Consider the following 57671-nt stretch of genomic DNA (forward strand, 5'->3'; position numbering starts at 1 on the left):
ACCCGAAGGTAAAATCTCTTTCAGCTAAACAAGTGTTTGACTTGCTCATTTTGAATCTGACTTATTACTTAGATTTCACTTGATGTGAAACCCGCTCACTCGTTGTTCAGTTTTCAAAGATCAACTTCGTTTTCAGCGTCGCTGCGTTCTCAGCAGCAACTCTTATAATATATCATGTCACTCTGTGAAAAGCAAGCTTTTTTTAAAAAAGTTCTTTTGAAGCTTTTATTGAAACTGCTTGTACTCTTCACATCCGCGAACGATAAGTTAATCGTCCAACGGGTTATTAATATATCATAGAATAATGCCCAGTACAAGCCTTTTTTGCAATTTAAATATGATTCAACCAAAAACGAGAGCAGGGCATTATACTCTGCCCTACTCTCGATCACATCCTATCTTTGGCTCCAAGGATTACGCCGTGTAGAACTCGTGCGGCCCTTCTGCGATGAGGCGCCTGACTTAGAGCTAGTGCGCTTACTTCCGCTTTTCTTGCTTGTAGAACTTGCTGAGCTTCCTGAAATTTTGACTTCTTTTTTCCCTTTTGACCTGGTCTGCGCTTGAGGCTTCGAAGCTTCCGAGGTTCCTGTGTTTTCTTTTTGCTCCGAGATTGTTACCTCTTTGAAAGCTTCTGTCTGCTGTTCTCGTTCATTGTTAATCTCATTAAAGGTACCAAATCCATCTTCAAACCAGACAGGCTGTTGTCCCCCTGGTGCTACAAAATCCGAGTTAGAATTATAATTCATAGGGTAGGGGTCAAAAGAATTTACCGGATATTCATATCCATAAGGATATCTATAGTGACATCCACAAGAATGCATTGGCCACACAGGTCCTGGTCCACAATGTTGTGGAGATACTCCTGGATAATGGCTGTTCGGCGCCATATTAGGAGACATATTAGGCCCCATATTAGGGCTCATATTTGCTGGAGCATTATTATCACTATAAGGCATAGGTGTTACCCAATCTCCCTGGCCCTGCCCCCACGGCTGATTGTCTGCATAGCCCATAGGGCTCCATTCCATACCCATCATTTCATGACCGTGATGCATTTCATGACTATGATGCATATGATCATTTCCGATCCCAGGATATCCTCCAGTATAAGCTCCATTATCCATCATGCCCCCCATCATGGATGGTCCCTGGTCAGGAAGCTGCGGAAAATCATAGAAGGATGACACATTCCCGCTTGGCATTTCCTCATGCATGTTCATATTTTCTTTCATAGGATGAGTATGGTGCCCGAGATGGGTTGTATGTCCAATATTCCCTTCGCATCCACATGGAGACGATGAATGCATCATACCCCCACCCCCATAAGGATCCATGGAATAAAACGGTGAAGACCATGGATCCGGGCATTCTGGAACCGGCTTACATGGCTTCTCTTCTTTTTGGATCGATTGGAATTTAATTTCTTCTACGAATTCTACTTTAATTGGCGGAAGTGGCGGATTTGGGTTAGGCATTGGCATTGGCATCGGCTTCGGAGCCGGCGGATTCGGATTTGGCATTGGCATCAGTTTCGGAGTCGGTGGATTTGGATTTGGCATTGGCATCGGTTTCGGAGCCGGTGGATTCGGATTTGGCATTGGCATCGGTTTCGGAGTTGGTGCAATTGGGTTCGGTTTTGTCATTTCTTCCTTAGGTGGAGTCGGTTTTACTTCTGGCGCTGGCGCTGGTAATGGCGTAGGTATAGGAGCTGTATTCTTCTTGCCTCCCGTACCAGGTGCAACATTCTCACCACCATGACCAGGCGGATTCGCCATGCCTCCCCCCTTAACTGGGATCAAGACGACATCGCCTACCTTCAGTACATTTGGATCACTGATTTGCGGGTTCGCATCGATCAACGTCTGTAGAGGGATCCCCCAGGCTTTGGACAGCTTCCAGAGCGTATCCCCTTCCTTGGCAACATGCTTGTAGCCTTCGCCTTCTACCTGCACTGCACCAGCCGGAATTTTAACCTTCTCTCCGATGCTCAATTGATCCGGATTAGCGATTTGCGGGTTGGCTTCAATTAACTTCTCCAGCGGTACATTGTACTTCTGAGATAGCTCATATAATGTATCGCCTTTTTTCACGATGTGTATTTTCACGCGCTAAAGACCTCCTAGGTTTCTTCTCCGGTACGTGATATTCGCCCGGGGCCCAATTAATACATCCTATGCAAAAAGCCTAGTTTTGACATCCACGAAAATAAAAAAAGCAAAACAAAAAAAGCCTCGCCATCCACTAGGGATGCGAAGCTCTTCTATGAATTGAATTACCAGACTTTCAATCCGTCTTGATCAACGATGCTGCGGAACTCTTCAAGCAATTTCAAGGTTACAGGGCCGGCTTGACCACTGCCGATAATCCGTCCATCGACTTCACGAACGGCGATAACCTCAGCCGCCGTACCGGTCAGGAATACTTCGTCGGCCACATAGATATCGTGCATCGTGAACGGCTCTTCCTTCAACTTGTAGCCCCTTTTCTCACAAATTTCAATAATCGCTTGACGAGTGATCCCATCGAGTGCTCCAAGATAGCAAGGAGGCGTCGTAATAACCCCATTCTTGATAATGAAAATATTATCCCCGGATCCTTCAGTAACATATCCTTGAGCATTCATCATGATCGCCTCACCGGCACCGGCAAGGTTCGATTGAATCTTAACTAGAATATTGTTCAAATAGTTCAGTGATTTGATCTTTGGATTAAGCGCATCCGGGATATTGCGGCGTGTCGATACAGATACAGCCTTAAGCCCGTTCTTGTAAGCTTCCTCCGAGTAGATGGCGAGTTGTTCCACAATAATAATGACAGAAGCCTTCTCACAACGATTAGGATCGAGACCCAGATTGCCCGGACCACGTGAGACAACGAGGCGAATGTAGCCATCGCGCATCTCATTGCGACGCAATGTCTCTACCAGCGCTTCTTCCATTTCCTCATAGCTCAACGGAATTTCCAGCATAATCGACTTCGCAGAATCATATAGACGATCCAAATGCTCTTTGCATTTGAAGATATTGCCGTTATAGATGCGGATACCTTCAAAGATTCCATCACCGTATAAGAAGCCGTGGTCATAGACCGAGACAGTTGCCTTCTCCTTCGTTACATATTGCCCATCTAGATAAATCCATTGTTCTGCCATTAATATTGCACCTCCGAATTTAGTACTTTGCTAGAATAACTAGGATAGCTTCCAAGCACTCTGACTTGGCATCCTAAGGCCTCGATCTCTTCTATAGCAGAGGGAAGCAACACCGCATCCAGTGCGGCCAACACATCCATATAAAAATAATAACTACCTAACCTCTTCTTCGTTGGACGCGATTCAATTCTTGATAAATTCAGCTTGCGCCAGGCAAATGCAGATAACACTTGATGCAGCGCACCTGGAAAATCCTCAGGCAAAGTGACGAGAATACTCGTCTTCATTTGTGCGCCTTCTTCTAAAATCGGCAGCGGCTTAGGACCAATCAACACGAAACGGGTGTAATTGTTGTCATGATCCGTCACTTTGCTCGCGAGCACATCGAGCCCATGCCGTCTGGCTCCAATCGTAGTCCCGATGGCTGCCCAGCCTTCTCCTGGATTATGCTTCACCAGTTCAACAGCCTCCGCCGTACTCCCCACATTCTCCAGTTCTGCATGCGGCATATGCGCTTTAAGAAATTTCATGCATTGCGCCATTGCCACCGGATGGGACAGAACCCGGGAAACCTTGGAATAATCCATTTCTCCATCAGCGTCAACTAATTCACCACGCCGTCCAATCAAATTCTGAATGGAAGGATAGACCCATTCGACCTGCATCGGAACGTCAACCTCGTGGACAAGCCAATCCATATGCAGACTCACTGAACCCTCAATAGTATTCTCCATCGGAATCACGCTGTAATCCGTAAGACCCTTCTCGGTTGCCAGAAAAACATCGGAGATCTGCTTGTAATGAAGCAACTCTACAGGCTCGTCGCCGAACAACCGAAGAACCGCCTCATGAGACACCGTCCCCTCAGGCAACAATGCTATTCGTATCATGCCTTGACTTCCCCTCTTACATAATCCAATAATGAACTTTCTTTATCCATAGTAAGCTCCTGAGCTCCATGTGTGCAAGGTTTTAGCCAAAGCATTCTTGCTGTTATATCATGGGACTTAAGCACCTTCAGAAGAAAAGCTTCCAACTGTTCGCCCTGTTCTGACTGTGCATCGACTAAGGCGAGCAAGGTAGGCCCAGCCCCGCTAAGCGCTGTACCTAAAGCTCCGTGCTGCGTAGCCTCCTCCAAAATTTGCATCATTCCGGGAACGAGTGAAGCCCGGTAAGGCTGATGCAACCGGTCTTGCATCGCCGCGGAGATAAGATCGAGCCTCCCCATGGCCAGAGCCGCGGCCAGCATCGAAGTATGACTGACATTATAAACCGCATCACCCAGACTTACCTGCTTAGGAAGAGCCTCGCGCGCCTTGGAAGTGGACAATTGAAATTCAGGGATGGCAACCAGAACTTCCAATTGCTGCGGCGGCTCAATCCGCAATATATCAGCGTGGGCTCCGTCCCATACAGCGGTAATAATTCCGCCGTATAACGAAGCTCCTACATTATCGGGATGGTTCTCCAGTGCCGTGGCCATATCGAGTAGGCGGGCAAGTGGCAATGGAGAGCCAATCAGTACATTGGCAGCATATAACGCTCCAACAATTGCCGATGCACTACTGCCTAGACCACGGGTTAGCGGAATATCAGAGTACATCGAGATTTCCAGTTCAGGAATATGAGCTCCGGCTTCTGCGAACACAGACTGCGCTACAGTATATATGAGATTACTTTTATCCTTCGGAAGGCCATCCAAATTGTCACCGTATAGATGAAAAACCGTCGTATCGGCCGGCTTCATCTCAATCCATGAGTAGAGGGATAATGCCATGCCTAGCGTATCGAATCCCGGCCCTAAATTGGCTGTACTTGCGGGAACCTGAACCCGGACGCCTGAGCTGCGAATCATACTCATAACCTACCACCTTCATATCCGTCAACAATCATCGTCATCTTGGAATCATTCATGATCTATAAGCTCCTTACTCTTAACCCTCTACGCGGTACACGCTCTTCACCTTGCGGATAACATCCAGCGATTCAAAGTGGCTCAGCACCTTATTCATCGCCGCTTTGCTTGCATTATGTGTAACAATAATAATCTCAACATCACTCATACTTGCATTTGGAGACTGTACGACCGATTCCAGGCTTACGTCATATTCGGCGAATACCTGAGTAATCTTAGACAGTACCCCAGCTTTATCGGCTACTTGAAGCAGCAAGTAATTTTTATAAGCGACTTGTTCATCGTCCTTCAGCTTCTTCGGTTTGTACGGACCAATCGCTCTCAGGCCATTTACACCGAGCTTCTGATTCTTGATTACGGCGACCAGGTCAGCAACGATCGAAGTCGCTGTCGGCATTTCTCCAGCACCAGGACCGTAGAACATCGTCTCTCCCACTGCTTCGCCATACACATATACTGCGTTAAATACGCCATTAACTGCAGCGATCGGATGGCTATGCTTCACCATCGTCGGCTCAACACTAATGCTGTACTCATCATCTTGCCGTTCCGCGATGCCGAGCAATTTTATCTCATAGCCCATTCTCTTGGCATACAGTATATCTTCCTTAGACACCGTAGTTATCCCGCGAACCGCTACGTCCCGCAGATCCACATTCGTCCGGAAACCGAGCGAGCCGAGAATAGCCATCTTACGAGCGGCATCCAGTCCCTCGACATCCGAAGTTGGATCTGCCTCGGCATAACCAAGCTCCTGCGCCTCAGCCAGTACATCATCATATGAAGCGCCTTCCTGACTCATTTTTGATAAAATATAGTTCGTTGTTCCATTTACGATTCCCATGATCTTCATAATCCGATCAGAGGAGAAGCCCTCAATCAGCGTGCGGATAATCGGAATCCCTCCAGCCACGCTCGCCTCATAGAATATATCGCATTGTTTCTCCCTAGCCACATCCATAATCTCCGCTCCATAGAGCGCCATCAAATCTTTGTTGGCGGTAACGATATGCTTGCCGCAGTTCAGTGCCTCCAGAATGTACTCCTTCGTCTGGTCCACGCCGCCCATAACTTCAACGATGACGTCGATCTCGGGATCACGTATCACTTCCCACGGATCCTCCGTTAACTTGCTGCGCTCGATATCTATGCTGCGGGTCTTCTCTATGTTCTTCACCGCAACCTTCTCAATGATGATCGGCGATCCTACTTGACTGCTCAAGTCCTCCTGATGCCCTTCCACGATACGGACGACGCCAGTTCCAACCGTACCGAGTCCAAGCAAACCTACCTTTACTGATTTCACTCGCTGTCCCCTCCTATATCCCATGATTGGGTAAATTGATTCATTCCTATCCTTGACCGACGATTTCCGTCTTTCTTACGCCGGGAGTTCCTTGTAGCATCTTAATTATCTCATCGAGTTCCTCTGTCAAGCGCGAGGTCTCTACGGAAATAACCACATTAGCCTTGCCCTGCAACGGGATACTCTGATTTATCGTAAGTACGTTACCCCCCGAGCCTGCGATCAGCCCCAGAACTTTGGATAAAATACCGGAACGATGCTCCAGGTCGAACGATATCGTGACAATGCTCTCACGTTCAATCTGATTCAATAGATGGATTCCGTCCTTATATTTATAAAAGGCGCTCCGGCTAAGCCCAACTCTCGCCACCGCCTCATTGACCGTCTTAACGTCCCCTGAGGCTAGCAGTTGCTTAACCTGAAGCGTCTTGATCACAGCATCCGGCAGAATATCCTCACGAACCAAATAGTAGCGTTCCTTCACAAACGTCCTCTCCTTAGAGACTTCTGTTTTTGTATAGTGGACATTATAACGGAAATCTACCATTCCGGCAATCCATTTTTCGCGTAATTTATGTAGGTACCCATCCAAAAATAACTTAGAGTGGGTTTTCAATTAATCCGGCTCTCAGCACCAAGAACGTTGGATAAAGCCAGGTATACAGAAAACGGCTACTGTCCCCCTCCAGGAGACGTACCCGTTTCTGCGTTCATTTTATGATTAATAATAGTAGCTGCTGCCTTCTACAAATTCAAATTCAAAATCGCCTATCCGCACAATTGTACCGTCTTCGGCTCCGCGTTTGCGCAATTCTTCATCCACACCCATATGGCGGAGCGTGCGAGCCAGCTTAAGGATAGCCTCATGCGTATTCAGCTGCATCCGCTTCATCATGCGCTCAATCGTCTCACTCTCAACGACGAACATTTCGTTCTCACGACGGATAGTGAAGCTGTTGTCTTCCTTCTTATCCAGCTTATAGATCTTACGTTCCGTCTGCTCAGCAACCTCTTCAACAGCTGGCTCCTCAGGGATCTGATCCAGCAGATCAGCGGCCTTATACAGTACTTCCTGAACTCCTTGCCGTGTCAGTGAGGACATCTCCAAGATTTCAAGCTCTGGGTGAATCTCCCTAATCTGCTTGCGGAATTCTTTCAGGTTGTCCGCCGCCTCAGGGATATCCATCTTGTTAGCAACAATAATCTGCGGACGCTTTGCCAGTTCAGCGTTGTACTGATCCAATTCAGCATTAATCTTCTGCCAATCATCGAAGGGATCGCGCCCTTCAGAGCCAGCCATATCAATCACATGAATAATTAGCCTTGTACGCTCAACGTGGCGTAGAAATTCATGTCCCAGCCCGACTCCTTCGTGCGCGCCTTCAATCAGACCCGGCAAGTCAGCCATAACGAAGCTTCGCCCATCGCCAACATCCACAACACCGAGATTCGGTGTAATCGTCGTGAAATGATAGGCTCCGATCTTTGGCTTTGCAGCGGATACAACCGAGAGCAGTGTAGATTTACCTACGCTCGGGAATCCGACCAAGCCAATATCAGCCATGACCTTCAGTTCCAGAACGACCCAACGCTCTTGGCCCTCTTCTCCATGCTCAGCGAGTTCCGGAGCTGGATTATTCGGCGTCGCGAAGCGGATATTTCCGCGTCCCCCGCGCCCGCCTCTGGCTACAACAACCTGTTGACCATGGCGTGTCAGGTCAGCAATGACTTCCTGCGTATCATCATCAATAACAACGGTACCTGGTGGGATTCTTACGATCATATTCTCAGCATTAGCGCCGTTCTGGCTCTTGTTGCGTCCCTTCTCACCGCGTGGCGCCTTGAAATGGCGCTGGTAACGGAAGTCCATCAGCGTACGCAGACCTTCATCTACGCGGAAAATAACGTCAGCCCCTTTGCCTCCGTCTCCGCCAGCCGGACCACCTTCTGGAACATACTTTTCACGTCTGAAAGCAACGATCCCGTCTCCGCCGTCGCCCCCTTTTACATATACTTTCGCTTTATCTACAAACATGCGTTCACCTCATTTGTATTTTGCACTGAAGCCTTCAGCGGTACTCTTAATCTACAGGAGAAGCGACTTGACTCCATCCGCTCTACTTGAACCCGTCTGTCACGCTGCCATTCATCGATATATTGTTGCAATTTCTCAGCGTTGTCCGCCTCTGCCTCTGGATAGAAGGCTGCGATAACCTCACCATTCTCCTGATATAGGCTCATGTGAAGCTCCAACACTTCATCCCATGAAGAGCGCCCTATGAACTGGAACTTCTTAATCGTCTCCACAATCGCTTCCGTCAACTCTTCAGCATCCTCAACCTGAAGCATATGATCCAGCTGCAGTTCATCCCTGATCTCAATTTTGAGATCGATTGATCTGTTCACCTCACGGAAGGATTGCAGGAAGAATACGAGCGCTGGAATGCCCAGCCTTGATATTTTACTCTCCAATGCCATTTGTTCTTTTATTCTTTCCACACAGCTACCCAGTTTATCATATTTTCCAAGCTTCAAATAGCCGTAAATAAGCTGAAGATCATTCATCCAGTCATGGCGATGATGACCCAGCGTAGCTGTGGCCGTTCTCTGTACCGATTCCAGTAAATGCTTGCGCTCATCTGCAGCCCGTCTTTGGATATATCTGATATAGCCTTGAAATAACACTAACAAACATAGACTGATAATGATAAATCCGGTTATAGAATGAATGAAATACATGGAAGTTAGACAAGTCAGTACGATCACTGCGAAAAGAGTTGGAATCGCGAATCGATGTTTCATAATCTTCCTCGTTTCTGCACAGATTAAGTAAAATCATTACAATTCGATATATACACAGTATATCACAATCCTTGTCCGAAAACGCTTATTCTCCAGCCGCCCCTGGTAGAAAATGCCGTCTATAAAATCAAAAAATCCTTGGCACCTAGATGCCAAGGACTTTGTAAACCTTCGCTATATTAGCAAAGTTCTTAAGCTTCGACTGCAGCTGCTACTGGAGCAACTTCCACTGGGTAGACGCTCACTTTTTTACGGTCGCGGCCCCAACGTTCGAACTTCACTACGCCATCAACTTTTGCAAACAGCGTATCGTCTTTGCCGATGCCCACGTTAGTACCTGGGTGAATTTTCGTTCCGCGTTGACGAACGAGAATGCTTCCGCCAGTTACAACTTGACCATCCGCACGCTTAACGCCAAGGCGCTTAGCGATACTATCGCGTCCGTTCTTTGTGGAACCTACGCCCTTCTTCGAAGCGAACAACTGAAGATCCAATTTCAACATTGTCCATCTACCTCCTTCTTCAAATAATAACGTTCTGTATCTGAATATACGTTCCGTATGAATCCTCAATACTCTTCAACATTACGACCATAGACGAGAGCAACAGTTGTACCTGCTCCGACACCTCTGTCTTCAGATCAGTTGGCAGCTTTGCATTCAGAAAGCCACTCTTCACCTTCGATTTCATCACAGTACCTGTGAGCTCCTCGATGGAATTAACTGTTCCAACAGTGATGGCCGAGACTCCGGCACATACTATATCTTTCCCTCTATCGGCATAATTAGCATGACCAGACACTTTAAAACCAACGATGTTGTCATCCTTTTGACGCAATATAGACACGATAATCAATTATCGCACCTTCTTACGCTTGGATTTTCTCGATAGTTACTTTAGTGTAAGGTTGACGATGACCTTGTTTCTTGTGGTAGTTCTTCTTAGGCTTGTATTTGTAAACGACTACTTTTTGGCCTTTGCCGTGCTTCTCAACTTTCGCTGTTACACTAGCGCCGGATACCAATGGAGCTCCCGCTACCAAACCTTCACCTTTGGATACTGCCAATACACGGTCGAACGTCACGCTAGCGCCGTCCTCAGCATTCAATTTCTCGATGTAAAGAACATCGCCTTCTTGAACGCGGTATTGTTTACCACCAGTTTCGATAATTGCGTACATTTGCTTGCACCTCCTCATGTCTCAGACTCGCCTAATTCAGGTGCCGCCCTTCAAGAAAGCGGACTTGCATACCTGATCGGAGCGGTTACAGCATGTGTACAAGACTCACTCATAACACATACCATAGTATGATAACATGAACAAAAACGAAAATCAATTATTTTTAAGGTAGTTCAAAAAGTCCGCTTTTGATAAGAAAACCGATCGAAGTCATTCAAGGATGAGCGACCGCGATTCAAATGTAGGTTTTCTTGCGATATAGAATTTCATCAACTCCGTTGATAACGAATAAATTCTATATCTAACACGAAGTAACTCATGAAGTGATTTCGACATCGAATCTTGAATTCACCCGGGCCTTCCGGTGCTCACGTACCTACTACGTACGCTCCGCTCCTCATGCTCTAGCTTCATTCAACCTTCTCGGTGCTGAAAACCAGACTTTTTGAACTTCTATTTTAAAGCGGATAGTTCACCCCGTCACTTCGCTGCTGCTGATTAGCACCTCGACATCCAGCTTATTTAACGCATCAATCCATTCCTGCGAGCAGCCGGGATCGGTAACGATCATGGAAATCTGCTCTAGTGGAGCGATTTGCGCAAAGGTGGTAACCCCGAACTTGGAATGATCAGCTACGAGAATAGCCTCCTCTGTACGCTGCATCATTTTCCGTGACAATTGCGCCTCTTCCAGATTATATTCAGTGATTCCATCGACCAGCGATATGCCCCCGGCAGAAATGAAGGCTTTGTTCACCTTGAACTGGTCAAGTAACTGATGAGCAATCGCATCTGTGGATGCCTGACAGAGTTTGCTAACCTCCCCTCCAGCGAAAATAATTCTTCCCTGGAATTCCTCCAGCGCACAGGTGAGTACAGGCACGGAGTTGGTAATAACGGTTACATCTGCACGATGCTTCAGTTCCCGCATAATCTCCAGCGTCGTTGTTCCATTATCAAGTAGAATGGTCTCTCCTTCTCTAACTAATGAAGCCGCAAGTTTACCGATGGACTGCTTCTCAGCGTGATTCATTTGCGATCGCTTCATAAAGGTCGGTTCAATCCATTCGGAACGAGTCTGGACAGCACCGCCGTATACCTTGCGTAATTTCCCTTCCCTTTCTAGTCGATCCAGATCACGGCGAATGGTCTCCGTAGAGACATTAAATATTCCCGCCAAATCATGTACCTGGACCTTACCTTCTTTGCTAAGCTGTGCGAGAATGGTCTGACGGCGCTCCTCAAAGGTTAAGGACATGTCGTTCCCTCCTGTATTCAACAAGCAACAAGCTCTATATGATATAAAACTCAATGAACACGCACCTTAATGTGTTTTGTTGTTGTTTTTGTTTTAAGTGTATCGTTTGCTTGGAAATTTTGTCAAACTTCAATCTTCGGCTTGCAGCTCGCTTCTTTAATACAGCTTCCCCATACTTACAGAGATTTTACAAACTTCTAATAGAAGCATTGACAAAAGTGTTGTCAAGGCATAGAATCAACACGAAAACAACATTAATAAACAAGAATCAACAACATAACAATGAGGAGGGGCATTATGAGCCGCCGTTTATCTTATCGTCAGGATGGAACGTTTACGATTGTACAATTTACAGATCTCCATTGGAAAACTGGAACGGATGCCGACCGAAGCACCCGCAAATTAATGGAGCTGGTATTGGACACGGAAAATCCTGATCTGGTCGTATTTACAGGGGATGTCATCTACACAGGGCACAATACTGATTGTGAGGATCCCGTTCAGGCTTTCAACGATGCTGTAGCTGCTGTGGAGGAACGCAGCATTCCATGGGCCGTTATCTTCGGAAACCACGATACCGAGAGTTTGATTACCCGCAAAGAACTTATGCAGTTAATACTATCTCATCAGCATACCGTGACCGAGGCTGGCCCTGAAGAAATTTATGGTGAAGGCAATTACACCATTGAATTGATCGACTCCAAAGGTAAACCTGCTTTTAATTTATATTTCCTGGACTCCGGAAGCACCTCGCCACTGGAGCATGTCCCATACTACAACTGGGTACGCCGAGATCAGCTGAATTGGCTTGCCGGTGAATCGGCTCGGCTTAACCCTACGGATCAGGCTGAGAAAGTGCCAGCGCTCGCGTTCTTCCATATTCCTGTTCAAGAGTATCAGCAGATGTGGGATACACAGGTCTGCTACGGTAATAAATTCGAACCCGTGTGCAGTGCCCCCGTCAATTCAGGTCTTTTCACCACATTACTTGAAATGGGAGATGTAGTCGGGACCTTCTGTGGCCATGATCATGTTAATGACTATCATGGCAGTCTATATGGCATTCGCCTCTGCTATGGCAGAGCGACAGGCATCAATACCTATGGCCGTGATGGATTCCAGCGCGGAGCCCGCGTCATCCGTCTTACTGAAGGAGAGAAGGACTTCGCGACATGGCTGCGTCTTGAAGACGGTACGGCAGTGACCGAGCAACCTATCCATCAACCTGAAAATGCAAAATAATAGAGGGGCTGCTGTATACACATGTTGATACCTATTTTACTAGTTTTGGCCTCCGGAATGTGTCATGCAGTCTGGAACCTATTTACGAAACGCAGCATTAATAAGGGCGTCTTCCTATGGACGATCATGATGATCCCGTCGGTGCTTCTCCTGCCCTACCTTATTGTGGAACTTTGGAGAACTCCATTATCCTGGGGCAGTTATGGACTATTATTGTTATCCGTTATTTTACAAGGTGTGTATTCCTGGCTATTGTCTAAAACCTATGAACTCGGTGACTTATCGCAGATTTATCCGATCATGCGGGGTACGAGCACACTGCTCATTCCTCTAATCGGAGTCGTATTTCTCAAGGAATCCCTATCCGTATTTGGATGGACCGGTATAATACTTATGATCTGTGGGTTCTTCGTACTTAGCGGGGCCAGCTTTGGAAAAAGGCAAACGAATAGACCGTCGCAAAGTCTGAAGCCTTTCGCCTTGGCACTGTGTGTAGGACTATGTACAACTAGCTATGTATTTGTAGATAAACTGAACCTTGGCAATATCTCTCCCTTGGCCCTGCTCGAAGTGACCAATATCGGCTTTGTTGCCGGATTGACCCCGCTCGTATTAACTTCGAAGGCGTTGAAGCGAGAGTGGAAAGCCAACCGTAATACAATTCTTCTTGGCTCGATTTTGAACCCCGGCTCATATCTGCTCTTCCTATTTGCCATGCAGCAGGCACCGATGGCTCATATCAGCCCGTTGCGAGAGATTGGAACAGTATTCGCTACTTTCCTCGGAGTTCTAATTCTGAAGGAGCAGCAAGGTTTAAAAAGAATCGCCACCTCCATCATCATCTTCTGCGGAATTTTGTTGATAGGGGTATTAGGATAAATATTGTGGAAGCTGGGACGGTAAATTTCGAGATATTATTCGAAGGCATACACAGAGAAACCACACTTCGATTAGAAGTGTGGTTTCATAGTTTTCTCAACGTATTAACGATCGTGCACTTGATTAATCATTCAACAACAGTACGCTTTCTTCTCGCACCCGCTTGCGGGTCATCTCCAGCAAGCCCAGCTTGGTCCAGCCCAGAACATGATGCTGTGTCCGATCCCCGTCCAGTGAAGATTCCAGCATGTCCAATACCGCACCCTGATGCTCTTCTCGATCCATATCAATGAAATCGATGATAATAATACCGCCGGCATCACGAAGCCGTACGAGTCTGGCAATCTCCTGCGCAGCTTCCATATTAGTCTGGAATACCGTCTCTTCCAGCGTCTGTCCGCCGGTAAAGCGACCGGTATTCACATCAATTACGGTCATCGCCTCAGTATTATCCCATACTATGTACCCGCCGCCTGGAAGCCAGATCTTACGCTGAAAATCCTTCTCCAGCTGCTGACGAATTCCATAATGCTCAAATAATCCGTCCTCCCCCTCATACACCGTAAGCTTGGGGAATTTTCCCGGAAGCATCGTATCAAGAAATTCATTCGTCTGTTCCAACTGCTCTGGACAATCCATAATCAACTCATCCGTCTCAGGACTATAGATATCCCGCATAAGACGTTGAACCATTCCAAGATCATGATGTAATAGGCTTGGCGCACCGATCTTCTTCGCTGTGGCCTGGATATGGTTCCAGCGGTCACGAAGCATACCCAGATCCTCTGCGATTGAAGCTGGCTCCGCATTTTCCGCAACCGTCCGTAGAATAAGTCCCTCATCTTCCGTGCGCAATTCCTCGCCAATCGTTCTTAGTCTTGATCTCTCGTCTTCGTGTCCGATTTTCTTAGATACAGCAACATACCCTGCGGTAGGCATATAGACGAGCCATCTACCAGGTAATGAATAATGAGTCGTAACCCGAGCTCCCTTGTTGCCTAACGCATCCTTAACAACCTGCACAATCAGTTCTTGTCCTGCTTTGAGCAAGCTCGTAATCGCTGGCTTTTGCCGCGGCTGCCTCTCCAAATGCGGGTGAAGCAAGTCATCAATATAAAGAAATGCATTCTTCTTCTGTCCAATATCAACAAAAGCAGCCTGCATACCAGGAACAACATTCACAACCTTGCCCTTAAAAAAGCTGCCCACCAGTCCCCGTCTCTGAGAACTCTCTGCTGCATACTCCACCAATCTGCCGTCTTCCAGCAGCGCCATTTGGGTGGAATCAGGGCCGCAGTGAACAATCATTCGCTTCATCATCTCACCCTTTGCCTTACTTTCTATCAAAACTGCTCTACCATTATAACATGATATAGTCCTACTAATCCCTAGGCTTGCCCTGTAAAAAGGAGGAAATAATTCTCTGTTCTGGCAAGACAGCCACAATATCGCCCTGCCTGTTCATGACATATATAAAGTGGTACTTCTGTCTTCTAAATAGACGTAAGATTTGTTCTAAAGGTTTCGCTTTATTCGCTACAATTGGCTGAGCGAGCACCCCCGTCATCCAGTGACGAACAAATGACTGGTCCCGATTAACGAGAAAACGCATGAATCGATAAGGGATATTCCGGTAGTCCGTCCAATTTGAATAGAGCAGAAATAACCCTACCAGTAGTAAATTTAAATTCAGCATACCTTGTCCAAGCAGAGGCGGGAGCACAGAGTAGACAACCACCATGAAGCTGAATATTAGGCTGATTCGCAAGGAATAGACTAGTGTCAGATGAAATGGCAGTATTAAACTGATTAGAGCTTGCGATATCTTTCCTCCATCCAATGGAAGAATCGGAAGTAAGTTAAATAAGGCGATGATGAGATTGCTATTTATAAAATAGAGAAAGAAAGCCCCTTCCCATAATCCACAAATATGTAGCAGCAGCGACACTCCGATTAGAAGAATATTCTGCATGGGTCCTGCCAAGGCGATCACGATCTCCCTTCGTGCCGTGAGATGGGTCGTGTCCTCCATTTCCGCAACCCCACCGAAGGGTAGCATCTGAATCGCCAACACTTGAACACCGAAGCATCGGGCGGCAACTACATGTCCTATTTCATGAATGAATACGATTGTGAACAAGGCGATGAGCTCTAGAAAATGGCCAGTTAGTACCGAGGCAAGCATGATGATGACAAAGAAGGGATGTACCGAAATCTTGATGCCGTTCCACTTAATCAAACGAGATCACATCCGCCGGATCGATAAATCGATCATTCTTTTTTAACGCGAAATATAGGGTTGGGAGTGTATCCCCCTCTCCTGAATCAAGGCTCCCAATTGAGTCGCCCCCTACAACCCAATCACCCTTGCTGACCATAGCCTGTTCCAAATGTCCATATATGGCTTTATAGCCGTTCGAATGCTGTATCGTTACAGTCATTCCGGTCAGGGCGTCCAGCTTCACGTCCAGCACACGTCCAGTATCAACACTTCTCACCATCGTACGGTCTGCTCCCAGCTCCTTCGGAATGACCTCCACCCCTTTCAGACTGAGGGCGAAGGGATTGGCCAAATGTCCGGTTAACGGCGATATAAATCCGCCAACTGCGCCAACCTTCATACCTTTATCCTCATTATGCTTAAAGATGGGAATGAAGGAGGGAGCGCCGCCGATATTTCTCTCATACCAGGCCTCGATAGCGCCAAAATCTATCTCCTCTGTTAAAGCCCGGGCTACAAAAGCCCTTACCGGAAACGCCCAATCGGGTTCATATCGTTCGATACCCCAAATGCTTACAAAGATAAGCCCACTAATCATAAGTCGGAGAAACAGTGATGTCCAGAAGCTAGGCCTCCGCTTACCACCGAAATAATCATCCCCTCCGCTCCCTCCGGAATATCCGCTAATATCTTGCCAGCGGCCTTGTCCTCTCTTCCAGAGCAGTTCCGGATCGGGTTCTGTCTCATCCGACACACTATTATAGCCGGCAATACTCCCTTGCCCAGACTGGGCAGGCGGCCGGTATGGATGATCGTTGCGCATTTTATCCTGGAGAACCGGCTTGTACGCTTCTACCGAGGTTAGCTGCCTGATCCTCTCCTCACGCCGCTTCTTAACATTCGACTTCACATCCATCGTTCTCATTCCTCCGCTCAGGCTGCTCTCTTCCGATAAATGACCTTGCTTCTGTTCCAGCTTAGAACAGCAGCCCGCTTTGTCATACTCTATATTTATGAACAGCAGCGTCAGAATATGAACAAGCTTATCTTCAGTACGAATGAATGCTTGCGTAGGGAGACCAGCAGCCAGGCACAAAAAACCGATGCCAATGGCACCGGTTCATTCATGTATATATAGGATCAGCCCATTCCAAAAAACTTCTTGAAACGTTTGAATCTGCCCTGCTTCTGTTCCAGAAGCATCAGCGGTACGGTATCCCCCAAAATTCGGCGTGCGATGTTGCGGTAGGCAATCGCGGCCATCGATTCCGGATTCATTACCGTAGGCTCGCCTGAATTGGCCGCCTTGATTACAAGCTCATCGTCAGGGACGATACCGAGCAAATCAATATTCAACACTTGAAGAACATCATCAATATCCAGCATGTCACCCGATTTCACCATATTCGTGCGAATTCGGTTCACCACCAGCTTGGGAGAAGAAATTTGCGAATTTTCCAGCAGCCCGATAATACGGTCCGCATCACGTACTGCTGCATTCTCCGGCGTGGTAACTACGATAGCCTGATCAGCGCCAGCAATCGCATTTTTGAACCCCTGCTCAATACCCGCAGGACAATCGATAATGACGTATTCATATTCCTTCTTCAATTCCAGAACGATATCCTTCACTTGCTCTGGCGACACAGAATTTTTATCCTTCGTCTGCGCTGCAGGAAGCATATACAGTTCATCGAACCGCTTGTCCTTCACAAGTGCTTGATTCAAGCGGCAGCGTCCCTCTGCAACATCGATCAGGTCATAGATGATTCTATTCTCCAGACCCATGACGACATCCAGATTTCTGAGACCGATATCTGTATCGACCAGACAGACCTTCTTGCCGAGCAATGCAAGCGCTGTGCCAATATTAGCCGATGTCGTCGTTTTGCCGACGCCGCCTTTGCCAGACGTGACAACGATAGCTTCTCCCATCAATTACACCCCTTTGAACACGTTTAAATCCGGCCTGACCCGGAGCATATTCGTAATCTTGTCTATCTGCATTTTCCCGTCACGTAAAAAAGCGAACTCCATACTTGTCTCTCGATTCTCCCACTCGTCCGGTGGCCTGCTGATGATCTCTGCGATCCTAAGCTGCGTGGGTGCCAAATAAGAGGCGGCTATGACCGCCTCCTCATTGCCAGTATAGCCGGCATGGGCCATCCCTCTAAGAGCTCCCAATATTAAAATATCTCCGGTGCACGTGATCGTCCCCCCGGGATTAACGTCCCCCAGGAAGAGCAGATTGCCTTCATGATGCAGCACCTGCCCGGAACGAACCATTCCGCACATCGTCGTAATCTTCGCCGTATCTTCTTCGGTTACCACGCCCGGCGTGTCTACGGAACGAATGAGCAAGTTTCCTTTTTGCTTCAAAATATCAAGCAGCGCTTCCTTCTCTTCGTCCGAGATCACTCTCATTCCGAATTTCACATCAACATGAATAATCGGACCAGTCAGTATATTCTGATGGCTGTGCTCCAATTTATAACGCAATTCTTCAAGAAGAGCTTCGAATTCGCAATTATCGTCAAACAGGAAAACCAGGCCATCCTTGATGCCCTTAATTGTCACATGGTTGGATTTCACCGTCATAAGCCTGTCCCTCCCTCTTATTCAATTCGCGCAGAGGCAAACAAGTTCCTGCTTGCATTCATTGAAATATACGAAGTTAGGACTTCTGTTCCGGGGAACGGCGCTTCGTAATAATCTCAAGCTGCCGTCTTAACGGCACATAAATCGCCAGTGCAAATACAAATTGAACGAACAGGTTCGGAATAATGTGATTGACGAACGCCCACGAATAAGGTTGATGAGTGAGCTCGAACAAGGAATAGATGCCAAACAGTGTGGAGTCCAACAACAGACTTCCGAGTATAATGACAATCAGTACCATGGGGAGCGGCATCGGGCGCGACCGCGACGGAACCCCGACCAGATAGCCCGTAAATCCCATCGCAAAAGAATACGACCCGATGATAGCCCCATAGAAAACAATATCATGCAGCAATCCGAAGATAATACCAAGAACCAAGCCAGTATAGCGGTTCTCGAAAATAGAAAAATACATAATCACGACAAAGACCAGATGAGGAAATAGGCGCGTCTGCCATGAGTAAGGGATCAGCCAGGGGATGATCGTACCTTCTATAATGAACAGGACGAACAACAGTAAAATCAATACAGATTTTCTATTCATCACTATTCCTCAGCCTCCGGAGCAAACACCACGAACAGCTCTTTCCAATCGGTAAAGCTTGCTGCCGGCGTCACCGTAGCCGTGTAAGTCAGACCATACTGACCAACATCAATGTTATCTACCGTGCCGATCAGCATTCCCCGAGGGAATACGCCGCCGATGCCCGAAGAGACGATCAGATCGCCCTCGGCAAGTGGAGATGGCGATGTCACCCGAGACATAAGGAATTTCCCGGTTTTCTGATCATAAGATTCAATTACTCCGAACACATCATTTTCCTTACCTTGAGCAGTTACTGCAATGCCATTGGAATTCGGATCCTTGGCATCCATCGTTGTCGCCAATCTGACGGTAGAAGTGAAGTGGCTCACATGACTAATAACACCAACTAGTCCTTTTATGGACGTTACAGCCATTCCTTCCTTGACCCCTTCCCGTTCGCCAATATTCACAACGATCGAACGGTTAATTGGATCATCATTAACACTTATGACCTGAGCGATCTTCCAAGCATAGTTATATTGTTCTTTCTGGGCCTTAGTAAAATCAAGCTCTTCCTGCAGTCGAACATTTTCCTGCTCGATCCAGTTAAATCTAGCTTTATCACGAGTGTAATGAGACAAGGCGATCTTCAGTTGTTCATTCTCTTCCTGGAGAGAACGCAGGTCGGAGATGTCCTCTACAATACCTGCTATATATGAGGTAGGTTTATAGAATATATATTGCACGAAGCCTACCGTATCCTTCACAAACTTCTCCGGCCAGGATAAGCCTGCTCGGGGTCCGAGGGTAAAGCCCATCACCGCAATAAATAGAATAAGTCCTATCAACAAAACAAATAATCTTTTGTTGCCAAGCAGCTTAAACAGTGTAAGCACCCTCCAATCCTTCGTATTTCTTCTAATTGTACCTTGCCACAGGTCGTCTTGAAACAAGTAAATTGCCAGAAGTACGATAATGGAATAACTTCTTTGGCAACCTGGTCGCAAGATGTACGGCAATCATGAAATCCGCAATCTTAAACAAGCAAAAACGGTCCCCCGTCTATGACGAACGAATCCGTTTCTGGCAATGGATACAAATAGAAAAGCGGCTTGGCCGCCCACAATGGACGGCGCCGCTAGTCATTATCATCTTCACATTCGCCCGATCTTAACGCCTAGAACGAAGTGTCGAACTGTTCTTGGTCTTGAACAGATGAATATTATCGAGAGCACGGCCCGTACCAATTGCTACGCAATCCAGTGGATTATCTGCAACAATGACAGGCATTCCTGTCTCACTAGCAAGCAGCTTATCCAGATTGCGAAGCAGCGCGCCTCCGCCTGTAAGCACAATACCTCGATCCATAATGTCGGCCGCAAGCTCTGGCGGGCATTTCTCAAGCGTTACTTTTACAGCATCAACAATCGCACTTACCGTATCATTAAGTGCTTCTGTAATCTCATCGGAGGTGATTGTGATCGTCTTCGGCAATCCGGTAACCAAGTCGCGTCCGCGGATTTCCATCGTCTCAACCTTCTCCAACGCGAGCGCAGAACCGACATCCATCTTAAGCTGCTCGGACGTTCTCTCCCCGATCATTAAATTATATTGACGTTTGATATATTGAATGATCGATTCATCCATTTCATCACCGGCTACACGTACCGATTTGCTCGTTACGATCCCGCCGAGGGAGATGACAGCAACCTCTGTCGTACCGCCACCGATATCCACGACCATACTACCTGTCGGTTCCCATACCGGGAGATCGGCACCAATCGCTGCAGCAAAAGGCTCCTCGATGGTATAAGCCTCACGGGCACCCGCCTGCTTCGTCGCATCTTCTACAGCACGCTGCTCCACCGCTGTAATTCCCGAAGGCACACACACCATTACGTTAGGATGGCGTTGGAACATCGAACGTTGTTTTTGTGCCTGACGAATGAAATATTTGATCATCGTTGCCGTCGTATCGAAATCCGCGATAACTCCATCCTTCATCGGACGGATCGCACGGATATTGCCCGGAGTTCTACCGATCATCTTCTTAGCTGACTCCCCTACGGCTACGATATTCTTATTATCAGTATGGATGGCAACCACCGAGGGCTCCCTCACAATAATTCCTTTGCCACGGATATAAACAAGGGTATTCGCAGTCCCCAAATCAATTCCTAAATCCTTCGAAAAGCCACCAAACATGCTGTAATCTTCCTTTCTTCCTGTATCTAATCAATTATATTACATCAAACCCTGCTCCTTCAAACTTACGAATTGACCGTCTCCAATCACGACGTGATCGAGCACATCAATTCCCACAATCTCGCCAGCTTCACACAAGCGACGCGTCATCCGGATGTCCTCCGGACTAGGCGTCGGATCTCCACTTGGGTGATTATGAGCACAGACGATCGATGCACTGCTGCATTTAATAGCAGCACGAAACACTTCGCGAGGATGAACAATCGATGCGTTCAGGCTTCCTACGGAAAGCGTCTCTTGAGCAATGATATGATTCTTTGTATTCAAAAAAAGACATACAAAATGTTCCTTAGATAAATACCTAAGCTGTTCCATCAGTATATCGGCCGCATCATGAGGACTACGAATACTTACCGCCTCTGGCAAGCGCGATTTGGCCAGCCTCTGTCCAAGTTCAATCCCAGCCTTGATCTGTACAGCCTTCGCCATACCGATCCCCTTCATCTTGGTCAATTCCTCCAGGCTAAGATCTACCAGGCCGCGAATACCGCCGATATCGGCAAGAATCCGCTGCGCCATGTGGACGGCCGACTCATTCTTCGTTCCGGTCCGCAGCAATATCGCTAACAACTCAGCTTGACTTAGCGCCCTTGCTCCGTTTTTCATCATCCGTTCACGCGGGCGCTCCTCGCTAGGAAAGTCACGCAGCATATAAGGTGTCATATTCATAAATGAATCCCTCTCTTCCGAATATTAGTTGCCAAGTCCTTATGGACCATTGACACAAACTCAATTCGGAAGGATATGCTTTATCACTTCCTAGATTAAACGGATCTTCAATTGTTTTTGTTACATTTCTACAATACTCTTACTCCAAATTGGCCAAGCATATCTACAAGTAACGATAACGGTAAGCCGACAACATTGAAATAGCAACCTTCTATACCCGTAACAATCGTTGCTCCCAAGCCTTGAATCGCGTAAGCACCGGCTTTATCGAGTCCTTCTCCGCTAGCTGCATAAGCTTCAATCTCGCGCTCATTCAGCGGCTTCATCGTGACGATCGTTGAACGATAGTCAACGAGGGTCTCTCCCGTCCGGCTATCTATGCAAGCGACTCCTGTATACACGATATGGCTCCTGCCCTGAAGAGAACGCAGCATCTCAGCAGCTTCCTGCTCATTCTGCGGCTTACCTAGCACGGCCCCATCCCTGACGACAATCGTATCGCTTCCGACGATAATTCCTGCGGAATCTCCGTCGAATGATGTAGAATGATATACCGCTTCGGCTTTCCGTCTGGCAAGTTCCTGTACAATTTGCTCTGGTGTCCACTTCTCCGATGTGCTCTCATCAGCATTGCTAGGAACAATGTCAAAGGGAATACCTAAGGTAGCAATCAATTCCCGGCGACGCGGTGAGGTCGATGCCAAAATAATATGGCGTGGTATATTGGATTCCAAGACTAGGTCTCTCCTTCAAGCATTAAAATAGGGGTAAATATCAAATAATGACGATATAACATACTAATCTGTTGTCAACCTCGCCATTTTTTGACACTTCATTATTATAAGGTTATTTCACCCGCAATACAAACACAAAAAAGGCAGGGGGAACTATTTCCAATTCCCTTTCCTGCCTGATTCATCATTATTCCTATGCTTTCCATCTATTTTAACTATGAAGCAGTTCTTGCTCGCTTAGAATGAAGTGCATCAGTTCATCTTGCACTTCCCACAAAAGCGATTTGGAAGGCTTCTTGTTGTATTCGGACAACGCTTCAATAGCGCTGTTCATCGACTTCTCCATGGTGCCCGTCATCGCTTCCGAATTTGCCGATATATTACCGCGAACCGCTGCAGCGCTCTCTGTCCATAGCTGGTGCTTCTGGCTTAGCTCCGCAATTTCGTTCGCGCTCTGTGGACCTGGGTCGGATTCGCTTAGTCTTGCAGCCGAGAATGTGCTGAGAAGCTCCACTAGTTCAGCACTCTGTGCCATATATTGTTCAAGCGGCTTGGTATCTCCCTCATACTCCAGCATCGCTGAAGCTGGTAGGGTTATCTCATGCAAGATCAGATTGACTCCGGCTGATTTAAGCTGACTGCTCAGCAGTTTGGCCTGTTCCCGGTCGACGGATACCCCTGCATATACCCGCTTAGTATCTACCGTATCTCTCGCCGCTGCAACTCCCGAAGATTGTAGTTCCTTCTGGGCTAGCTCAACGCCTTGAGCCGTACTGAACACGCCATATTGAAGGAAATAATAGGTTTCGGACGGCAAGGCGATATTCGCTAGCTCCTTGGGGTTAGCATCCCCCTTCTCTTCTTCAATGATCTGTCCCATGACAGGGATATCTGTGGATTGCCCGGCTGCCGACTGCTTCGGCACATTAATGCCGGGAATCGGCAGGGTTATCTCCTGATTGAAGATGGATAGAACTACAAAACCGAATAAAGCTCCAGTCACAATGGCTCCGGTTACCGACCCGGCCATCTTCCACCAAGAGTTTTTAGGAGGTCTGGTAGAACTGGAGGGGACAACAACTCCTCCTGCCCCGGTGTATTCTGAGAATGGGTCGCTATAGTCTACTAGGGTCTCGACAGTACGGAATGCACCCTGTGTACGATCGATGCCATATTCGTCATACTCTGAATTCGAATGCAGCGATTCCTCTGGATTAGCTTGTCCCAATACGGGGTAAACCTCGACGCTACGGGGCGCTAGTGTATGATCTTCTAGGCTGGAATTGGTAGGTGTACGAACTGCTGAGGTTTGAATATACTTATCATCATCTTGCTCTCTTTCATGCACTTCCTGCGTCCTATCAAAAATGGATGCTCCTCCGTCATTCTTATGAATCCAAGCCTGATACAATGGTTCCTCAGATACGATCTCCTTGCCCTGCTTGTCAAACCGAAAGGTCATTTTCGCCTTGTTCACGATCCGCACGCTCCTTGTCCATTCTCCTAACATACCTTATGTCCAGTAGCCGGAATATATGCTCTCCAAAGGACAAGTTATGAAAAAAGAACGGTTCAGACGGCGTAAAAATTTTATGAACGGATACACGAAGTGCAGGCACATATCAAAGAACCTCCATATTCATATGCAAACACATGAACATGGAGGTTTTCTCTCCGAACCAATTTTTCAAATGCGAATAAGCTATTGGGAGATTCGCTTGGATAATTCGTCCCCAACTCTCCAGATATCGCCAGCCCCCATGGTGAGTACAAGATCCCCAGGTTGAAGTCGGTTCTCCAGATCAGCAATCACGTCCTGCTTCGTAGGCAAGTATCTTGCCCCGGCATTGCTGTTCTCCTTAATCAATTCAACCAGCTTCGAGGAGTTAATCCCCTCGATTTGCTTCTCTCCGGCTGGTGAATAAATATCGGTAATGATTACCTCATCCGCACCACCAAAGGCTCTGCTAAAGGCATCAAGCAGGAAGAAGGTTCTCGTATAACGCTGCGGCTGGAACACAGCGATAATCCGCTTGCCGGTCGCTTTAGAGGCAGCGATTGTGGCTTCGATCTCTGTCGGATGATGGGCATAATCATCGATAATGAGGATGCCCTTACTATCGCCAAGGACCTGAAAGCGACGCTTGGCTCCATGAAAATGCTTGATTGCTGCAGCGATCTCCACAAACGGAACTCCTGCCTCCAAACAGACAATAACCGCCGCCATGGAGTTATACACATTATGCTTACCTGGAACCGACAACTCTACCGTTCCAAGCTTCTCGTCACCACGCTTCATTGTATACGACACATATCGATCGCCAAGCTCCATATCCTCAGCGTTATAATCACAGACAGAGTCAATTCCATAAGTAATGATATTGCAGTTCAACTTAGGCAATAATTCGCCCAGAATATCGTCATCGCCACATACGATAGCTGCCCCGTCCGGCTTAATCTGATTAAGGAATTGCACGTACGCTTCCTTGAGCTGTCCGAAATCCCCGCCGTAATTCTCCAGATGATCCGCCTCAATATTCGTTACAATTCCTAGCGAAGGATGGTATTGAAGAAATGAGCCATCGCTCTCGTCTGCCTCAGCAACGACGTATTTCCCTTGTCCTGCCTTGGCATTTGTACCGATATCCAGGATTTCTCCGCCAATAATATATGTTGGATCAATTCCACATTGCTCCATCACAAGTGCGATCATTGATGAAGTCGTCGTCTTTCCGTGAGCTCCGGCAACCGCCACTCCTGTCCGTTCGTTAAGCAGACGGGCCAGCATTTGTGAACGATGTAGAACCGGGATTCCCCGTTCCTGCGCTTCAACCCGTTCTACATTGTCCTTTGGAAGAGCCGTCGAATATACGACCAGATCGGCGCCGTCAACTTGCTCAGCCGTATGGCCGATATAGACCTTGGCTCCCTTCGCCTTCAGCTTCTCGATCAATTCCTGGGAAGCTACATCTGAACCGGTTACCTTATAGCCCATCTCCAGCATTACACGTGCGATGGCGCTCATTCCGTAACCGCCGATACCTATAAAATGTACATGTTGTTCTCTAGTATTTAACAATATGGTCACCAGCCTTTTTCAGAATCGGTGTGATGTAAGAGAGTCGCGCGCACGTCAGAAATCATGTACAACGTACCTGTAACCACTCCTAAATCCTCCCGTTCCGTCCGCGACATCAATAGCTCTAAAGCCTTTTTCCAGTCGCGTTCTACGATAATTTCCAAGTTTTCTTTTGCTTTTGTTTCTTTAAGCTGCTCCACAATACTATGGAGCGCCTCCACATCCATTTTCTTACGAAAATCAGGCTCGGTCAAAATAAGCGTATCCACTATTGGTAATATATGCTCCAAGTAGCCACGATGATGCTTATTTGCCAGCATGCCCATCATCAAATTCAGCTTGCGATACTTATAGATGTCCGGAATGCTTCTGGCTAACATCTGAGCTCCTTCCGGATTATGCGCCCCATCGAGCACAATACGAGGCTCGTTGTTCACCTGTTCCATTCTTCCTGCCCAAGCCGTACTGCGGAAGCCAGACAGGATCGCTTCATCCTCAAGCGCAAAAGCCATATACTGACGAAGCACCTCAAGTACCATCATGACCCCGGCCGCGTTCTTGCATTGATGTTCACCAAGCAGCGAGAGCTTCAGCACAAGCTCCCGGAACGGACCATGAAAGTCCATGGATTGCTCATGATCATCACCCTCTAGCCGTTCATAGGTGAACTGTTCTCCAAGCAAGTATAGGGTAGATCGCTGCTCTTGAGCTGTCCTGCGTAGCACTTCGATCGCTTCCGGCTGTTCTACACAGCTCACGACAGGAACACCGGGCTTGATGATCCCGGCCTTCTCACTAGCAATCTGCTCTATGGTATCGCCTAATACATCGGTATGGTCCATGCCGATATTTGTAATCAACGAGACGATAGGCGTAACAATATTTGTTACATCCATCCTTCCCCCGAGACCTGTCTCCCATACTACGACATCAGGATAACATTCTTCTGCAAAATATAAAATCGCAATCGCTGTACTTACCTCGAACATCGTTGGCGAACCTAGCTCTGAATCGGCGATTTCCTCTACAAGAGGCAGGATCCGATTCGATAACGATACCAGAGTAGCCTCCGGAATGTCTTGACCATTAAATTGAAATCGGTTTGTAAACTTGGTGATATAAGGAGAAGTAAAGGTCCCTACATCAAAACCGGCCTTCATTAACGTAGATGTTAGAAAAGCGCATGAAGAACCCTTGCCATTCGTTCCTGCAACATGGATAAATTTCAGCTTGCGCTGTGGGTTGCCGAGACGCTCCATCATGAGCTCAATACGCTCCAGTCCTGGACGGATCCCGAACGCAATTAGCCCATTAATCCATTCTACCGCTTCGTTATAATCCTGCAGAGATTGCTTGTTTCCTTCCTCAGTATGAGCCCCCATGAAATTCACCTTCGTCTATGATTTATAAAGAGGTAGTTCAAAAAGTCCGCTTTTGATAAGAAAACCTGATCGAGGTCGTTCAAGGATGAGCGACCGCGATTCAAAGGTAGGTTTTCTTGCGATATAGAATTTCATCAGCTATGCTGATAACTTATAAATTCTATATCTAACACGAAGTAATATCAGTGGAGTGATCTCGGCATCGAATCTTGAATTCAGCCGGGTCTAAGCGAATGCTTACGAAGTCATGTTTCCTTCGGAAACATCTCAAGTGCTCACGTACCCACTACGTACGCTCCGCTCCTCAGACCCTAGCTTCATCCAACCTTCTTGGTGCTGAAAACCGACCTTTTGAACAATATATAGTTAAAATTATGGATTGCAGGATGCCTGTTCCCTGATCCAAATCCTTACGCCTCAGCGCAGAACAATCGGACTGTTACCTCTGATAACAATCCGATTGTTCTATTGCAAGGACGTAGAGGCAATGGCACTAGGCTTTTAATTCATTGATTCTTGCAAGCACCTTGTCGCGTTTGGCAGAGTAATCATTCATCTTAGCACGCTCTTCTTCAATCACCTTGGCAGGTGCTTTAGAGACAAAGCCTTGATTGGACAATTTCTTCTCCACACGTTCTACTTCTTTATTCAAGTGGTCAATTTCTTTCTCCAGACGAGCGATTTCCTGACTGATATCGATCAGGCCGGCCAGCGGCAGATACAATTCCGCTCCTGTGACAATCGCTGTCATTGCTTTATCCGGCGCTTCTACCTTCAGTGAAGCTTCGTAATCGGACGTGTTACAGAACCGGCGAACATAGTGTTCGTTACGGCTAAGGATGTCAAGCAACTCAGAGGAGCCCGGCTTAACGATCAACTCGATTTTCTTGCTCATCGGTACGTTCACTTCAGCACGAATGTTGCGAACCGAGCGAATAATATCGATCAGTAGATTCATTTCCTGAACTGCATCCGGCGCTTCCATTGCAGGGTCATACGTAGGCCATTCAGCCAAAGTAATCGTATCGCCACTGTGCGGCAAATGCTGCCATATTTCCTCGGAAATATACGGCATGAACGGATGGATCAGTCTCAGCGTACGATCGAGCACATAAGCAAGCACCGATTGTGTCTTGCGTTTGGCATCCGCATCTTCACCATAGAAGCTCAGCTTCGCGAATTCAATATACCAGTCGCAGAGATCATCCCAGATGAAATTGTACAATACACGGCCGGTTTCGCCAAATTCATAGGAATCGATTAGACGAGTTACATCCCGAGCTGTCTCATTAAAGCGATGCAAAATCCAACGATCTGAAGTCGAAAGGTTGCCGCTGATGTCGATGTCCTCATAGGACACTCCTTCCATGTTCATCAGAGCAAAGCGCGAAGCATTCCAGATCTTATTGGCGAAATTTCGCGCTTGTTCTACACGCTCCCAATGGAAGCGAACGTCCTGACCAGGCGTACTGCCCGTCGAGATCATATAGCGCATTGCATCAGCGCCGTATCTCTCGATAATATCGAGCGGATCTACCCCGTTACCCAGGGATTTGGACATCTTCTTGCCCTCGCTGTCGCGAACAAGCCCATGCATTAATACATGCTTAAACGGCATTTTGCCTGTAAACTCAAGCGAAGTAAAGATCATACGAGCCACCCAGAAATAAATAATATCATATCCGGTAACAAGTACGTCCGTTGGGAAATAACGTTTGAAATCTTCGCTCTCCTCATTTGGCCATCCTAGCGTCGAAAACGGCCACAAGGCAGAGCTGAACCATGTATCCAGTACATCCTCATCCTGTTTAAGGTCATCCCGTCCGAGCTTGGCGCGGGCTTCTTCCTCGCTGCGGGCAACAACCATCTCTCCGGTCTCTTCGCTATACCAGGCCGGAATACGATGTCCCCACCATAATTGTCTAGAAATACACCAGTCGCGAACATTCTCGATCCAGTGCAGGTAGGTCTTCTCGAACCGTTCTGGAACGAATTCTACACCTTTGCCCGAGTTTTGCTCTGCAATTGCAGCCTCAGCGAGCGGCTTCATTTTGACGAACCATTGCAGGGACAAATAAGGCTCTATAACTGCCCCGGTCCGTTCACTATGGCCTACCTGATGCAGGTGATCCTCAATTCTAATCAATACGCCCATATCCTGTAAATCTTTCACGATCTGCTTGCGGCATTCACTGCGATCCAGGCCCACATACTTGCCAGCCGCATCGTTCATCTTACCGCTCTCGTCCATGACGATAATCTGCGGCAGATCATGGCGTTGCCCTACCTCGAAGTCATTCGGGTCATGAGCCGGGGTGATCTTAACTGCACCGCTACCGAATTCCTTGTCGACATATTCATCAGCGATGATCGGAATTTCTCGGTCCACAATTGGCAGAACAAGCGATTTGCCGATCAAATGGCTATAGCGCTCATCCTTAGGATGAACAGCGACAGCTGTATCACCGAGCATCGTCTCCGGACGTGTCGTGGCAACTGTAATATACCCGTCCCCATCCTTAAGCGGATATTGAAGATGATACAAGTGTCCGTTAACTTCCTTGTACTCCACTTCAATATCGGACAAGGCCGTACGAGCAACTGGGTCCCAGTTGATGATATATCTGCCTTTATAAATCAGACCCTTCTCATACAGCTTCACGAATACTTCGCGAACAGCCTGAGACAGACCCTCATCAAGCGTAAACCGCTCGCGGGAATAGTCAAGCGACAGACCCATTTTGGCCCATTGTTCATGGATCGTATTGGCATACTGCTCCTTCCATTCCCACACTTTCTCAAGGAACTTCTCACGGCCCAGGTCATATCGGCTTATCCCTTGCTCACGCAGCTTCTGCTCCACTTTGGTCTGAGTCGCGATTCCCGCATGGTCCGAGCCTGGCAGCCATAAGGCATCATAGCCCTGCATCCGCTTGGTACGGATCAATATATCCTGCAGCGTGAAGTCAAGCGCATGTCCAATATGCAGCATACCCGTTACGTTAGGTGGTGGAATTACGATCGTAAAAGGCTCGGCTTCAGGCCGCATGCCCGCTTTAAAGAACTCATTCTCCATCCAGTAACGATACCATTTATTCTCCGCGGCTTTCGGATCATAAGTCGTTGGCATTTCTGCCATTGTTTGTGGTGCTTGGTTTTCTGTCATTTTTGCTTCAACCTCCATTACAATTCAACGTAGCCTAGGCGAATTCAGGCCAACAAGTTCAAGAAGCCTGTAATTATTCGCGACGGCAGAAAACACAAAAAGCCTCTCGTCTCAAAGGACGAAAGGCTTTATCTTTCGCGGTACCACCTTTGTTTCGCAAGATGCCTGGCATCCGCCTGGCGATTCAGTCAAGCATGGCTTGTCGCTTGCGACACTTATACAGATAACGGCTGCAACCGGCCCGCTCTAATGGTGAGACATCACCAGTTCAAACGGACGACTCCCGGGCGACTTCGGATAGCAGTATCCTGCGGAATCTTCCAGCGACACAACTCCGCTCTCTGAAGGGCTCACTTCCTACTCTTCCCGTTCCAAGTCTTTACATTTAGTGTGTTCAGAAAATCTTATTTTGATAACAAATATGTGTCTTAGAAAATAAGAAATAGCATATCTTTGTAAAATCTATATTATCATAACGTGGATGAGGCTGTGAGTCAATATGACAAACGCACAAGCCCACTTAAAAGTTGGCTGAAGCAAAAAGGACCATCCAGATTGAACCTTAACGGTCCTCTGAATAGTCCTGCAGACGCTCCTTCACCTGCCTGTGCATTGCGGAGCTTCAATATAATATCAAGGGATATATAACACTTGTCCTTCAGCCAGATTATGCTCGGACAGACGGTTATACAGCTGCAGTTCGCGCGTGCTAAGCTGGTAGCGCTCCGCAATATCATCCAGCGTCTCTTCCCGCTGCACGATCACGAGGCGAACCTTACGGAACGGAGTTTGATCCTCTGTATTGCCCAGGAACAGGCTCTTCCAACGGACCTCTTCTCCTTCTTCCTGATCAGGGATGACAATAGCTTCCTCGAAGTAATCTACACCATTATCCTTATCTGGACGATTGTTTATCAGCTTGCTGATGCCAAAGCCTTCATCGCGATCCTTGCTATCGTGCTTCTTGCTGCCAAAGGCAACCTTCAGCTCCTTCTTCCCTTCCTGAGCATGCGCTCCTTCTTCCTTCTCTTGTTCAACACTTTCCTCAAATACTTCTACAGCCTCTGCATCTTCAACCTCTGCGGTAACATCCTCCACTTCAGCCTCTGCATAGCTGTCTGTCTTCAATACAGCTTCCGCCTCATCCGCTCGTTCGGAATGGGCATTCACTTGCTCTTGATCTTCAGACCATACTGTCGAATCAGGCTCCTCTGCCTCTTCCCACTCCGCAGTCTCCAACGGACGCTCCACTTCATTAAGCCCCTTGTCCGCCGTAAATGTCGGTGTCAATAACGGAGCTGAGTCAAGCCATGATAACGTCTCCTCATTCTGTTCTTCGTGCTGCTCACGGGCCCCGTCCTGCTGTTCGGATGAGAAAGCTTCCTGTACAACATATGAATGATCTACCGAAACTTTAGGCAACTGATACGAGTAATTGTCCTGCTGGGACTGAACCTCCTCCACTTCTTCCGCTCCGAGAACCGGTTCATGCGCGGCTACATACTCCCTGTCCATCCATTCTTCCGCGTCTGAACGCATAGTGGCCGTCTCAATTCCCTGCAAAGATAGAACTCCCGTAATATTCAAGCTGCGAGCGCTAAGCAAATCTACGTCGAAATTTTCGATTTCCACCGTAATCTCCTCTAGCTTGTTAACCCGACTGAGTGGAACCGTAATCTCAACAGGGATCCAATGCTCCAGCTCCCGACTCTCTCCCTCACCGCGATAAAGGCCTGACAACAGTAAATGACCGCGCAGAGCCGCATATTCATCACCGGGATATACTTGGATTTTCGGAAAAAGTTCAATCTCCTCCAGTTCCTCGATGCCGATCACATCTTCGGATAGATGGACGCGCTCGTAAACATCAAAACGCAGGCCGTAGGAATGATCAACCAAGAACACTACCTCCTTTTTTAGCAAATCCGAATATGACCCACATCCCCTTAAGAGGTTGTTCAAAAAGTCCTTTTTGAACACGTACATAAAGATGGATGGTCCAAATCTTCGCTCATTCTATCTATATGCTAAAAAAAGAAGAGCATGCCTTCTATTTCGGCATGCTCTTTCAGATCAATATATAACTAGGACAAGGCCAACTGCTCTCGCAATCGAAGCCACTCCTGAGGCCAAGGATCATCTACTCGAATCAATTCTCTTGTAAGCGGATGGGCAAAGATTAGACTCTCGCCATGCAGCGCTTGGTAGGGAAGTAGCTTCGTGCTGCCTCCATATAGAGCATCTCCAAGTAGAGGATGCCCGGCATAACTTAAATGAACGCGGATTTGATGCGTTCTTCCGGTCTCCAGTGTCAATCGGACTATGCTCGCCTGATTCAGCGTCTCCACCAGTTCAACATGCGTAACCGCTCTTTGCCCGGAAGGAGAGACACGGCGGCGCTGATTATGGTGCCGGTCCCGCCCAATCGGCTCATCAATGATTCTAAGCGCAGGACTTACTATCCCTTGTACTAGCGCAACATATACCCTAGAGATCTCTTTCCGTGCCATCGCCGCATCAAGCTTAAGCTGTGCATAAGCATTCTTCGCGTACAGCACAGGACCGGACGTATATTCATCCAGCCGATGAATATGGAGCGGGGCGGCCTTCTCTCCACGTTCCGCATAAATAGCAGATACTCGGTTCGCCAGTGTAGGTTCGCGGCTTTCTCCGTCCGGATGAACCTTAATCCCCGTAGACTTATGTACGACGAGACAAAAGTCATCCTCATACAAGATCTCCGGAGGAGTGCCCATTGGCTCAAAAGAAGATTGCTTCGGCGGGAACAAAAGCAGACGGAGGCGATCCCCCGCCAGCTTGATGCCGCCCTCAGCTTCAAGCGTCTTCAATAGCTTGGGCGGCGCTGCTAGTTCATCGTGCAGCCAGGCCATAACCGCTTCATATCGTCCGCCATTCTCCGGCACTGGCAGCCTGCCAGGCATCAGCTCCAGCCATTCACCCCGCCTCTGCCCTGCCGACTTCAGACTCACAGTCGTCTCAGCGCATTGCGATGCGCTTCAATGGTCAGCTCGATATCTTCATCTGTATGCACGCCCGAGATGAACATGCCTTCAAATTGAGATGGCGCAACATTAATTCCTTCCTCAGACAGCGCCGCGAAGTAGCGGCGGAATAGGCCCAGGTCACTGGTCTTAGCCGTCTCAAAGTTGACAACTGTCTGGTCGGTCAGGAAAGGACACATCATTGAACCAACACGGTTGATCGTGCAAGGGAGTCCACGCTCCTTCACATTTGCCGTAAAGCCTGCCTCCAATTTGGCTGACAAGTTCTCAAGACGATCATATACTTCTGGAGTCAAGAGAGATAAAGTCGTGAAGCCAGCAGTCATTGCCAGCGGATTACCGCTCAATGTTCCCGCTTGATAAATAGGACCAGACGGAGCAATCTGTTCCATGATCTCCTTCTTACCGCCATATGCCCCGACAGGCAAGCCGCCTCCGATGACTTTACCCAGACAGGTCAAATCCGGTGTGATGCCGAAGCGACCTTGTGCGCAGTTCAAGCCTACGCGGAATCCGGTCATGACTTCATCGAAAATAAGCACGCTGCCATATTCTGTAGTCAAACGACGCAGACCTTCAAGGAAGCCTGGCTGTGGCGGTACAACGCCCATATTACCGGCTACCGGCTCAACAATGACACCAGCAATCTCTTCGCCAAAGCGCTTGAATGCCAGCTCAACCGATTCCAGATCATTGTAAGGTACAGCGATCGTGTTAGAAGCAACCCCTTCGGGAACGCCAGGACTGTCCGGGAGGCCTAATGTCGCAACTCCGGAGCCAGCCTTGATCAGTAGACTATCCGCATGACCGTGATAAGAGCCTTCAAATTTCAAAATCTTGCTTCTGCCTGTATATCCCCGAGCTAGCCGGATAGCGCTCATCGTCGCTTCCGTACCTGAGTTAACCATCCGTACGATATCGATGGATGGTACGCGCTCTACGACCAGCTTTGCCATCTCAGTCTCTAGCAAAGTAGGCATGCCGAAGCTTGTCCCCTTGGCAGCAGCCTCTTGGAGCGCCTTTACCACTTCAGGATGAGCATGGCCCATAATGAGTGGTCCCCAGGAACCCACATAGTCGATGTAGCTGTTGCCGTCGATATCATATACTCTTGAACCGGAGGCGTGCTCCGCATAAATCGGTGTTAATCCGACGGACTTGTAAGCCCGCACTGGACTATTCACACCTCCAGGCAAATATTGCTTTGCTTCCTCAAAAGCCGTATAGGAACGTCCATCCTGCTTGCGTCCGAGCTTTTCATTCATTGCAGCTTCACTCCTCACCTTGTTCGGTAGAATCTATTGGAATCAATTATTTGCCTTCACGCAGCCAGCTCGCAGCATCCTTGGCAAAATACGTAATGATGATATCCGCGCCAGCCCGCTTCATGCCAAGCAGCATTTCCGTTACAATTGCGCGTTCGTTGATCCAGCCCTGCATCGCAGCAGCTTTAACAAGGGAGTATTCACCGCTGACATTGTAAGCGACAAGTGGCAGATCGAATTGATCGCGAACGACACGAAGCACATCGAGGAAGGCCAGAGCCGGCTTCACCATCAGCATATCGGCACCCTCTAGCACATCAGACTCGGCTTCACGCAGTGCTTCGCGAACATTGGCCGGGTCCATCTGATATGTCTTGCGGTCTCCGAACTGCGGAGCCGAATCAGCTGCCTCACGGAATGGTCCGTAGAATGCAGAAGCATATTTCACGGAATATGCCATAATCGGCACCTGGCTGAAACCTGCTTCATCCAACCCTGCACGGATCGCTGCGACATAGCCGTCCATCATGTTAGATGGAGCGATAATGTCCGCTCCTGCCTCCGCTTGGGAGACCGCCGTGCGAACCAACAATTCCAGCGATTCATCATTCAGCACATCGCCGCACACATGCCCGTCGCGCTCATAGGTATGCACCATGCCGCAATGCCCATGATCTGTGAACTCGCATAAGCAAGTGTCAGCCACAACGAGCAGATCCGGATACAGCGATTTGATCTTGCGTGTAGCCTGCTGCACGATGCCGTCCTCGGCGTAAGCTCCCGAGCCTACACTGTCCTTGGACTCCGGTATACCGAATAGCAATACTGCACTGATTCCCAGTTCGGCAATCTCCTTAATTTCTTGTTCCAACGTATCCAACGAAAATTGATATACCCCGGGCATCGAAGTTATTTCATTCTTAATCCCATTGCCAGGAACGACAAAGATCGGTTGAATGAAATCATCCACAGTTAATACCGTCTCACGCACTAGGCCACGAATGCCCGCAGTTTGGCGCAAACGGCGATGTCTTACAATTGGAAAAGCCATATATAATTCCTCCTAATTCTATAAGTAGGTTAACGGTCGTGTTGAATTTTGCGCTTGCTTCCAGGTACATAGTCCAGCCACCAGGCTTGGAATCGTAGACTCCTCAGCGATTACCGCCACGTTCAATCCAGCTTGCTCTGCCGTCTTCGCAGTAACTGGACCGATACAGCAAATTGCTGCACCTGCAAGCGCCTGAACAGGATCAGCTATTCCCATCCTGCTCAGAGCCGACAGGAAATTGGTCACCGTCGACGAACTGGTGAAGGTAACAGCATGAATTCCGCCCTGCTCCAGCAGCTTAAGCAATTCATCGTCTTCATCCCCGGTCGGTACGGTCTCGTACATAACCGCATCCGTCACGCTGAGTCCTCTGTCCTGAAGCACCTCAGCCAGCCAGGCCCGAGCCAGGTTGCCACGGGGAAGAAGCACTTTCTGACCGGCCAGCAATTGCTGATCAAAAGCTTCGAACAAACCTTCAGCCTGAAAATGGCTAGGTAGCTCCTCAGCAGCAATTCCGTAATGGCGCAGCGCTTCCTTGGTCGCTGGACCAACCGCGGCAATGCGGGCGGCGTGCAGTGCGCGAATGTCTTTTCCAAGTCTGTCCAGATGCCTGAAGAAATACTCTACCCCATTGACGCTCGTGAAAAACACCCAATCATACTGATCCAAATCCTCTAGGGCCTTAGACGTCGCATTTAAATATTCCGAATTAAGCATCACCGTCTCAATGACCGGAAATTCATAGGTTTCTCCGCCCAACTCTTCGATCTGCTTCACTAATTCGCTTGCTTGGGAACGGGAACGGGTCACCAGAAATCTCGCGCCGAAGAGAGGCATATCCTCGGCCCACTTCAGCAGCTCGCGCTGCCGGACCGCCTCGCCGACGACGATCACAGCAGGTGATTCGAATTTTGCGGCGAGTACCTTCTGTTCGATATCTTCCAGCGTGCCGATCAATACGGCCTGCTCCGCGCGGGTCCCCCAGCGAATAAGAGCAACCGGTGTCTCCGGCGGCCTGCCATGTTTGATTAGCTGCGTAGCGATATGGCCGATTTTGGCTAATCCCATCATAAAGACGAGTGTACCCGTAGCCTGGGTCAACTTGGCCCAATCAATCGATAGATCCAGCTTGTCTTGACTCTCATGTCCGGTAATGATCGATAAGGATGAAGCAATATCTCGATGGGTAACGGGAATACCAGCATAAGCTGGGACAGCAATCGCTGCGGTTATACCCGGAACGATCTCATACGGAATCTTGTGCTGCCGCAGCAGACCGGCCTCTTCACCGACGCGACCAAAGATCGTCGGATCTCCACCCTTGAGACGGACCACAATCTTGCCTGACAACGCGAGATCAACAAGCAGTTGATTAATCTCTTCCTGCTTCATCGTGTGTCGGTTCACTGTCTTGCCTACATAAATCTTCTCGGTGCCGCGCTTCGTCCGCGTCAAGAGGCTCGGATTCGCCAGCCGATCATATACGACTACGTCCGCTTTCTCCAGGCACTCCAGCCCCTTCAGTGTAATTAAGCTCGCATCACCTGGGCCTGCGCCAACTAAATATACTTTACCTGCTCCAGCCATTCCTCCATCACTCCCTGGCCCCGGCCAATATTCGATCTGCACCTTGTAGAATCAATTTCTGTGCTACATCCTCCCCAAGCTGGATCGGGTTGTCTCCGGTAAGGCTTTCTTTCAGGATCAGGCTTCCGTCAGGTGCACCGACCATTCCGGTCAAAGTCATCAATCCTGTACCCGATCCAGCCGCCACTCCGTCAGCAGCTCCGTTCCACACCGCAAAGGCCCCAATCGGAACCTGGCAGCCGCCGTTCAATACAGCGAGGAAGCGCCGCTCCGCAGTAACGGTAAGCGAAGTAATGTGATCGTTATACAAAGACAGCAGGATCTTGAGCTCAGCATCATCTTCACGGCACTCTAGTCCAAGAGCCCCTTGTCCAACTGCCGGAAGACAGACATCAACCGGCAACAGTGAAGAAATTCGATCTTCCCAACCCATCCGCTTGAGCCCGGCCGCTGCTAGAATAATCGCGTCGAAACCTTCTGTCTCCAGCTTGCGCAGACGGGAATCAATATTTCCACGAATCGATTCCAGCTGTAAGTCAGGTCGCTTCGCACGAAGCTGACTGGAACGACGCAGGCTGCTCGTACCTACCTTAGCGCCATGCGGTAGTTCCTCCAAGGAGAGCCCCTCTTTGGAGATTAACGCATCCCTGGGTTCAACCCGCTGCGGAATGGCTCCATTAATGAGCCCCTCTGGAAGCTCGGAAGGCATATCCTTCATGCTATGTACAGCAAGGTCAATCTCCTTGTCGAGCATAGCCTGCTCGATCTCTTTGACAAACAAGCCTTTACCGCCTACTTTGGACAGAGTCACATCTAGAATACGGTCGCCCTTCGTCACGATCTTGCGAATTTCAAACTTGAACGGGAGCCCATGCTCCGCACAGAGCTTCTCCAGGGCATCAATAACCTGTCCCGTCTGGGTTAGAGCTAATTGGCTCTGTCTTGTTCCGACAACTATCGTACGCTTCGTCATTCCTTACTCCTCCTGCTGAACATTTATCCAAGATAACAGTTCGTCCTCACTGCTTAGTGAGAACTCACCGGTCCGTATTTCCTTCAAAACATCGATCGCAGCCAATTTCTTGAATAACAGCTTCCTTCGCGAGATATCCTGTACTCGCTTCTTAATCACCAGTCTGGCCCATGACAAAAAACGGATATATTCCTCATACTCATCCCCGAACTGCTCCTCGATCTCGGCGCTTACTCTCTTGGCTGCCTCTGGCGCTGCACCGGAAGTAGATACGGCAACGATTAGTTCTCCTCGCCTAAAAGAGCTAGGCGTAATAAATGATCCCTGCGCGCCCTCCCCAGAGTGGTTAACCATAATCCCCAACTTATGAGCCTCAGCGACAATCTGATCGTTGACAAACGGCTGATCTGTTACGGCAAAGACCATAAAAGCTCCCTGCAAGTCACCTTGCTCATAGCAGCGCTCGTTCCAGGCAATCTGCCCCTGTTCCCAAGCTTGCTGAAGCTTGGATGTAAGCCTCGGGCTGACGATCAGAATCTCAGCTCCAGCGAGCTGTAGTGTCGCCACCTTCCGTTCTGCAACAAGACCCCCACCCACCAGAATGCATTTGCGGCCTTGAAGATCAAGCATGATAGGGATATAATGCGCCATCCAACAACCACTCCCGAGTCCACTTTGGATAAGAGAACCAATAATCGAGTTCAGTTTTCTTGAACTCGTAGCGTAAAATATGATAATGAGTATAGGATACCCTACCCTGTCGTATTTTGCCATCGAGCTTTTGCTTTCGAAGAATCAGCCTGTAAATCTTTTTCGATAAAAAACAAGCCCCGCTGCCGTTCCGCCTAACTCTCCTGCCTGCAAATGGTGCGGTGGCAATTAGAATCAAAGCAGTGGCCTCAGGGCAAAGCATTCTTTAAGAGGTTATTTAAAAAGTCCCCCTTTTAAACATTCACTTAATATATATAAAATGTTTAGACCGAAGCCTTCATCATCGGAACAGGCACCTTATCCGGACTAACTTCCAAGCTAACTGTTATTGGTTCCGGGACCGGGGCCTCGACTGCCGGCGTCTCCATAGATGCGCTCTGCTCTTCAAGCTGCTCCTCCAGAGCAAATATCTTGGTGAACATATCCAGCGCCGCCAGACCATTCTCTTCCCCGCTCATTTCCTTGATCCGTTTAATTGGATCATGCATCATCTGATTAACGATGCTCTTTGTTAGACGGGTAATAACTTTACGCTCCCGTTCATCCAAGTCAGGCAGCTTATTGAACAAGCTGTCCAATGTGCTTGCATGAATCGCAGACGATTTCTCCTGTAAGGCTCGAATAACCGGCTGAACACCCAAAGTCTGCAACCAACTGGTAAATGCAGCAATCTCCTCTTCAATCATCCGCTCGATAATGATAGCCTCCCCGCGGCGCATTTCCATATTACTCTCAACGATCCCTTCCAGATCATCAATGTCATAGAGGAACACATTCGGAAGCTCGGCAATCGACGGCTCGATATCACGCGGTACAGCAATATCAATAATGAACAACGGACGATCCGGACGGAGCTCCATGCTCTTGGTTACCTGCGCTGAAGTAAGCACATATCCTTCTGCTCCAGTAGAGCTAATCAGAATATCCACTTCAGATAATCGCCGCATCGCCTCCTGCATCGTGCATGGCGTTCCGTCGAACTTACTAGCCAGCTCTTGCGCTCGAGTAAAGGTTCGGTTTGCAACAAGTACTTCTTCCGTACCCCCGCCGCTTAAATGCTTCGCTGTCAGTTCACTCATCTTCCCGGCGCCAAGGATCAGAACCCGCTTCCCAGAGAAGCTGCCGAATACCCGCTTGCCTAGCTCCACTGCCGCGTAGCTAACCGAGACCGCACTCTCGCCAATCGCCGTCTCTGAGTGAGCACGTTTGCCGAGAGTAATCGCCTGTTTGAACAACATATTGAACCATTTGCCGGTAGCCTTCTCACCTTGTGCAAGCAGAAAAGCACTGCGTACCTGGCCAAGAATTTGAGTCTCTCCAAGCACCATGGAATCCAGCCCGCTTGCCACTCTGAACAAATGACGAACCGCTTGCTCCTCTTCGTACATATATAAATGCTTGGTAAATTCCTCACGCGGAATACCAAACCACTTCTCCATAAAACTACGAATGAAATATCCGCACATATGCAGCCGATCAACAACTACATAGATTTCAGTGCGGTTGCAGGTGGCAAGGATTACTCCTTCCATCACACTTTTGGTACGTGTTAATTCCAGCAGCGCCTGCGGCATATCCTGTTCTGAAAATGCAAAACGTTCTCTGACCTCCACAGGTGCCGTCCGATAATTTAGTCCGACAACGACAATGTGCATAGAAGTTCACCTGCCTCCACAAGACTTAAAGAGGATACATTCAAAAAGTCCAACTTTTTGAACTCTCACTTAAAGCATGAATACAAAACAAACAATGTTAATTATATCACAGAGCCAGTCTGTTACCCGGTAAAATAAGCAGAGATTTTTGAATTATTTATGAATTTCCACAAATAAACAAATAACCATGGAAATGTCCCATGGTTATTCTATATTTCCCATTTCTAGCTTTTATAGAACAGGATTAAATCTGTCTTTAGACGAATTCCACCTTATTGATCTCAGGTGTTGCAACTTCCATTTCACCCATGCCGCGAACCAATTTCTTGGCAAAGGTCTTCTCAGGCTTCAAAACGGACACCAGGTAATCGACAGCTAATTGTGGATCAACCCACTCTCCACAAGTGTAACAATCAATTGCAGCAAACCCTCTCTCAGGATACGTGTGAATCGAGAGATGGCTCTCCGACAGTAATACAAGCACTGTAGCACCTTGAGGCTCAAACTGCCTGGATTGCATGGATAACACGGTAGCACCGCAAGCTTCGGCTGCTTCCACCATATACTCCTGAAGAAGCTCAGCATTATTCAGCAACTCAAAATCTACTCCCCAAGTATCAACAGCAACGTGTCTTCCGAAAGTTGAATACTCCATCTTCCGGTTCCCCCTTCCTAGGAATAAAATGTTTGAAGAAATTTCATCCGCTAGGACCTACGTCATTCACTGCTCGAGGGAAAAATGTCTCGCAACATCTCCATGTCCTGAGTGAATCCTGGTTCCTATATTGTTTTCAACGAGATTAAAAATACCATCTATTGTAGACAAATGCAACACTTTTTTTTACAGCTGTGCCCAGCCGTGCCAGCAAAAAAGCTACCCTAGCTAAAGGGTAGCCTACATTAGTAATTTATGTGATTGCAGTTCTGTTGGTGACTAGATCAAAAAGATGATCATCCCCCTTGAAAGCTCTAGGCTTCCAGGACGAACAACCGCCGTGAATGCTCGCGAAGCTGATCGTCAATTTGATTAACCACCACGGGATCATTCGTTACAAAACGCGAGTCTAGCAAAGCATTGATGCTCTCTTGAATACCACTGATCTCCTGCTCCACATCATTGTTGTGGTACAGTCGCTGCAGCCTACCCGCCGTATCCTTATGCTCAAATACGAGCTTATAAGAGTCACGGGAATATTCCACGATCTTGCGAACGCGGCCTTCTTGATAATAATACATCATCATGAATCCACTATATACTCTGGTTACCAGGCCAGAACCTTTAAAAGCAGAGAACAAAAGTCTCATTACGTTCGTTAAATGTGGTTGTTCCAAGCGGAAAGACAGTTCACAGACGTAATAACCGTCCCTACGGTCAAAAGGCAGACAGACTTCTTCACCCCCGTCATCCTCAAGTACAACCTCGTGGCTTCCGTTCTCAAGTACTTTCACTCTCTGACGGACATGGGGATCATAAACCTTATGAACAAACTGTGACATCTGAGCTTCTGACAAACGCAAACTGGCATTGACATATTCTGTGGCTAACCGCTGAGCCATAAAAATCTCCTCAATTCTTTTAACGATTATAATAATTATACACTACTCGTTAAAGAATTTGCTCAGCCATTAAACCGTGAATTCCAGCCATTTTTCAGAAAAAAACGGAATAAGCAGTTTTTAACTGCAAAAATCCCCCAACATTCTCACTTTCCTACCGGGTGTTCTCCGAATCCCTTCTTAATCCGTTGAAAATGGCATTCGTTTATTCTTCGATTTTCTCTGCCTCAGGCTCGTTCGGATGGGTAAACCCAGCAATATGTGCCCATAGCTCGTCTTTGCCAATCCCCGTCTCTGAGGAGAACATAATCAGCTTATCGCCACCGCGCATGACAAGCGCTTCCTTGATGATCTTGATATGCTTCTGCCAACGGGAACGCGGGATCTTGTCCGCTTTCGTGGCGACGATGCACACTGGCGAATCATAATGCTTGAGCCAGTCATACATCATCTCGTCATCCTTGCTAGGCGGATGTCTCAGATCGATCACCAGTATGATCAAACGTAGTGTCTCACGCTCAAGCAAATACTTCTCGATCATAGCTCCCCATACCTGCCGCTGGGTCTTGGAGACTTTGGCATAGCCATAACCTGGCAAGTCAACGAAGTAGAGCTCATTATTGATCCGATAATAATTCAGATGCTGGGTCTTCCCTGGCGTTGAACTCGTTCGAGCCAAATTCTTGCGATTAATCATCTTGTTAATAAGCGATGATTTGCCCACGTTGGAACGCCCTGCCAGAGCAATCTCTGGCAAGGCGTCCTGAGGATAGCCACTCGGGCCTACAGCGCTAATCACAAATTCTGCATTCGTTACTTTCATTCGTTCAAATTCCTCTCTATTGCAACCCGCTTTGTTCAACGAGCGCATGCCTCAAAACCTGGTCCATATGCGCCACAGGCACAAATTCAATATCTTCCTTCACGCTGTCCGGGATATCGCGCAGATCGCGTTCATTATCCTTGGGCAGCAATATTTTCTTGTAACCGGCTCGATGAGCCGCTAAGGACTTCTCCTTCAATCCACCGATTGGCAGAACCCTGCCCCGCAAAGTAATCTCGCCAGTCATCGCGATATCCTTGGAGACATGACGACCTGTCAGAGCCGAGATCAGAGCCGTTGCAATCGTAATTCCTGCCGAAGGCCCATCCTTAGGAATCGCTCCCTCCGGAATATGGATGTGAACATCATTCTTCTCATGGAAGTCAGCTGGAATCCCCAGTTCCTCCGCTTTGGATCGGGTATAACTGAAGGCTGCTTGGGCCGACTCCTTCATCACATCGCCCAGCTTCCCGGTCAGAATCAGCTTGCCGCTGCCAGGAACAACTGTTACTTCAATCAGCAGGGTCTCCCCGCCAACCTCGGTCCAGGCCAATCCGGTCACCATACCAATCTGATCCTCCAACTCGGCTACACCATAGCGGAATTTGGGAATCCCCAAATAATCCTTGATCTGATCCTCCGTAATCTCCAGGCATTCGATCCCCTCGGAGACGATTTTCTTGGCAGCCTTACGGCACAGAGCCGCTACCTGCTGCTCCAGATTTCTTACTCCAGACTCCCGGGTATATTCACGGATCGTCTTCAGTAGTGCGGACTCATCAATCTTCAGCTGCTCCGGCTCCAGCCCGTGCTCGCGCTTCTGCTTCGGCAGAAGATAGCGTGTAGCAATCTGCAGCTTCTCCAGCTCCGTATAACCAGGAATGAACAGCATCTCCATCCGGTCGAGCAGCGGCCGTGGGATGTTATGAGCTGCATTTGCCGTCGTAATGAACATCACGTTGGATAAATCGAATGGTACTTCGATAAAATGATCGCTGAACGTATTATTCTGTTCCGGATCGAGCACTTCCAACAGGGCTGCTGACGGATCACCGCGGAAGTCCGAGGCCATCTTGTCGATCTCGTCAAGCAAGAACACCGGATTTAGCGAACCCGCCGTCTTCATTCCTTGAATGATTCTGCCTGGCATAGCACCTACATAGGTTCTTCTATGCCCGCGAATCTCCGCCTCATCACGGACGCCGCCGAGAGAGACGCGTACGAATTGGCGTCCGAGTGACCGAGCAATAGAACGAGCCAGCGAGGTCTTCCCGACCCCTGGCGGACCAACAAGGCATAGAATCGGACCTTTCAGCTTCTTGACAAGCTTTTGCACCGCCAAATATTCAAGCACCCGCTCCTTCGGCTTATCCAGACCGTAATGATCTTCATCAAGCACATGCTCTGCCTTGGCAAGATCCAGATCATCTTCACTCTGCTGATCCCAAGGCAGACTCAGCAACCAATCGACGTAATTGCGGATTACTCCACCTTCCGCAGAACTGATTGGCATTTTCTCGAGCCGATCTATCTCCTTGAGCGTCTTCTCTCGAACCGCATCCGGCAAAGTCTTGGCTTCAAGTTGAGAGCGAAGCTCCTCGACCTCTCCGGCACGGCCTTCCTTCTCGCCGAGCTCCTTCTGTATCGCCTTCATCTGCTCGCGCAGATAATATTCCTTCTGTGTCTTCTCCATCTGCTTCTTGACGCGCTGGCTGATCTTCCGTTCAAGCTCAAGTACTTCGCGCTCATTATTCAGAATATCGAGCAGCTTCTCTAGACGCTCCCTTACATCGATCGTCTCGAGGATTTCCTGCTTATCCTTGATTTTCAGAGACAGGTGACTCGTAATAACGTCAGCCAGCCGCCCGGCCTCCTCAATATCGGAGACTGCCGCTAGAGTCTCGGGTGTTACTTTCTTGGATAAGTTAATATAATGTTCGAATTGAGTCAGCACCGTGCGCATTAGAGCATCCACTTCAGGCTCCGCAGGCTCGATTTCCGGTCTCTCGACCGCAATGACCTCGTAATACTCTTCATTATCCAAATATTCCATAATCTCAGCACGTTCCATACCTTCAACCAGAACTCTGATTGTTCCGTTGGGGAGCTTCAGCATTTGCCGGACCTTTGCTACCGTGCCGATTCGAAATATATCTTCTTGCGTTGGTTCTTCAATGTTCACTTCAGATTGAGAACATAGGAGAATCAAATTGTCGTCAACCATCGCTTTTTCTAACGCTTTTACGGATTTCTCCCGTCCAACATCCAAATGCAGTACCATGCTTGGATAGACGAGTAAACCACGCAAAGGCAATAGAGGAAAACGACGGCCTTTGTTTTTATGAGGTCCCATCGCTTTCGCACCTCCAGTCGTTCTCGTAAGATATCATTCATATTTTAGCAAATGTTACATGAAAACACCAATGAAGAACGGCTGCACAAAGGCAGCCGCCAAAGGGAGAAGTGGTACAACTCCTTCACATGGAAGTGTTCGGAGAAGGCGACTCGGCATGGAGGAATGGAGCCGGCGATGCCACAGGAGCAAAGATCTCCTCTTCACCAGATATAAGCCCTAGGTCCTTCTTCATTTCCGGCCCGAATACATGCTGGAACACCTCGTTTATTGACTCAACAGGTATAACTCTCAGCCCATCCAGACCTTCAAATAAAGACTGCCAATTCTCTTTCGGGATCAGAACTGTCGTGGCTCCTGCTTGAAAAGCAGCCTCTACCTTGGCAACAACACCGCCAACCGGTTTGGCATTGCCGTAAATGCCCAGTTCCCCGGTCATCGCAATTCGATGATCCACCGGGATCGATTTGATAGCCGAAGCGACAGCCGTAGCAATAGCAAGCCCCGCGGATGGACCATCGATCGGTGTTCCTCCTGGGAAGTTAATATGAATATCATACTTGCTGACGTCAAGACCGATTCGCTTCATGACCGTCAAGACATTCTCGACCGAGCCCTTGGCCATGCTCTTGCGGCGCAGTGTTCGGCTTCCACCGCCAAGCTCCTCCTCATCCACAACACCTGTGATCGTGAAGTTGCCTTGCCCTTTCTCCACTGGAATTGCGGTTGCCTCGATCTCCAGCAACGTACCCTGATTTGGCCCGTAAACAGCCAGACCATTCACAACGCCCACCTCGGAGCGAGATGGAATCTTCCGTTCGGGTCTAGGCGATAACTGGCTGCTGGTTGCCACCCACTCCAAGTCAGAGGCGAGCAAATGATCCCGCTTCTCCGTCAACGCCAGGCCAACGGCTAGCTGAACCATATTAACAGCTTCGCGTCCGTTCGTAGCGTATTTCGTAATCACCTCAACCGCCTCGGGACAAGGCTGGAAGCCGATTCGCTTAATCGCATCGTCAGCAATTTGCGCAATCTCCTCAGGAAGAAGCGGGCGGAAATAAATTTCCATACAACGTGATCTGAGTGCTGGCGGAATCTCTTGCGGCGAACGGGTCGTTGCTCCAACCAGCCTGAAATCCGCGGGAAGCCCATTTTGAAAAATATCATGGATATAGGCTGGTGTATTCGAATCCTCAGAACTGTAATAAGCACTCTCCAGGTAAACCTTGCGATCCTCTAGTACTTTTAGCAGTTTATTCATCTGCATCGAATGTAATTCACCAATCTCGTCTATGAACAAAATTCCACCATGCGCCTTCGTCACTGCTCCCGGCTTAGGCTGGGGAATCCCTGCTACCCCCATAGCCCCGGCTCCCTGATAGATCGGGTCATGAACCGAACCGATTAGCGGATCGGCAATGCCCCGCTCATCAAACCGGGCGATAGTCGCATCAATTTCAAAGAATTTAGCATCCACTTTGAAGGGAGAGACAGGATTCTTCTTAGCCTCTTCCATCACAACGCGAGCAGCAGCCGTCTTGCCAACTCCAGGCGGCCCATAGATAATCACATGCTGCGGATTCGCACTGCACAGCGCCGCTTTCAGCGCGCGAAGCCCGTCCTTCTGACCGACAATATCACCTAATGAAGCAGGCCTTGTCCGTTCAGCCAGCGGCTTCGTTAACGAAATCGCCCGCAGCTTGCGCAGCTTCTCCATCTCTTTCCGCGACTCGCGGTCAACCGCACTGCGATTGCCCTTCTGGCTGCGCAACTGATTCCAGAAGTATAGCCCGATCACCACCGCAAAAAACATTTGTACGGACATTAGAATGACACTCAGTTCCATAATTCGTTAAGCCTCCCACACTTCGACTGATACATGATTATAAGGGTAGTATTGCCCTTTCACTCAGTCATAAAACGCAGATAAGCTTTAAAATTGTCAGTAAAAGCAAAAACCGTAAGCTGCAATACTGCCGCTTACGGTTAATAATCGATTCTATTCTATATTATACACCGGCGTTTTCCTTCAGCTTAGCAGCAATCTTCGCCTGATGTTCTTTGCGTCCGGGAATCTCCCCTGTCTCTTCAAATACCTTAGCAATATGGTCGATCTCCTTCTTCAACTCGGAGACAAGTTCCGCCTCCGGAACCTTGCGAACCATCTCCCCATATCGGAATAGCATTCCTTCGCCGCGTGCTCCGGCGATCCCGATATCCGCTTCCCGGGCTTCACCAGGGCCGTTGACCGCACATCCAAGCACCGATACCTTGATAGGCACCTTCAGGCTCGAGAGATATTCTTCTACTTCGTTAGCAATACTGAACAAATCAATATCCAGCCGTCCGCAAGTCGGGCAGGATACAAGTGTAGGCGCATTGGCAATGAGACCGAATGACTTCAGCAACTCGCGTGCTACCTTGACTTCTTCTACCGGGTCCGCACTAAGCGAAATCCGCAGCGTCGATCCGATTCCACGCGAGAGCAATGCGCCGATCCCTGCTGCACTTTTCACGGTTCCTGCGAACAAAGTACCCGCTTCTGTGATACCCAAATGCAACGGATACGGAATGACTTCAGCCGCCTTCGTATAAGCCTCAATCGCCATAGGTACATCCGAAGCCTTCAACGACACGATAATGTCGTGGAAATCCAGTTCCTCCAGAATTCCGATATGATACAGCGCGCTCTCCACCATAGCTTCCGGTGTCGGATAGCCGTATTTATCAAGTAAATGCTGCTCCAGAGATCCGGCATTTACGCCGATACGAATGGGGATCCCCTTCTCCTTACAGGCATTCACGACCGCTTCAACCTTCTCGCGACGCCCGATATTGCCGGGATTAATACGGACCTTATCAATTCCGTTCTCAATAGCTTGCAGCGCAAGCTTATAGTTGAAATGAATATCAGCAACAAGAGGAATATGAATCTGCTTCTTGATCTCCTTGATTGCAGCAGCCGCTTCCTCATTATTGACGGTTACACGTACCATTTGGCAACCTGCTTCTTCGAGACGGAGAATCTCGGCTACCGTTGCGGCAACATCTGCCGTCTTGGTCGTGCACATACTCTGAATGATTACTTCGTCGCTACCGCCGATCGTCAAATTACCTACTTTGACCGGACGTGTATCTTGTCTCAAGAATGTCATTTCACGTCTCTCCCATAACGTCAAAGCTCCACCCCTGTTAAGGAACGCGCTCGAAAAAGAGACTGCGCCAAATACAAAGGTGGAGGGATTGACTTTTATTTAGCAGCGTTCACAACGCTGTATTATTCTGATTATGCGCTCTCTTCTTGCTTCTTGTTCTTCTTCGCTCCGAGTTCAGGAATCGTCTTCTCTTCAACGACCTGCTCGGTAATGACGCAATCCTCGACGTCATCTCTAGACGGAACCTCATACATAACGTCCAGCATGATGCCTTCAATGATTGCCCGCAGTCCGCGCGCCCCGGTATTCCGCTTGATTGCTTCACGGGCGATCGCTTCAAGGGCCTTAGGTTCAAAACGCAGATTCACGTTGTCGAGCTCCAGCATCTTCTGATATTGCTTCACGAGTGCGTTCTTCGGCTCGGATAGAATACGAACCAGAGAGCTCTCATCGAGCGGCTCCAAAGTCGAGATAACCGGCAGACGGCCGACAAATTCTGGAATCAATCCGAATTTAAGCAGATCCTCTGGCAATACCATGGTCAAATATTCGCCAGGCTTGAGGTCCTTTTGGCCTTCGCTTGCCGCATTAAAGCCGATGACCTTCTTGCCAATCCGGCGCTTGATCATTTGCTCGAGGCCATCAAAAGCACCGCCGCAAATAAACAGGATATTCGTTGTATCAATCTGAATGAATTCCTGATGCGGATGCTTGCGTCCACCTTGTGGGGGAACAGAAGCAACTGTACCTTCAAGAATCTTCAAGAGTGCCTGCTGCACACCTTCACCAGATACATCGCGAGTGATCGAAGGATTCTCGGATTTGCGTGCTACTTTATCGATCTCATCGATATAAATAATTCCGCGTTCCGCCTTCTCCACATCATAATCGGCAGCCTGGATCAGTTTAAGTAGAATATTCTCTACATCTTCGCCAACATAACCAGCTTCGGTTAATGAAGTAGCGTCTGCAATGGCAAACGGAACGTTCAAAATTTTGGCCATCGTCTGTGCAAGTAATGTTTTACCGGAACCCGTAGGTCCCAGGAGCAAAATGTTACTCTTTTGCAATTCTACATCTTCAATCTTACTCTGTGTATTAACACGCTTGTAGTGATTGTAAACTGCTACAGACAAAGATTTTTTTGCTTGATCTTGACCGATGACATACTGATCGAGAATTTCACGAATTTCTCTCGGTTTTGGAATCTCTTTGAGGTCCAATTCCTCTTCGTGTCCCAATTCTTCCTCAACGATCTCCGTGCAGAGTTCAATACATTCATCACATATATAAACGCCAGGTCCGGCAACAAGCTTACGAACCTGATCCTGCGATTTGCCGCAGAACGAACATTTCAACTGCCCTTTCTCATCGTTGAATTTAAACATGTAAACACCCCTTTAACATTTAATGGGCTTGATAAATCACCTTATCAATAATCCCGTAAGCCTTCGCTTCTTCCGCGCTCATGAAGAAATCGCGGTCTGTGTCGCGCTGAATTTTGTCCAGGGGTTGACCCGTACGATCTACGTAGATCTGATTCAACTTCTCTCTGGTCTTAATAATCCAGTCAGCATGTATTTTGATATCAGTAGCTTGACCTCGAACTCCTCCAAGCGGCTGATGAATCATTACCTCGCTGTTCGGCAGCGCAAAGCGCTTGCCAGGCGCGCCTGCTGTAAGCAACAATGAACCCATGCTTGCTGCCATTCCCACACAGATCGTGGAGACGTCAGGCTTAATATATTGCATTGTATCATATATACCCATTCCGGCTGTAACTGATCCACCGGGCGAGTTAATGTACAGATGGATGTCCTTTTCAGGATCTTCCGCTGTCAAAAACAGCAATTGGGCAATCACGAGATTGGCAACTTCATCATCTATCGCGCTGCTGAGAAAAATGATGCGATCCTTGAGCAGTCTTGAGTAAATATCGTAAGACCGTTCACCCCGATTTGTTTGTTCAACGACCATTGGAACCAGACTCATGCGACCAACCTCATTTCTTTTTCAATTTTATTTGCTGCTCTCATCAAGTATTTTATCACGTTCAAAGGTCTATGTCATTTTTCACACGATACAGTTTATGACCTCAGAAAGAGAATATATACCCTGGAGCTTGTCTGAAAGCAATTGGAAATAAATGTATTGCAAAAAGGTGAAAAATTAAGGCACGCATTTAATATACGTGCCTTAACATTTAAAGGTTGCGGTGTTATGTTACGACGAATTATCGCCGTTATCTAGATGCTCAAGGGAATCGATATTCGCCTTAGTTTTCTTGGGCCGCTTCTTCTTTAGCTTCTGACTTTGCAGCCAGTTGCTCAGCAGGAACTTCCTTGCTGTTGGCAAGAAGGAATTCGATCGTCTTGCGCAAGAGCACTTCTTCGTTCAAGCTGCTCAAAGCACCGTTTGCTGCAAGAATGTTGCGGATCTCTTCTGGGGAGCGCTTGTATGCATCGGACATGTCCGCAAGTTCTTTAGTGATTTCTTCTTCAGTTGCTTCAATCTTCTCAGCCTTAGCAATTTGCTCAAGAACGAGATTGTTGCGAACGCGTTTCTCAGCGTCAGCTTTCATTTGTCCTTGCAGATCTTCGATCGTTTGGCCGGAGAAGTTCAAGAACAGGTCAAGGTTCATACCTTGAGCGCGAAGGCGGTTGTCGAAGTCACGAACCATGTTTTGTACTTCTGTTTGAACCATAGCTTCAGGAATTTCAACCTCAGCGTTGGCTCCGACAGCTTCTACAACAGCTGATTCACGAGCTGCCTTGCCTTCGTTCTCTTTACGAGCGGCGATCTGTTTCTTCAAATCTTCCTTGTACTCGTCGAGTGTATCAAATTCACTAACATCCTTAGCGAATTCATCGTCAAGCTCAGGCAGTTGTTTACGTTTGATTTCATGTACTTTCACTTTGAATACGGCTTCCTTACCAGCAAGCTCTTCTGCATGATAAGTCTCAGGGAAAGTAACCGTTACATCCTTGAAGTCGCCAGTTGCCATGCCAACAACTTGGTCTTCAAAGCCAGGAATGAACGAGTTGCTTCCAAGCTCAAGCGAATAGCGCTCGCCTTTGCCGCCTTCGAAAGGAACTCCATCAACGGAACCATCGAAGTCGATTACTGTAACATCGCCATTTTGTGCTGCTTCTTCATCGATAACAACCAACTCAGCGTGACGTTCTTGCATACGAGTGAGCTCTTCGTTCAGCTCTTCTTCGCTAACTTCAGTGTTGATTGCTGCTACCTCGACTCCTTTGTAGTCGCCAAGCGTAACTTCAGGTTTAACCGTTACTTTTGCTTTGAATTTGAAAGGTTGTCCCTTTTCAAATTGCTCTACGTCTACTTCTGGACGATCTACTGGGAAAATGTTAGTTTCATCGATCGCTTCTGTGTATACTTCTGGAAGTAAAATATCGATTGCATCTTGGTACAAGCTTTCTACACCAAAACGAGCTTCAAAGATCGACCGAGGTACTTTACCTTTACGGAATCCAGGAACGTTGATCTTCTTCACTACTTTTTGAAAAGCTTTATCCAATGCAGAGGCTACGCGTTCTGCCTCAACTTCAACCTCGAGAACGCCGAGGTTTTTTTCTATTTTCTCCCAAGTCGCTTTCATTTATGCCTTCCCCTCCAAAATTCATATATACTAAAGAACTGAAACCGAATCGCGATAAAGCAGCTATCAAGGTTCCAGTATAGCTGTCCTTATTCCACGTTCAGAATAACCATTCCATTATAAACAACAATATATCTTTTTACAAGAGCCTGCAAAAGACTGGAAAGGATCGCCACCGTGCTTAAATATACCTTGTCTTATTTTAACCCGAAACTTGCAAACTGACGCATCGAACGATACGCCTGTTCAAAGCGCAGTCTTAAATGATCCGTGATTCCATATAAAGCGCGAATTTCCTCATCATCTTGACCACCCGGCAAGGTATCCGACACGATCTGATGCAAAGCAGCAGCCCAAATATCGATGATATCATCCTCTTCGGCCAGCATAGAGCGATAATCCATGGTCCCGTAAATAGCCATCACGAACTGGAACCAAAGCTCCTGGGCGAAGTAGAAGAGTGTTGGATCATGAACCTGTGTCTGGTCACCAACCCGCTCCAAAATGCTCTGAATCGAGGACGGAAAATCCTCCGGCCTTAGCGGCACCGATTCTACATCAATCTCGACCCGCTCTCCTGTGCGCAGAAATGTAACGTGTCCGGTCTTCCCCCTACGCCGCAGGGTTTGTAGAACTCTATATTGCAGCAAAGGATGCAGCTTCTGGCGTCCAAGCCATTGAACGAGAACTTCATCCACATCAGACGACTCTAGGTAAGAGAGCTGATCCAATGCTAGAAAGGTCTGTTCCGACAACGGCTGACCTGTTACGGTCTGAAGCAGCTTGGCCGCATATTCTTTATCCCCGGCCGCTTTGGCCTGAACATGCTGTCTGGCCATTTCTTCTTCGGCCTGGTCGGCAAATCCGGCCTCCTCGTCCTCCAGTGATTCTTCCTGCAATCCTGGAAAAGCGCTGATCAGCCAGTCCAGCAAAGCCTGCCACTCTTCATAGTTCCTCTGCTCCATTCCTTGACACTGCAGTAAAAACCGCAGAAGGCCTGCTGCCTCTTTGTATTGTTCCCGTTCCAGCATCCTGGTGAGTTCAATTTGGTAATAATCTAAAGTTTTCGGGAATAGAAAAACATTATCCTTTTCATCGGGCCGTAAGTTGTTAATAGCAGCAGCCCCCTTTCTTCCGAAGCAATTTATTTGAAATTATAGCATAGACTTTGTACAGGACAAAAAATAGACTCAAAATCCGTTTAAAATCTATTGTTGCCTAACTCCCCCTCGATATGTTATGATACTTTTTGCTTGCTTTGTTTTGTCCCAGTAGCTCAGCAGGATAGAGCAACGGCCTTCTAAGCCGTCGGTCAGGGGTTCGAATCCCTTCTGGGACGTAAAAAAGGAGTCCAGTTCATTGAACTGGGCTTTTTTTGCGTCCCTCGGGATGAGAACCCCTTGGGGGTTCGTCGAAGTGAAACCGTCTGCAGCAGCATGGTGGGGCAAACGCAGTCTCGCGCCGAAGGCGCGAGTACCCCACCGGGGTTTATCATGACAAGGGGAGGCTTAAAAGTTCAATCTCCGACTTTGAAATGTACTTTTGCGTGCCCCTATATGCCTCTAAATATGGATATCTCCACGTTTGCCCTGATCACTCGGACATTTTTGACCGTTAGCGCCAATTTTCTAGTTCGCTGCCCTTGTAATGGACATAATTGTCCGTTACAAGGGGAAAACGCCGCAGAAAACCGCATTTTTGTTTCTAACGGTCAAAAGTGTCCGTTAGAAACGCTTAGTTTGTTTTTTCTTGCTGTAACGGTCATTTTTGACCGCTTGATGGGTGCGATCTCGGTAAGGCGATGATCTCATTTTTGGTTCCAGGATTTCTGAGCCTAAAATTACAGAAACTTTCAATGTTAAAGGAGCCCTTTTCGCACTCTATTTTACCCCCGCCCCCTACTTTTCTGAGACCTTTTCTCAGTTACTCCGTATACCTAATCATAGGTCTTAATCCGGACAGTCCAATCCCCATCTACGCAGCCCAAGCGATTCTAATAGAAAGAGTACAAGTAACCAGCCAATAGCGTTAACTTTCTATTGATTCTATCGACGCACGACGCGAATAGCCGCTTCCAATCTGAAGTATAACTAAAACCAGGCAGACCACCTCTAACGAAACACCCTATCGCCGTTTATGCTGAACAGAAACTTTTCAACTGCCGTCCATTATGAATGAGATCATCACCTTGAATGGCGATTTTATAGAAGCGATTAACGAAAATTTCTGGAAATTAAATTAGCGGTGTACGTAATGTAAAGAAATCTAATGGACATAGCAGCCTCTTAGTATGGTAATTTGGAACATTATGACTTTTAACGGACATAACTTCATGTTATCTGATAAAACACCTATTCGCGGCAGTTTGCAGCATTTAAGCGTATGTGGTGACCGTTAAAATTTGATAACGACGGTGATCATAAAGAGAAAGGCAGGATACTATGAAAAAGAAAACATGGCAGCGACGGACGCTAAAATACGGACTGATCGGTCTGACGCTGTACTTACTCTATATAGTCGCATTCGGCCTCATACCCTATGCTTTTTTTCCTGAAGTGAACCAACAGTTCAAGGATAGCTTTGATCCAGCATCCTTTTACGGCTCTGAAGCCCCTTCCGTGGACAGAGCAGGAATTATGGAGATAGGAGAAGCTGGGCTGGAAGCGCGTGTTGGCCTGATTCATGCCGCCCAAAGCAGCCTAGATGTATCGTATTACTCCACCCATTGGGGCGACAGCACCCAAGTCTTCTTCGGTGCTCTGCTTGATGCTGCGAACCGCGGAGTTAAAGTCCGCTTTCTGATTGACGGAGTTGCCCATCACCTGACAAGACAAGCGAAGACAACGGCCTATGCATTGGTGCAGAATCCGAATGTCGAGCTGAAATTTTATAATCCCGTGCAGCTGCTTAAACCATGGACCTTCAATGGGAGGCTGCATGACAAATACATCATTGTTGATGATAAGTTTGTGTTGCTTGGCGGACGGAATATCGGGGACAAATACTTTGAGATGGAAGGGTATAACAAGTCATATAGTCTGGATCGGGACGTGCTGGTCTACAACACGGCTGTCGGAACATCCCATTCAGCTCGAAGCGTTATTCCACAGGTAAAACAGTATTTTGAGGAAATATGGGGCCTGAACACCTCTAAGCATACTTACGGCAAATTATCTGCGGTGCAAACCGCTGCTGGACAGCTGCAGACGGAGAGATTGGTTGAGACTTACCAGCATTTCATCGCCAACAAACCCTATCTCGTATCCGAGCATATAAATGCAGAGAAAATCACCGTACCTACAGCAAAGATCAGCTTCATCCACAATCCAAGCCATACGCAGAAAAAAGAACCTCTTCTATGGTATCAACTCAGTGAACTAATTCTGAACGCCGATCATAAAGTGACTATCCAAAGTCCTTATACCGTTTTGAACCGGTCCATGGAAAATACCTTGAGACAGGTCGGAGATAAACTTGAACAATTCAGTCTGCTCACGAACTCACAGGCTTCTTCACCTAATGTGCTTGCTTATTCCAGTTACCTGGCCTCACGGACGGCTCTGGCAGATACTTTTGATCAAATCTATGAATATCAAGGCGGTCATTCGTTACACGGAAAGTCCTATTTGATTGATGACGATCTATCCTCGGTCGGCTCCTACAATCTGGATCTAAGAAGCACCTACATTAATACCGAGGTAATGCTGGTTGTTCACGGCCGTCAGTTCCATGACCGGCTTGAAGATCATATGAGTGCTTACCAAACCGCTTCTCTGGTATACGACAAAAAGAACGGCTATTCCGAGAACTCGCAAACTCCTCCAAGAGACATCCCGTGGTACAAAAAATGGATCTCCTACCCGCTGCAGAAAATATCATGGCTGTATAAGTTCTTACTATAAAAATCAAAACAAGGGGGCATCAGACGCCCCCTCTTCTATATAACACTTCTGTGCAGGCTAACGAATATTCTATTTGGCGAATTCGTCTCGGTCGATAGCTGTTCAGATAACATGATGGTGACTAAGCAATCCTCAAGCATGACACGATAGGGATGCCTGTTTCTACCTGGGGCCTATTACCTTCTGACCAAATCCTCCCGTACTGGTGTAAAACAATCCAACAGAGCGCTTGGCTCCAATGCTTTGGCACCATGTCTCGCTCCGCCCGGAATAACAATCGTCTCACCGGCCGCAATAACCGTCTTCTGTCCTTCAATCGTAAATTCGACTCGACCCTTCAGGCAGTAGGACATCTGCTCATGTGGATGTGCATGCTCATAGCCCTCCGCCCCCGTGTCGAAATGAACCTCCATCATCATCAGCGCCGCGCCTGGCTGCATAATTTTGCGTGTGACACCCGGTTCGGCATTTTCCCATTTCCCGATGTTACTCATCTCACATGCTCCCCTCTATACGTAATTCCTGTACATGAACACTAGTGAATGCCTATTTCTGACAACCCCTATTAAAAGGCCTTGCCGATCTCGATTTTCTGCGTCTGCCCCTGATCCGTGAAATAGAGATTGTAGCTGAAGCCTTGATCATCCATGAAATAGGACACATATTTCCCGCGCTCACTATGCCGCTTCGGCACAAGCAACGTGGCGATCCGGTGCGAGGCCGCAGCCGGCGTCTCGGCACGCAGATGCCAGTGCCTGGCGAGACCTTCAATTTCCGCAGGATCAACACCTGTAAACTCGTCAGACTGGGTCAAAGTTAAATCCCCTGCGGAGCTGAACACAAATCGGCCCTCCATATCCGCCTTGCATCCATGAACATGAAATGCCTGACCCTTCAGCTCCATTTCATAGAGTGTGTGAAAGAGCCACGCCACACGTCCCGGGTGCTCCAGATCTATCGAATCTACGATCACGAAATAAGCGTTCTTCACAAAATAAATTTCCCTTTTATACTGTTTCAAATAGGGCACATGCTCAAGATAAGCCTGCGTCGGATTCATCCGTACATAGCAATAGTCATTATGGCGTCGGGCGTCCTCCACTTCTCCTCTGGCAGCAATATTCAGCGGCTTGTTCATGTCCGCAAACTGACCTTGACCGTCGATCAGAATGGCGTTCTTGGAATGCGTCTGCCTGCGCCAGTTCATATGCATAGAGCTGTTAAAAGCGATGTAATACCCGCTCTCTATCGCCAGCGGCTCGCCGAAGGCGTGCAGCAGGAACGCCCCTTGATCGCCGTGGCTGTGGCTAACGGAGCCGTAACGACTGCTCTTAGCGATCAGCGCTATTTGCTCCGCAGGATTATGCATCCGATAATGCAGCGCTACCCAGCCGATATCTCGAAACCACTTGACCGGCTCAATCCCTTCAGGCTCTACCGCCGGAACTACCGGATAGTTATAGCGGTACAGCATCTCGTCGAAGCGGAAATCCCACCAACCATAGTTATAAAACATTTCATCCGCTTCCGGATTCCGGTCCTTGAGCTGTTCATAATACCA

The 57671-nt window shown here is 48.0% G+C and carries 49 protein-coding genes, 1 tRNA gene and 2 other annotated features (1 of these 52 running past the window's edge); of the genes, 4 read left to right on the forward strand and 46 right to left on the reverse strand.

Annotated elements, in window-relative coordinates:
• Positions 1-395 precede the first annotated feature (395 nt).
• The 12 genes from ABD014_RS14715 to ABD014_RS14770 form a co-directional block, all read right to left on the reverse strand.
• Complete coding sequence (locus tag ABD014_RS14715) at positions 396-2105, reverse strand: LysM peptidoglycan-binding domain-containing protein (protein ID WP_343862357.1); 1710 nt, start codon at positions 2103-2105, stop codon at positions 396-398.
• A gap of 167 nt (positions 2106-2272) precedes the next feature.
• A complete protein-coding gene (ilvE, locus tag ABD014_RS14720; protein WP_343862358.1) occupies positions 2273-3151 on the reverse strand; it encodes a branched-chain-amino-acid transaminase in 879 nt (292 codons plus the stop codon).
• Positions 3151-4041: a prephenate dehydratase gene (gene pheA, locus ABD014_RS14725; protein ID WP_343862360.1), complete on the reverse strand. Its 891-nt coding sequence runs from the start codon at positions 4039-4041 to the stop codon at positions 3151-3153. Before pheA ends, ilvE begins: the two co-directional genes overlap by 1 nt.
• Positions 4038-5006, reverse strand: a complete 969-nt coding sequence (gene thrB, locus ABD014_RS14730) for a homoserine kinase (protein WP_343862696.1) — start codon at positions 5004-5006, stop codon at positions 4038-4040. The genes pheA and thrB overlap by 4 nt, the downstream gene beginning before the upstream one ends.
• A gap of 79 nt (positions 5007-5085) precedes the next feature.
• Positions 5086-6372 (reverse strand): homoserine dehydrogenase, encoded by a 1287-nt coding sequence (locus ABD014_RS14735; RefSeq protein WP_343862362.1) that lies wholly within the window; start codon positions 6370-6372, stop codon positions 5086-5088.
• 46 nt (positions 6373-6418) lie between these two features.
• A complete protein-coding gene (locus ABD014_RS14740; RefSeq protein ID WP_068778110.1) occupies positions 6419-6856 on the reverse strand; it encodes an ACT domain-containing protein in 438 nt (145 codons plus the stop codon).
• A 237-nt stretch (positions 6857-7093) separates the two neighbouring features.
• Complete coding sequence (gene obgE, locus ABD014_RS14745) at positions 7094-8407, reverse strand: GTPase ObgE (RefSeq protein ID WP_343862366.1); 1314 nt, start codon at positions 8405-8407, stop codon at positions 7094-7096.
• Positions 8398-9174, reverse strand: coding sequence for a Spo0B domain-containing protein (locus ABD014_RS14750; protein ID WP_343862368.1), 777 nt, complete (start codon positions 9172-9174; stop codon positions 8398-8400). Before ABD014_RS14750 ends, obgE begins: the two co-directional genes overlap by 10 nt.
• A gap of 191 nt (positions 9175-9365) precedes the next feature.
• The gene (gene rpmA / locus ABD014_RS14755; protein WP_068697198.1) at positions 9366-9677 is read right to left on the reverse strand and encodes a 50S ribosomal protein L27; all 312 of its coding nucleotides are present in this window, start codon (positions 9675-9677) and stop codon (positions 9366-9368) included.
• A gap of 19 nt (positions 9678-9696) precedes the next feature.
• Entirely contained in the window at positions 9697-10029 is a 333-nt protein-coding gene (locus tag ABD014_RS14760; protein ID WP_343862376.1) for a ribosomal-processing cysteine protease Prp, read from the reverse strand.
• A 13-nt stretch (positions 10030-10042) separates the two neighbouring features.
• Positions 10043-10354: a 50S ribosomal protein L21 gene (rplU, locus tag ABD014_RS14765; protein ID WP_068778114.1), complete on the reverse strand. Its 312-nt coding sequence runs from the start codon at positions 10352-10354 to the stop codon at positions 10043-10045.
• A 13-nt stretch (positions 10355-10367) separates the two neighbouring features.
• Positions 10368-10451, reverse strand: a sequence feature (ribosomal protein L21 leader region).
• Positions 10452-10826: 375 nt separating this feature from the next.
• Complete coding sequence (locus ABD014_RS14770) at positions 10827-11612, reverse strand: DeoR/GlpR family DNA-binding transcription regulator (protein WP_343862380.1); 786 nt, start codon at positions 11610-11612, stop codon at positions 10827-10829.
• A 297-nt stretch (positions 11613-11909) separates the two neighbouring features.
• On the opposite strand from ABD014_RS14770, the gene ABD014_RS14775 reads away from it, so the two are divergent.
• Both ABD014_RS14775 and ABD014_RS14780 read left to right on the forward strand, forming a co-directional pair.
• Positions 11910-12854 carry a metallophosphoesterase family protein gene (locus ABD014_RS14775; protein ID WP_343862383.1) on the forward strand — a complete coding sequence of 315 codons (945 nt, stop codon included), beginning with the start codon at positions 11910-11912 and terminating at the stop codon, positions 12852-12854.
• 21 nt (positions 12855-12875) lie between these two features.
• On the forward strand, positions 12876-13733 hold the full coding sequence (locus ABD014_RS14780; RefSeq protein WP_343862385.1) for a DMT family transporter: 858 nt from the start codon (positions 12876-12878) through the stop codon (positions 13731-13733).
• 123 nt (positions 13734-13856) lie between these two features.
• On the opposite strand, the gene ABD014_RS14785 is transcribed toward ABD014_RS14780, so the two are convergent.
• From ABD014_RS14785 to ABD014_RS14940, 32 genes are all read right to left on the reverse strand, one after another.
• A complete protein-coding gene (locus ABD014_RS14785) occupies positions 13857-15050 on the reverse strand; it encodes an Rne/Rng family ribonuclease (RefSeq protein WP_343862698.1) in 1194 nt (397 codons plus the stop codon).
• A gap of 64 nt (positions 15051-15114) precedes the next feature.
• The gene (locus ABD014_RS14790) at positions 15115-15972 is read right to left on the reverse strand and encodes a M50 family metallopeptidase (RefSeq protein ID WP_343862387.1); all 858 of its coding nucleotides are present in this window, start codon (positions 15970-15972) and stop codon (positions 15115-15117) included.
• Positions 15965-17050, reverse strand: coding sequence for a peptidoglycan DD-metalloendopeptidase family protein (locus ABD014_RS14795; protein WP_343862389.1), 1086 nt, complete (start codon positions 17048-17050; stop codon positions 15965-15967). Before ABD014_RS14795 ends, ABD014_RS14790 begins: the two co-directional genes overlap by 8 nt.
• A gap of 44 nt (positions 17051-17094) precedes the next feature.
• Complete coding sequence (gene minD / locus ABD014_RS14800; protein ID WP_127002242.1) at positions 17095-17889, reverse strand: septum site-determining protein MinD; 795 nt, start codon at positions 17887-17889, stop codon at positions 17095-17097.
• Between the two features lie 3 nt (positions 17890-17892).
• Positions 17893-18552 carry a septum site-determining protein MinC gene (minC, locus tag ABD014_RS14805; protein ID WP_343862393.1) on the reverse strand — a complete coding sequence of 220 codons (660 nt, stop codon included), beginning with the start codon at positions 18550-18552 and terminating at the stop codon, positions 17893-17895.
• Positions 18553-18628: 76 nt separating this feature from the next.
• Positions 18629-19156, reverse strand: a complete 528-nt coding sequence (gene mreD, locus ABD014_RS14810) for a rod shape-determining protein MreD (RefSeq protein ID WP_343862700.1) — start codon at positions 19154-19156, stop codon at positions 18629-18631.
• Positions 19157-19158: 2 nt separating this feature from the next.
• Positions 19159-20034, reverse strand: a complete 876-nt coding sequence (gene mreC, locus ABD014_RS14815) for a rod shape-determining protein MreC (RefSeq protein ID WP_343862395.1) — start codon at positions 20032-20034, stop codon at positions 19159-19161.
• 274 nt (positions 20035-20308) lie between these two features.
• Positions 20309-21343 carry a rod shape-determining protein gene (locus ABD014_RS14820; protein ID WP_068778123.1) on the reverse strand — a complete coding sequence of 345 codons (1035 nt, stop codon included), beginning with the start codon at positions 21341-21343 and terminating at the stop codon, positions 20309-20311.
• Between the two features lie 39 nt (positions 21344-21382).
• Entirely contained in the window at positions 21383-22072 is a 690-nt protein-coding gene (gene radC / locus ABD014_RS14825; RefSeq protein ID WP_343862398.1) for a RadC family protein, read from the reverse strand.
• 128 nt (positions 22073-22200) lie between these two features.
• Positions 22201-22806, reverse strand: a complete 606-nt coding sequence (locus ABD014_RS14830; RefSeq protein WP_343862400.1) for a Maf family protein — start codon at positions 22804-22806, stop codon at positions 22201-22203.
• A 211-nt stretch (positions 22807-23017) separates the two neighbouring features.
• Complete coding sequence (locus tag ABD014_RS14835) at positions 23018-24283, reverse strand: SPOR domain-containing protein (protein ID WP_343862402.1); 1266 nt, start codon at positions 24281-24283, stop codon at positions 23018-23020.
• A gap of 225 nt (positions 24284-24508) precedes the next feature.
• Positions 24509-25885, reverse strand: coding sequence for a UDP-N-acetylmuramate--L-alanine ligase (gene murC, locus ABD014_RS14840; RefSeq protein ID WP_379340644.1), 1377 nt, complete (start codon positions 25883-25885; stop codon positions 24509-24511).
• Positions 25886-25890: 5 nt separating this feature from the next.
• A complete protein-coding gene (locus tag ABD014_RS14845; RefSeq protein WP_343862406.1) occupies positions 25891-27267 on the reverse strand; it encodes a bifunctional folylpolyglutamate synthase/dihydrofolate synthase in 1377 nt (458 codons plus the stop codon).
• 493 nt (positions 27268-27760) lie between these two features.
• Entirely contained in the window at positions 27761-30433 is a 2673-nt protein-coding gene (locus tag ABD014_RS14850; RefSeq protein ID WP_343862408.1) for a valine--tRNA ligase, read from the reverse strand.
• A 111-nt stretch (positions 30434-30544) separates the two neighbouring features.
• Positions 30545-30816, reverse strand: a binding site (T-box leader).
• Between the two features lie 250 nt (positions 30817-31066).
• Complete coding sequence (locus ABD014_RS14855; RefSeq protein WP_343862411.1) at positions 31067-32332, reverse strand: LysM peptidoglycan-binding domain-containing protein; 1266 nt, start codon at positions 32330-32332, stop codon at positions 31067-31069.
• Between the two features lie 185 nt (positions 32333-32517).
• Positions 32518-33423 (reverse strand): RluA family pseudouridine synthase, encoded by a 906-nt coding sequence (locus tag ABD014_RS14860; RefSeq protein ID WP_343862413.1) that lies wholly within the window; start codon positions 33421-33423, stop codon positions 32518-32520.
• Positions 33420-34721, reverse strand: a complete 1302-nt coding sequence (gene hemL / locus ABD014_RS14865) for a glutamate-1-semialdehyde 2,1-aminomutase (RefSeq protein ID WP_343862415.1) — start codon at positions 34719-34721, stop codon at positions 33420-33422. The genes ABD014_RS14860 and hemL overlap by 4 nt, the downstream gene beginning before the upstream one ends.
• A gap of 46 nt (positions 34722-34767) precedes the next feature.
• The gene (gene hemB, locus ABD014_RS14870) at positions 34768-35772 is read right to left on the reverse strand and encodes a porphobilinogen synthase (protein ID WP_343862417.1); all 1005 of its coding nucleotides are present in this window, start codon (positions 35770-35772) and stop codon (positions 34768-34770) included.
• An 18-nt stretch (positions 35773-35790) separates the two neighbouring features.
• Positions 35791-37359, reverse strand: coding sequence for a uroporphyrinogen-III C-methyltransferase (cobA, locus tag ABD014_RS14875; protein WP_343862419.1), 1569 nt, complete (start codon positions 37357-37359; stop codon positions 35791-35793).
• Positions 37360-37366: 7 nt separating this feature from the next.
• Positions 37367-38332, reverse strand: a complete 966-nt coding sequence (gene hemC, locus ABD014_RS14880; RefSeq protein ID WP_343862422.1) for a hydroxymethylbilane synthase — start codon at positions 38330-38332, stop codon at positions 37367-37369.
• A gap of 3 nt (positions 38333-38335) precedes the next feature.
• A complete protein-coding gene (locus ABD014_RS14885; protein WP_343862424.1) occupies positions 38336-38983 on the reverse strand; it encodes a precorrin-2 dehydrogenase/sirohydrochlorin ferrochelatase family protein in 648 nt (215 codons plus the stop codon).
• A 323-nt stretch (positions 38984-39306) separates the two neighbouring features.
• Positions 39307-40698 carry a glutamyl-tRNA reductase gene (hemA, locus tag ABD014_RS14890; RefSeq protein WP_343862427.1) on the reverse strand — a complete coding sequence of 464 codons (1392 nt, stop codon included), beginning with the start codon at positions 40696-40698 and terminating at the stop codon, positions 39307-39309.
• A 256-nt stretch (positions 40699-40954) separates the two neighbouring features.
• A complete protein-coding gene (gene speD / locus ABD014_RS14895; RefSeq protein WP_127002276.1) occupies positions 40955-41353 on the reverse strand; it encodes an adenosylmethionine decarboxylase in 399 nt (132 codons plus the stop codon).
• Positions 41354-41667: 314 nt separating this feature from the next.
• Entirely contained in the window at positions 41668-42255 is a 588-nt protein-coding gene (locus ABD014_RS14900) for a non-ribosomal peptide synthetase module (RefSeq protein ID WP_343862431.1), read from the reverse strand.
• Between the two features lie 205 nt (positions 42256-42460).
• A complete protein-coding gene (gene yihA / locus ABD014_RS14905) occupies positions 42461-43078 on the reverse strand; it encodes a ribosome biogenesis GTP-binding protein YihA/YsxC (protein ID WP_343862433.1) in 618 nt (205 codons plus the stop codon).
• A 16-nt stretch (positions 43079-43094) separates the two neighbouring features.
• On the reverse strand, positions 43095-45431 hold the full coding sequence (lon, locus tag ABD014_RS14910; protein ID WP_343862436.1) for an endopeptidase La: 2337 nt from the start codon (positions 45429-45431) through the stop codon (positions 43095-43097).
• Between the two features lie 124 nt (positions 45432-45555).
• Positions 45556-47277 (reverse strand): ATP-dependent protease LonB, encoded by a 1722-nt coding sequence (gene lonB / locus ABD014_RS14915; RefSeq protein ID WP_343862438.1) that lies wholly within the window; start codon positions 47275-47277, stop codon positions 45556-45558.
• Positions 47278-47440: 163 nt separating this feature from the next.
• The gene (gene ispG / locus ABD014_RS14920) at positions 47441-48586 is read right to left on the reverse strand and encodes a flavodoxin-dependent (E)-4-hydroxy-3-methylbut-2-enyl-diphosphate synthase (RefSeq protein ID WP_343862440.1); all 1146 of its coding nucleotides are present in this window, start codon (positions 48584-48586) and stop codon (positions 47441-47443) included.
• Between the two features lie 131 nt (positions 48587-48717).
• A complete protein-coding gene (gene clpX / locus ABD014_RS14925; RefSeq protein ID WP_343862441.1) occupies positions 48718-49974 on the reverse strand; it encodes an ATP-dependent protease ATP-binding subunit ClpX in 1257 nt (418 codons plus the stop codon).
• Between the two features lie 19 nt (positions 49975-49993).
• Entirely contained in the window at positions 49994-50578 is a 585-nt protein-coding gene (clpP, locus tag ABD014_RS14930) for an ATP-dependent Clp endopeptidase proteolytic subunit ClpP (protein WP_068778145.1), read from the reverse strand.
• Positions 50579-50861: 283 nt separating this feature from the next.
• Positions 50862-52208, reverse strand: a complete 1347-nt coding sequence (gene tig, locus ABD014_RS14935; protein ID WP_343862442.1) for a trigger factor — start codon at positions 52206-52208, stop codon at positions 50862-50864.
• Between the two features lie 197 nt (positions 52209-52405).
• Positions 52406-53239, reverse strand: coding sequence for a hypothetical protein (locus tag ABD014_RS14940; protein ID WP_343862444.1), 834 nt, complete (start codon positions 53237-53239; stop codon positions 52406-52408).
• Between the two features lie 234 nt (positions 53240-53473).
• Between ABD014_RS14940 and ABD014_RS14945 the strand changes: the two genes are divergently transcribed.
• Both ABD014_RS14945 and ABD014_RS14950 read left to right on the forward strand, forming a co-directional pair.
• Positions 53474-53547, forward strand: a tRNA-Arg gene (locus ABD014_RS14945).
• A 1102-nt stretch (positions 53548-54649) separates the two neighbouring features.
• Entirely contained in the window at positions 54650-56110 is a 1461-nt protein-coding gene (locus ABD014_RS14950) for a phospholipase D-like domain-containing protein (RefSeq protein ID WP_343862446.1), read from the forward strand.
• 176 nt (positions 56111-56286) lie between these two features.
• Here the strand turns inward: ABD014_RS14950 and ABD014_RS14955 are convergent, their stop codons facing one another.
• Both ABD014_RS14955 and ABD014_RS14960 read right to left on the reverse strand, forming a co-directional pair.
• Entirely contained in the window at positions 56287-56604 is a 318-nt protein-coding gene (locus ABD014_RS14955) for a cupin domain-containing protein (RefSeq protein WP_343862448.1), read from the reverse strand.
• 71 nt (positions 56605-56675) lie between these two features.
• On the reverse strand, positions 56676-57671 hold the 3' end of the coding sequence (locus ABD014_RS14960) for a DUF4962 domain-containing protein (protein ID WP_343862451.1). Its footprint extends 1311 nt past the window's final position; the window shows 996 of its 2307 coding nt (coding positions 1312-2307); the start codon falls outside the window, past its right edge; it ends in the stop codon at positions 56676-56678.

Origin of the sequence: Paenibacillus motobuensis, from assembly GCF_039521865.1 — a bacterium.
Taxonomy (GTDB): domain Bacteria; phylum Bacillota; class Bacilli; order Paenibacillales; family Paenibacillaceae; genus Fontibacillus; species Fontibacillus motobuensis.

What these genes read in the sequence shown, in the direction of transcription:
- minD (WP_127002242.1), bottom strand. Translation starts at nt 17,889, where the DNA reads ATGGGAGAAGCTATCGTTGTCACGTCTGGCAAAGGCGGCGTCGGCAAA.
- lonB (WP_343862438.1), bottom strand. Translation starts at nt 47,277, where the DNA reads ATGGAACTGAGTGTCATTCTAATGTCCGTACAAATGTTTTTTGCGGTG.
- ABD014_RS14845 (WP_343862406.1), bottom strand. Translation starts at nt 27,267, where the DNA reads ATGGGGGCTCATACTGAGGAAGGAAACAAGCAATCTCTGCAGGATTAT.
- cobA (WP_343862419.1), bottom strand. Translation starts at nt 37,359, where the DNA reads ATGGCTGGAGCAGGTAAAGTATATTTAGTTGGCGCAGGCCCAGGTGAT.
- tig (WP_343862442.1), bottom strand. Translation starts at nt 52,208, where the DNA reads ATGAAAGCGACTTGGGAGAAAATAGAAAAAAACCTCGGCGTTCTCGAG.
- ABD014_RS14750 (WP_343862368.1), bottom strand. Translation starts at nt 9,174, where the DNA reads ATGAAACATCGATTCGCGATTCCAACTCTTTTCGCAGTGATCGTACTG.
- lon (WP_343862436.1), bottom strand. Translation starts at nt 45,431, where the DNA reads ATGGGACCTCATAAAAACAAAGGCCGTCGTTTTCCTCTATTGCCTTTG.
- clpX (WP_343862441.1), bottom strand. Translation starts at nt 49,974, where the DNA reads ATGTTTAAATTCAACGATGAGAAAGGGCAGTTGAAATGTTCGTTCTGC.
- ABD014_RS14850 (WP_343862408.1), bottom strand. Translation starts at nt 30,433, where the DNA reads ATGACAGAAAACCAAGCACCACAAACAATGGCAGAAATGCCAACGACT.
- rplU (WP_068778114.1), bottom strand. Translation starts at nt 10,354, where the DNA reads ATGTACGCAATTATCGAAACTGGTGGTAAACAATACCGCGTTCAAGAA.
- clpP (WP_068778145.1), bottom strand. Translation starts at nt 50,578, where the DNA reads ATGAGTCTGGTTCCAATGGTCGTTGAACAAACAAATCGGGGTGAACGG.
- ABD014_RS14780 (WP_343862385.1), top strand. Translation starts at nt 12,876, where the DNA reads ATGTTGATACCTATTTTACTAGTTTTGGCCTCCGGAATGTGTCATGCA.
- speD (WP_127002276.1), bottom strand. Translation starts at nt 41,353, where the DNA reads ATGGAGTATTCAACTTTCGGAAGACACGTTGCTGTTGATACTTGGGGA.
- mreD (WP_343862700.1), bottom strand. Translation starts at nt 19,156, where the DNA reads ATGAATAGAAAATCTGTATTGATTTTACTGTTGTTCGTCCTGTTCATT.
- ilvE (WP_343862358.1), bottom strand. Translation starts at nt 3,151, where the DNA reads ATGGCAGAACAATGGATTTATCTAGATGGGCAATATGTAACGAAGGAG.
- ABD014_RS14885 (WP_343862424.1), bottom strand. Translation starts at nt 38,983, where the DNA reads ATGGCGCATTATATCCCTATCATGCTTGATCTTCAAGGCCGCAAATGC.
- pheA (WP_343862360.1), bottom strand. Translation starts at nt 4,041, where the DNA reads ATGATACGAATAGCATTGTTGCCTGAGGGGACGGTGTCTCATGAGGCG.
- thrB (WP_343862696.1), bottom strand. Translation starts at nt 5,006, where the DNA reads ATGATTCGCAGCTCAGGCGTCCGGGTTCAGGTTCCCGCAAGTACAGCC.
- hemC (WP_343862422.1), bottom strand. Translation starts at nt 38,332, where the DNA reads ATGACGAAGCGTACGATAGTTGTCGGAACAAGACAGAGCCAATTAGCT.
- yihA (WP_343862433.1), bottom strand. Translation starts at nt 43,078, where the DNA reads ATGAAAGTAACGAATGCAGAATTTGTGATTAGCGCTGTAGGCCCGAGT.
- hemB (WP_343862417.1), bottom strand. Translation starts at nt 35,772, where the DNA reads ATGGCTTTTCCAATTGTAAGACATCGCCGTTTGCGCCAAACTGCGGGC.
- ABD014_RS14770 (WP_343862380.1), bottom strand. Translation starts at nt 11,612, where the DNA reads ATGTCCTTAACCTTTGAGGAGCGCCGTCAGACCATTCTCGCACAGCTT.
- hemL (WP_343862415.1), bottom strand. Translation starts at nt 34,721, where the DNA reads ATGAATGAAAAGCTCGGACGCAAGCAGGATGGACGTTCCTATACGGCT.
- ABD014_RS14955 (WP_343862448.1), bottom strand. Translation starts at nt 56,604, where the DNA reads ATGAGTAACATCGGGAAATGGGAAAATGCCGAACCGGGTGTCACACGC.
- ABD014_RS14820 (WP_068778123.1), bottom strand. Translation starts at nt 21,343, where the DNA reads ATGTTTGGTGGCTTTTCGAAGGATTTAGGAATTGATTTGGGGACTGCG.
- hemA (WP_343862427.1), bottom strand. Translation starts at nt 40,698, where the DNA reads ATGCACATTGTCGTTGTCGGACTAAATTATCGGACGGCACCTGTGGAG.
- obgE (WP_343862366.1), bottom strand. Translation starts at nt 8,407, where the DNA reads ATGTTTGTAGATAAAGCGAAAGTATATGTAAAAGGGGGCGACGGCGGA.
- ABD014_RS14900 (WP_343862431.1), bottom strand. Translation starts at nt 42,255, where the DNA reads ATGGCTCAGCGGTTAGCCACAGAATATGTCAATGCCAGTTTGCGTTTG.
- minC (WP_343862393.1), bottom strand. Translation starts at nt 18,552, where the DNA reads ATGACGGTGAAATCCAACCATGTGACAATTAAGGGCATCAAGGATGGC.
- ispG (WP_343862440.1), bottom strand. Translation starts at nt 48,586, where the DNA reads ATGACATTCTTGAGACAAGATACACGTCCGGTCAAAGTAGGTAATTTG.
- ABD014_RS14775 (WP_343862383.1), top strand. Translation starts at nt 11,910, where the DNA reads ATGAGCCGCCGTTTATCTTATCGTCAGGATGGAACGTTTACGATTGTA.
- radC (WP_343862398.1), bottom strand. Translation starts at nt 22,072, where the DNA reads ATGAATATGACACCTTATATGCTGCGTGACTTTCCTAGCGAGGAGCGC.
- rpmA (WP_068697198.1), bottom strand. Translation starts at nt 9,677, where the DNA reads ATGTTGAAATTGGATCTTCAGTTGTTCGCTTCGAAGAAGGGCGTAGGT.
- ABD014_RS14940 (WP_343862444.1), bottom strand. Translation starts at nt 53,239, where the DNA reads ATGCTGGAACGGGAACAATACAAAGAGGCAGCAGGCCTTCTGCGGTTT.
- ABD014_RS14785 (WP_343862698.1), bottom strand. Translation starts at nt 15,050, where the DNA reads ATGAAGCGAATGATTGTTCACTGCGGCCCTGATTCCACCCAAATGGCG.
- ABD014_RS14950 (WP_343862446.1), top strand. Translation starts at nt 54,650, where the DNA reads ATGAAAAAGAAAACATGGCAGCGACGGACGCTAAAATACGGACTGATC.